Source organism: Rhodopseudomonas sp. WA056 (assembly GCF_010906995.1).
Classification (GTDB): domain Bacteria; phylum Pseudomonadota; class Alphaproteobacteria; order Rhizobiales; family Xanthobacteraceae; genus Rhodopseudomonas; species Rhodopseudomonas palustris_G.
Window position 1 is genome coordinate 1 of the sequence record NZ_QPFS01000003.1, and the last position, 57,499, is coordinate 57,499.

At 65.6% G+C, this 57,499-nt stretch carries 52 protein-coding genes (1 of these 52 cut by a window edge); 9 read left to right on the top strand and 43 right to left on the bottom strand.

The window, feature by feature from the left end; genetic code table 11:
• From DU475_RS01170 to DU475_RS01205, 8 genes are all read right to left on the bottom strand, one after another.
• On the bottom strand, positions 1-2,675 hold a 2,675-nt coding region (locus DU475_RS01170), incomplete at its 3' end, for a PAS domain S-box protein (protein WP_164630211.1).
• A 184-nt stretch (positions 2,676-2,859) separates the two neighbouring features.
• Positions 2,860-5,034: a PQQ-dependent dehydrogenase, methanol/ethanol family gene (locus DU475_RS01175; protein ID WP_164630213.1), complete on the bottom strand. Its 2,175-nt coding sequence runs from the start codon at positions 5,032-5,034 to the stop codon at positions 2,860-2,862.
• A gap of 153 nt (positions 5,035-5,187) precedes the next feature.
• Positions 5,188-5,979: an NUDIX hydrolase gene (locus tag DU475_RS01180; RefSeq protein ID WP_164630215.1), complete on the bottom strand. Its 792-nt coding sequence runs from the start codon at positions 5,977-5,979 to the stop codon at positions 5,188-5,190.
• A gap of 4 nt (positions 5,980-5,983) precedes the next feature.
• The gene (locus tag DU475_RS01185; RefSeq protein WP_164630218.1) at positions 5,984-6,937 is read right to left on the bottom strand and encodes a dihydrodipicolinate synthase family protein; all 954 of its coding nucleotides are present in this window, start codon (positions 6,935-6,937) and stop codon (positions 5,984-5,986) included.
• A gap of 84 nt (positions 6,938-7,021) precedes the next feature.
• Positions 7,022-7,882: a MaoC family dehydratase gene (locus DU475_RS01190; RefSeq protein ID WP_164630220.1), complete on the bottom strand. Its 861-nt coding sequence runs from the start codon at positions 7,880-7,882 to the stop codon at positions 7,022-7,024.
• A gap of 138 nt (positions 7,883-8,020) precedes the next feature.
• The gene (locus DU475_RS01195; protein WP_164630222.1) at positions 8,021-8,413 is read right to left on the bottom strand and encodes a Zn-ribbon domain-containing OB-fold protein; all 393 of its coding nucleotides are present in this window, start codon (positions 8,411-8,413) and stop codon (positions 8,021-8,023) included.
• Positions 8,413-9,561 carry a thiolase family protein gene (locus DU475_RS01200; protein ID WP_164630224.1) on the bottom strand — a complete coding sequence of 383 codons (1,149 nt, stop codon included), beginning with the start codon at positions 9,559-9,561 and terminating at the stop codon, positions 8,413-8,415. The genes DU475_RS01195 and DU475_RS01200 overlap by 1 nt, the downstream gene beginning before the upstream one ends.
• 252 nt (positions 9,562-9,813) lie before the next feature.
• Positions 9,814-13,299 (bottom strand): indolepyruvate ferredoxin oxidoreductase family protein, encoded by a 3,486-nt coding sequence (locus DU475_RS01205; RefSeq protein WP_164630226.1) that lies wholly within the window; start codon positions 13,297-13,299, stop codon positions 9,814-9,816.
• A gap of 330 nt (positions 13,300-13,629) precedes the next feature.
• On the opposite strand from DU475_RS01205, the gene DU475_RS01210 reads away from it, so the two are divergent.
• On the top strand, positions 13,630-14,031 hold the full coding sequence (locus tag DU475_RS01210) for a hypothetical protein (protein ID WP_013501960.1): 402 nt from the start codon (positions 13,630-13,632) through the stop codon (positions 14,029-14,031).
• A 225-nt stretch (positions 14,032-14,256) separates the two neighbouring features.
• Positions 14,257-14,547 (top strand): GCG_CRPN prefix-to-repeats domain-containing protein, encoded by a 291-nt coding sequence (locus DU475_RS01215; protein ID WP_013501959.1) that lies wholly within the window; start codon positions 14,257-14,259, stop codon positions 14,545-14,547.
• A gap of 64 nt (positions 14,548-14,611) precedes the next feature.
• On the opposite strand, the gene DU475_RS01220 is transcribed toward DU475_RS01215, so the two are convergent.
• The 7 genes from DU475_RS01220 to DU475_RS01250 form a co-directional block, all read right to left on the bottom strand.
• Positions 14,612-15,421 carry a DUF1295 domain-containing protein gene (locus DU475_RS01220; RefSeq protein ID WP_164630228.1) on the bottom strand — a complete coding sequence of 270 codons (810 nt, stop codon included), beginning with the start codon at positions 15,419-15,421 and terminating at the stop codon, positions 14,612-14,614.
• A 102-nt stretch (positions 15,422-15,523) separates the two neighbouring features.
• On the bottom strand, positions 15,524-16,072 hold the full coding sequence (locus DU475_RS01225) for a hypothetical protein (protein WP_047309203.1): 549 nt from the start codon (positions 16,070-16,072) through the stop codon (positions 15,524-15,526).
• Positions 16,073-16,161: 89 nt separating this feature from the next.
• The gene (locus DU475_RS01230) at positions 16,162-17,895 is read right to left on the bottom strand and encodes a bifunctional protein-serine/threonine kinase/phosphatase (protein WP_164630230.1); all 1,734 of its coding nucleotides are present in this window, start codon (positions 17,893-17,895) and stop codon (positions 16,162-16,164) included.
• Between the two features lie 67 nt (positions 17,896-17,962).
• On the bottom strand, positions 17,963-18,802 hold the full coding sequence (locus DU475_RS01235; RefSeq protein ID WP_013501955.1) for a formate/nitrite transporter family protein: 840 nt from the start codon (positions 18,800-18,802) through the stop codon (positions 17,963-17,965).
• Between the two features lie 390 nt (positions 18,803-19,192).
• Positions 19,193-20,251 (bottom strand): Tle-like phospholipase domain-containing protein, encoded by a 1,059-nt coding sequence (locus DU475_RS01240; protein ID WP_164630232.1) that lies wholly within the window; start codon positions 20,249-20,251, stop codon positions 19,193-19,195.
• Between the two features lie 438 nt (positions 20,252-20,689).
• Positions 20,690-21,547: an SDR family oxidoreductase gene (locus tag DU475_RS01245; RefSeq protein ID WP_164630234.1), complete on the bottom strand. Its 858-nt coding sequence runs from the start codon at positions 21,545-21,547 to the stop codon at positions 20,690-20,692.
• A gap of 197 nt (positions 21,548-21,744) precedes the next feature.
• Positions 21,745-23,277, bottom strand: a complete 1,533-nt coding sequence (locus tag DU475_RS01250; RefSeq protein WP_013501952.1) for an acyl-CoA carboxylase subunit beta — start codon at positions 23,275-23,277, stop codon at positions 21,745-21,747.
• 269 nt (positions 23,278-23,546) lie between these two features.
• Between DU475_RS01250 and DU475_RS01255 the strand changes: the two genes are divergently transcribed.
• Entirely contained in the window at positions 23,547-23,993 is a 447-nt protein-coding gene (locus tag DU475_RS01255; protein ID WP_047308687.1) for a DUF4260 domain-containing protein, read from the top strand.
• A 1-nt stretch (position 23,994) separates the two neighbouring features.
• Here the strand turns inward: DU475_RS01255 and DU475_RS01260 are convergent, their stop codons facing one another.
• The 9 genes from DU475_RS01260 to DU475_RS01300 all read right to left on the bottom strand — a co-directional run bounded on the left by DU475_RS01260 (position 23,995) and on the right by DU475_RS01300 (position 33,447).
• Positions 23,995-24,270 (bottom strand): EscU/YscU/HrcU family type III secretion system export apparatus switch protein, encoded by a 276-nt coding sequence (locus tag DU475_RS01260; RefSeq protein WP_164630236.1) that lies wholly within the window; start codon positions 24,268-24,270, stop codon positions 23,995-23,997.
• Positions 24,267-26,048 (bottom strand): flagellar hook-length control protein FliK, encoded by a 1,782-nt coding sequence (fliK, locus tag DU475_RS01265; RefSeq protein ID WP_164630238.1) that lies wholly within the window; start codon positions 26,046-26,048, stop codon positions 24,267-24,269. Before fliK ends, DU475_RS01260 begins: the two co-directional genes overlap by 4 nt.
• A gap of 69 nt (positions 26,049-26,117) precedes the next feature.
• Positions 26,118-26,903: an ATP12 family chaperone protein gene (locus DU475_RS01270; RefSeq protein WP_164630240.1), complete on the bottom strand. Its 786-nt coding sequence runs from the start codon at positions 26,901-26,903 to the stop codon at positions 26,118-26,120.
• An 18-nt stretch (positions 26,904-26,921) separates the two neighbouring features.
• On the bottom strand, positions 26,922-27,251 hold the full coding sequence (locus DU475_RS01275) for a hypothetical protein (RefSeq protein ID WP_246700206.1): 330 nt from the start codon (positions 27,249-27,251) through the stop codon (positions 26,922-26,924).
• 202 nt (positions 27,252-27,453) lie between these two features.
• The gene (locus DU475_RS01280) at positions 27,454-28,821 is read right to left on the bottom strand and encodes an RluA family pseudouridine synthase (protein WP_164630241.1); all 1,368 of its coding nucleotides are present in this window, start codon (positions 28,819-28,821) and stop codon (positions 27,454-27,456) included.
• A gap of 407 nt (positions 28,822-29,228) precedes the next feature.
• Positions 29,229-30,293, bottom strand: a complete 1,065-nt coding sequence (locus DU475_RS01285; RefSeq protein WP_164630243.1) for a hypothetical protein — start codon at positions 30,291-30,293, stop codon at positions 29,229-29,231.
• A gap of 12 nt (positions 30,294-30,305) precedes the next feature.
• On the bottom strand, positions 30,306-31,196 hold the full coding sequence (locus DU475_RS01290; protein ID WP_164630244.1) for a DUF3450 domain-containing protein: 891 nt from the start codon (positions 31,194-31,196) through the stop codon (positions 30,306-30,308).
• A gap of 11 nt (positions 31,197-31,207) precedes the next feature.
• Positions 31,208-31,987, bottom strand: a complete 780-nt coding sequence (locus tag DU475_RS01295; RefSeq protein WP_164630246.1) for a hypothetical protein — start codon at positions 31,985-31,987, stop codon at positions 31,208-31,210.
• Positions 31,988-32,028: 41 nt separating this feature from the next.
• Positions 32,029-33,447: a hypothetical protein gene (locus tag DU475_RS01300; protein ID WP_164630248.1), complete on the bottom strand. Its 1,419-nt coding sequence runs from the start codon at positions 33,445-33,447 to the stop codon at positions 32,029-32,031.
• A gap of 501 nt (positions 33,448-33,948) precedes the next feature.
• On the opposite strand from DU475_RS01300, the gene DU475_RS01305 reads away from it, so the two are divergent.
• Positions 33,949-34,203, top strand: a complete 255-nt coding sequence (locus tag DU475_RS01305; protein ID WP_047308694.1) for a FitA-like ribbon-helix-helix domain-containing protein — start codon at positions 33,949-33,951, stop codon at positions 34,201-34,203.
• Positions 34,204-34,215: 12 nt separating this feature from the next.
• Entirely contained in the window at positions 34,216-34,638 is a 423-nt protein-coding gene (locus DU475_RS01310; RefSeq protein ID WP_047308695.1) for a type II toxin-antitoxin system VapC family toxin, read from the top strand.
• A 163-nt stretch (positions 34,639-34,801) separates the two neighbouring features.
• Here DU475_RS01310 and DU475_RS01315 read toward each other — a convergent pair whose 3' ends face one another.
• Positions 34,802-35,377: an HXXEE domain-containing protein gene (locus DU475_RS01315; protein WP_164630250.1), complete on the bottom strand. Its 576-nt coding sequence runs from the start codon at positions 35,375-35,377 to the stop codon at positions 34,802-34,804.
• Positions 35,378-35,829: 452 nt separating this feature from the next.
• On the opposite strand from DU475_RS01315, the gene DU475_RS01320 reads away from it, so the two are divergent.
• The 3 genes from DU475_RS01320 (at position 35,830) to DU475_RS01330 (ending at position 39,960) form a co-directional block, all read left to right on the top strand.
• Entirely contained in the window at positions 35,830-36,804 is a 975-nt protein-coding gene (locus DU475_RS01320; RefSeq protein WP_164630251.1) for an OmpA family protein, read from the top strand.
• A gap of 213 nt (positions 36,805-37,017) precedes the next feature.
• On the top strand, positions 37,018-37,695 hold the full coding sequence (locus tag DU475_RS01325) for a nitroreductase (protein ID WP_164630253.1): 678 nt from the start codon (positions 37,018-37,020) through the stop codon (positions 37,693-37,695).
• Positions 37,696-37,899: 204 nt separating this feature from the next.
• Entirely contained in the window at positions 37,900-39,960 is a 2,061-nt protein-coding gene (locus DU475_RS01330) for an ATP-binding protein (RefSeq protein ID WP_164630255.1), read from the top strand.
• A gap of 134 nt (positions 39,961-40,094) precedes the next feature.
• Here the strand turns inward: DU475_RS01330 and DU475_RS01335 are convergent, their stop codons facing one another.
• The 6 genes from DU475_RS01335 to DU475_RS01360 form a co-directional block, all read right to left on the bottom strand.
• Positions 40,095-41,303, bottom strand: a complete 1,209-nt coding sequence (locus DU475_RS01335) for an ABC transporter substrate-binding protein (protein ID WP_164630257.1) — start codon at positions 41,301-41,303, stop codon at positions 40,095-40,097.
• A gap of 105 nt (positions 41,304-41,408) precedes the next feature.
• Positions 41,409-41,828, bottom strand: coding sequence for a secondary thiamine-phosphate synthase enzyme YjbQ (locus DU475_RS01340; RefSeq protein ID WP_164630259.1), 420 nt, complete (start codon positions 41,826-41,828; stop codon positions 41,409-41,411).
• Between the two features lie 72 nt (positions 41,829-41,900).
• A complete protein-coding gene (locus DU475_RS01345; protein WP_164630261.1) occupies positions 41,901-43,871 on the bottom strand; it encodes a putative bifunctional diguanylate cyclase/phosphodiesterase in 1,971 nt (656 codons plus the stop codon).
• Between the two features lie 299 nt (positions 43,872-44,170).
• Entirely contained in the window at positions 44,171-45,502 is a 1,332-nt protein-coding gene (locus DU475_RS01350) for a replication-associated recombination protein A (RefSeq protein WP_164630263.1), read from the bottom strand.
• Between the two features lie 225 nt (positions 45,503-45,727).
• Complete coding sequence (locus DU475_RS01355; protein ID WP_013501940.1) at positions 45,728-47,119, bottom strand: DegQ family serine endoprotease; 1,392 nt, start codon at positions 47,117-47,119, stop codon at positions 45,728-45,730.
• A gap of 82 nt (positions 47,120-47,201) precedes the next feature.
• A complete protein-coding gene (locus tag DU475_RS01360; RefSeq protein ID WP_164630265.1) occupies positions 47,202-47,591 on the bottom strand; it encodes a winged helix-turn-helix transcriptional regulator in 390 nt (129 codons plus the stop codon).
• 130 nt (positions 47,592-47,721) lie between these two features.
• On the opposite strand from DU475_RS01360, the gene DU475_RS01365 reads away from it, so the two are divergent.
• Entirely contained in the window at positions 47,722-48,738 is a 1,017-nt protein-coding gene (locus DU475_RS01365; RefSeq protein ID WP_164630267.1) for a zinc-binding alcohol dehydrogenase family protein, read from the top strand.
• Positions 48,739-48,946: 208 nt separating this feature from the next.
• Here DU475_RS01365 and DU475_RS01370 read toward each other — a convergent pair whose 3' ends face one another.
• From DU475_RS01370 to rplF, 12 genes are all read right to left on the bottom strand, one after another.
• Positions 48,947-49,741 carry an SDR family NAD(P)-dependent oxidoreductase gene (locus DU475_RS01370; RefSeq protein ID WP_164630269.1) on the bottom strand — a complete coding sequence of 265 codons (795 nt, stop codon included), beginning with the start codon at positions 49,739-49,741 and terminating at the stop codon, positions 48,947-48,949.
• Positions 49,742-50,090: 349 nt separating this feature from the next.
• Positions 50,091-50,507 carry a 50S ribosomal protein L17 gene (gene rplQ / locus DU475_RS01375; protein ID WP_142882959.1) on the bottom strand — a complete coding sequence of 139 codons (417 nt, stop codon included), beginning with the start codon at positions 50,505-50,507 and terminating at the stop codon, positions 50,091-50,093.
• Positions 50,508-50,663: 156 nt separating this feature from the next.
• Positions 50,664-51,707, bottom strand: coding sequence for a DNA-directed RNA polymerase subunit alpha (locus DU475_RS01380; RefSeq protein WP_185966135.1), 1,044 nt, complete (start codon positions 51,705-51,707; stop codon positions 50,664-50,666).
• A gap of 109 nt (positions 51,708-51,816) precedes the next feature.
• Positions 51,817-52,206, bottom strand: coding sequence for a 30S ribosomal protein S11 (gene rpsK / locus DU475_RS01385; protein WP_011158772.1), 390 nt, complete (start codon positions 52,204-52,206; stop codon positions 51,817-51,819).
• Between the two features lie 129 nt (positions 52,207-52,335).
• Positions 52,336-52,704, bottom strand: a complete 369-nt coding sequence (rpsM, locus tag DU475_RS01390) for a 30S ribosomal protein S13 (RefSeq protein ID WP_013501934.1) — start codon at positions 52,702-52,704, stop codon at positions 52,336-52,338.
• 184 nt (positions 52,705-52,888) lie between these two features.
• Positions 52,889-54,001, bottom strand: a complete 1,113-nt coding sequence (locus DU475_RS01395) for an adenylate kinase (RefSeq protein WP_164630270.1) — start codon at positions 53,999-54,001, stop codon at positions 52,889-52,891.
• Positions 53,998-55,329, bottom strand: coding sequence for a preprotein translocase subunit SecY (secY, locus tag DU475_RS01400; protein ID WP_013501932.1), 1,332 nt, complete (start codon positions 55,327-55,329; stop codon positions 53,998-54,000). Before secY ends, DU475_RS01395 begins: the two co-directional genes overlap by 4 nt.
• 152 nt (positions 55,330-55,481) lie before the next feature.
• Entirely contained in the window at positions 55,482-55,967 is a 486-nt protein-coding gene (gene rplO / locus DU475_RS01405; RefSeq protein WP_013501931.1) for a 50S ribosomal protein L15, read from the bottom strand.
• A 12-nt stretch (positions 55,968-55,979) separates the two neighbouring features.
• Positions 55,980-56,174, bottom strand: coding sequence for a 50S ribosomal protein L30 (rpmD, locus tag DU475_RS01410; protein ID WP_011158777.1), 195 nt, complete (start codon positions 56,172-56,174; stop codon positions 55,980-55,982).
• Positions 56,175-56,233: 59 nt separating this feature from the next.
• A complete protein-coding gene (gene rpsE, locus DU475_RS01415) occupies positions 56,234-56,809 on the bottom strand; it encodes a 30S ribosomal protein S5 (RefSeq protein WP_013501930.1) in 576 nt (191 codons plus the stop codon).
• Positions 56,810-56,869: 60 nt separating this feature from the next.
• A complete protein-coding gene (gene rplR, locus DU475_RS01420) occupies positions 56,870-57,232 on the bottom strand; it encodes a 50S ribosomal protein L18 (RefSeq protein WP_013501929.1) in 363 nt (120 codons plus the stop codon).
• 11 nt (positions 57,233-57,243) lie between these two features.
• On the bottom strand, positions 57,244-57,499 hold the 3' end of the coding sequence (rplF, locus tag DU475_RS01425) for a 50S ribosomal protein L6 (RefSeq protein WP_013501928.1). It continues 278 nt past the right edge of the window; only the last 256 of its 534 coding nucleotides appear in the window; its start codon lies beyond the right edge, outside the window — the gene reads right to left on this strand; it ends in the stop codon at positions 57,244-57,246.

The following is a 57,499-nucleotide window of genomic DNA, read 5'->3' on the forward strand; positions in this document are numbered from 1 at the left end:
GCATGTTCCTGCGGCGCTATCCGCGGCAGCGTCATCAGGATGCGGGTGCCGTTGCCGGGCTCGGAGTCGAGTTCGAGCCGGCCGCCGAGCCGGTTGGTGACGATGTTGTAGACGATGTGCAGGCCAAGCCCGGTGCCGCCCTGGTCGCGCCGGGTGGTGAAGAACGGATCGAAGGCGCGGCGGCGAACGTCGAGGCTCATGCCGCAGCCGTCGTCCGCATAGGCCACCACGACGTGGTCGTTGCCGGCCGCCCGCACCTCGATTTCGACCGTGCCGGCGCGGCCGTTCGGAAACGCGTGCGCCACCGAATTCAGGAACAGATTTGTCAGCACCTGGCCGTAGGGGCCGGGATAGGAGTTCATCGTCAATCCGGGCTGGCACTCGACGTTCAGCGTCAGATTGTGTTTGCGCAGGCCCGGCCGCAGGCTCATCACCACCTGCTCGGTGAGATCGCCGAGATCGAACAGGCGCTGATCGGAGTAGTTACGGTCGGCTGCGACCTGCTTGAACGACTGGATCAGCTCCGCGGCGCGGTTGAGATTGGCGACGAGCTGAGACGAGGCGTCGCGGGTGGTGTCGAGAAATTCGTTGAGGCGCGAGCGCTTCAGCTCGCCGCGCGCGACTTCGGTGGCGAACACCGCGGCCTTGCGCTCAAGCGCCGAGGCCACCGTCAGGCTGATGCCGACCGGATTGTTGACCTCGTGGGCGACGCCGGCGACCAGCCGGCCGAGCGCGGCGAGCTTTTCGGCTTCGATCAGCGACTGCTGGGTCTCGCGCAAATTCCGCAGCGCCGCTTCGGCCGCATCCTTGGCCTGGCGCATTTCGAGCTCGCCGCGCTTGCGTTCGCCGATGTCGAGCGCCACCGTGACGATCCGCTCGATCCGGCCGTCGGCATCCTTCAGCGGCATCTTGTTGACCAGCCACTGCCGCGTCGCGCCTGTGGCGTCGCGATACTCCTCCTCGTAGAAGCCGAGCCCCTCGCCGGTTTCCAGCACGCGCTTGTCGTTGGCGTCGGTCTTGTGCGAGCCGAACCGCGACATCAGCTCGGCGGTGGTGCGGCCGATCGCGTCCTGCGGATCGATCCCGAACACGCCCGCCATGTAGCGATTCATCAGCACGTAGCGCAGTTCGGTGTCCTTGACGTTGATCACCGCCGGCACCGTGTCGATCACCTGCTGCAGCAGCAGCCGGCTCTCGGCCACCGCCTGCTCGGCGCGCTTCTGGTCGGTGATGTCGCGCACCGCGCCTTCGTAGCGGATAACGTTGCCGGACTCGTCGCGGACCGCACCTGCGCTGTCCGACAGCCACAGCACGTCGCCATTGCGTTTGCGCGCCTGATACTCGAATTCGCGAACCATGCCGTCGCGCTGCATCAGCTCGCGATATTCCTCGCGCTTGGCCGGATCGATGTAGATCGTGGTGGTGACGTCGGCGGTGGCGCGGATCAGCTCGGCGGGATCGTCGTAACCCATCATCCGCGCCAGCGCCGGATTGGCGTTGAGCAGCGCGCCGTCCGGCGTGGTGACGTAGATGCCGTCGATCGAGCCTTCGAACAGCTTGCGATAGCTCTCTTCGGCGAGCCGCTGCTCGGCGAGCGCCCGCACCGCCGCCTCGCGGGCGCTGTCGGCTTCGACCAGGGTCCGGCGGAACACTTCGGCGGCGCGGGCGATGTCGCCGATCTCGTTCCTGACGTCGGTGGCCGGGATCGCGGTGTATTGCTGGCCGGCCGCCAGCGAGCGGATCGCCCGGGTGATCGCCGTCAGCGGCCCGACGGTGCGGCGAACCACGAAGGCGGCCGCCACCCAGCCGACCAGAACGCCGGAGATGCCGAGCACGATACTCTGCCACTTGTCCTCGGTGAGGGTGCGGGCGAGATCGCGCGACAGCACCTTGCCGCGGCGGGCGGCGGCGTCGCGGAGCAGTTCGGTGACCTTGCCGATCAGCCGGCCCTCGGTGCCGAGCACGTCGCGTTCGAGATCGGCGATCTCCTGCTCCGCCGCCGCAGTCTCCGCGATCACACCGGCATAGTCGCGAACCGAACCGGCCGCGCCGACCTCGCCGATCGGCAGCGCGCGCATCCGACGGGCCGCATCGCTGGCGCCCATCAGATCGCGCGACAGCAGCGCCGCGGCGACCTTGATCTGCGCCGAATGCAGCTCGCCGGCGAGCTTGCGGTCAGACAGCCCGGCGACGGCGGCCTCGAAGCGCTCGCGCAGCGCCGGGATCTTCGCTACCAGTTCGCCGCGGCGCTGCATCAGCTCGGTGATGCGCTGCAGGCCGTCGCGATAATTGGTCAGGCGTTCGGTGACGCCGTCGAGCATCTCCTGCTGATCCGGCCCGAGTTCGAGTCGGGTCTTTTTGAGGAGTTCGGTGAGCGCCGAGGCCGCCGCGAACACCTTGCCGGCGGGCTGGGCGGCCGGCTCGGTGACCGCCTGACGGGCGGCGAAGCGCAAATCGCTCATCCGCCGCTCGATCTCTTCGGCGAGGTCGCCGACGCTCTGCAGCCGCTGCAGCTCGCCGAAGGTGCGGTCGATGTGCCGGATCGCCACCACACTGCCGATCGAGGTGGCGGCGATGATCGTCAGCAGCAACAGGAAGCTGCCGAACGTCATCTGTCCGATCGAGAGCGTGCGCGTCCTCAGGCTCCGGATGAACGATGAAACGGCGTTTGGCATGCGGACGAGACCGGCGCTCCCTGTGTGGGCAAGATCCTCCCACACTTGTACCGCCAAGAGTACCGCGTCGGTGCGCCGGCAACAATCGCCGAAGGCGGGCCGGCAGCGGCGGCTGCCGGGTCGGCTGTGACGGAGACGGCCGCCGCCCGGTACAGGTCGGGCGGCGGCCGGAGATCGCTGGCCGCTATTTCTTCGGCCGGATCGCGTCCGCGGTGCCCTGGATGAAGGCCTGGATCTTGACCACGTCGGCCTCGGTCAGCTTGCCGGTGAAGTCCGGCATGCCCTTGTCGCGGAACGGCCCCTTGAACACGATGTCCTTCAGGTGGACGATCCGGTCGGTGGTGGAGTAGCCGAGGTTCTTGACGTTGCCGCCGCGGTCGACGCCGGGCACGCCGTGGCAGGTGGCGCAGGCCGCGACGTAGATCGCCGTGCCCTCCGCGACATCCTTCGGATCATATTCGACCCCGGTGAGCAGATTGCCCATCTGGTACTTGGCGAATTCCGGCATCTTGGCCTTGCCGCCGACCGCGAAGGTGTACACCGTGCCCGGCGCCTCGGTCTCGGTGGCGCGGGCGCTGATGCCGAACACACCGCCCCAGCCGACCGCGATCGAGACGTATTGCACGCCGTCGACCATGTAGGTCGCAGGCGCCGCCACCGCGCCGGTGCCGAGCGGGCTCTCCCACAGCTTCTCGCCGGACTTGGCGTTGTAGGCCACCAAGCGGCCGTCAGCCGTGCCCTGGAATACGAGGTTGCCCGCCGTGGTCAGCGTGCCGCCATTCCAGGGCGAGACGTATTCGGCGCGCCAGGCTTCCTTCTGCTGCACCGGATCCCACGCCACCAGCCGGCCGAACGGCAGGTTCTTGGGCGGCACCGCGTTCAGCGTGAAACCGACATTCCAGCCGGTGGTCGAGCCGAACTTGAACGGCTCCATCTTGTTCTGGGTGAGCGCCTTCTCGCCGGTGAGATTGACCGGCACGCCCTGCGCCGGCAGGTACACCAACCCGGTCTGCGGATTGAACGACATCGGGTGCCAATTGTGCGCGCCGTAAGGCCCCGGGATGCTGTCGAAGGATTTGTCCGGCGAGCGCGCCTCCGGATTTTCGATCGGGCGTCCATTGGTGTCGTAGCCGGTCGCCCAGTTCACATCGACGAAGTTCTTCGCCGAAATGAACTTCCCGTCGGTGCGGTCGATCACGAAGAAGAAGCCGTTCTTCGGCGCGTGCAGGATCACCTTGCGCGGCTTGCCGTCGATCGCGATGTCGGCGAGGATCATCGGCTGGGTCGAGGTGTAGTCCCAATTGTCGCCGGGCGTCTCCTGATAGTGCCAGACGTATTTTCCGGTGTCGGCATTCAGCGCCACGATCGAGGCGAGGTACAGATTGTCGCCGCCGGACGGGCTTCGCAGGTGACGCGCCCAGGGCGAGCCGTTGCCGGTGCCGACATAGATCAGGTTGAGATCGGGATCGAACGTGATGGTGTCCCACGCGGTGCCGCCACCGCCGTTGACCCACCATTTGCCGGCCGGATCCCAGGTCTTGGCCGCCTTCTCCATCGACTCGTCTTCGAACGGCTTGCTCGGATCGCCCGGCACCGTGAACCAGCGCCATGCCTGCTTGCCGGTCTCGGCGTCGTAGGCGGTGACGTAGCCGCGCGCGCCGTATTCGGCGCCGCCGTTGCCGATCACCACCTTGCCGTTGAACACCCGCGGCGCGCCGGTGATGGTGTAGGAATGCTCGTGATCGATCAGCGTGTCGATCTCCCACGCCTTGCTGCCGGTCGCGGCATCGAGCGCGATCAGCCGGCCGTCATAGGCGCCGACGAACACCTTGCCCTTGTACAGCGCGACGCCGCGGTTCACGACGTCGCAGCAGCCGCGGTAACCTTTCGCGCGATCGACCTTGGGGTCGAACGTCCACAGCCTCTTGCCGGTGCGGGTGTCGATCGCGTGCACCACGCTCCACGACGCGGTGACGTACATGATGCCGTCGACCACCACCGGCGTCGCTTCGACGCCGCGCTCGGATCCGAGGCTGTAGCTCCATTGCAGGCCGAGCTGCTTGACGTTGTCGGTGTTGATCTGGTCGAGTTTGCTGAAGCGGGTCTCGGCGTAGTCGAGGCCGTAGCTCGGCCAGTCCTTGGTGGTCTTGGCGTTGGCGATGATCGCGGCACTGTCGACCGCGCCCGTCACCGCGCGGATGTGCGCGGCGGAGCCCTTGGCGTCTTGCGCGGCGGCGACCGCCGGAGACAGCAGCGCAGCCATCAGCGCCGCTGCGCCGAGCCGCCTCGCAACTAATCCTATCGCGGGTTGTTGGACAGGTCGGATCGCAGTCCGCACCGCATCAGCAGGCTTCCTCATGCATTAGCTCCCTACTCGGCCTCTTGCCGGGCCGAGCGGAAGTGTTGCGCGCAGTCGGGGGAGCGTCAACCAGAATGCGGACGAGATGCAGATGCAGCTACTATCTCGCAACGCAATGCGGCGCGCGTTGCATTGCGATGCCGCGGCTGCGAACTAAGCGCCGGAGAATTCGAACAGCTCGCCGTCGTAGCCGGCTTCAGCCGGAATCCGCAGCAAACGCTTGTCGCCGTCCTTGCTCATGATCGGCAGCACGGTGACGATGCTCTGCGCACGGGCGTGATCGAGCGCCGCCGCCACGCTCGGCTGCTGGCCGAGCCGGATCAGATTGCGGGTGGTCGGAAACGGCAGCGTGAAGCGACCGCTGTCGCCGCCGTCCAGCGCCTCGCGCGGCGACAGCCAGATCGAATCGGTGGTCTCCCAGCCGTCATGCATGCCGAGCTGTTCGGGTGGCGCCTCGGCCAGGAAGAACCAGGTGTCGAACCGCTTCGGCAGCTTCTCCGGCGTGATCCAGTGCGCGTAGGGCACCAGCAGATCGAGCGCCAGCACCAGTCCGTTGTCGGCCAGGATCTGCGCGAACGCGATATGGCCGTCGCACAGCGCCTTGCGGTGCGCCGCTTCGATCTCGGCGGCGCGGCTGGCGGCGACCAGCGCGTCGCTGCCGCGCGGCCGTGCCAGCAGGATGCCGCTTTCCTCGAAGGTCTCGCGGATCGCCGCGATCCGGAATTCCAGCGCCGGGCCGACCGATCCGTCGACGCCGGCATAGAGCTCGGGCCGGGCGACGATGTCGCGATCACCGGCATCGACGCTGCCGCCGGGAAACACCAGCGCCCCTGAGGCAAACTCGACCTGATAATTCCGGATCATCATGAACACGTCGAAGCCGGCCGCGGCCTGACGCAACAGCACGATGGTCGATGCGGGACGCGCGGCAGCCTCAACGGTCATGGTGTTACTCCGCAGCTTTGCTGCGCGGTTCGAGATCGGCGCGTTTGTCGACCCGCGCCAGCCGCGACAACAGATAATCGACCTCTTCGCGCGCAGTGTCGGTGAGGCTCGCACCAGGCTTGCGCTGGGCGCTCGACGACAACAGCCCACGCTTCTTCAGCACGTATTTGCGGACCGACAGGCCGACGCCCTGCTGATGCTCGTAGCGGATCAGCGGCAGATGCGCGTCGAACAGGTTGTGGGCGAGATCGCGCTGCCCGGCCTTCGACAGCTTGACGACGTCCACCAGCATGTCCGGGAAGCAGTAGCCGGTCATCGCGCCGTCGGCGCCGCGCTCCATCTCGAAGTCCAGGAACAGGCCGCCATTGCCGCACAGGATCGACAGCGGGCGCAGCGATCCGTCCTTCTGGAAGCCGCGCAGCGTGGTGATCTTTTCGAGCCCCGGCCAGTCCTCGTGCTTCAGCATCACGCAGGACGCGCTGTCCATCACGATCTGCCGGATCACCTTCGGGGTCATCACCACCGACAGTGTCAACGGATAATCCTGGAGCACCCAGGGCACGTCGTCGCCGATCGCCTCGGTAGCCTGGCGGAAGTAGCCGGTGATCTGCTCGTCGGTGCGCAGCGACGGTGGCGGCGCGATCATGACGCCGGCCGCGCCTGCATCCATCGACAGCCGCGCCAGCCGGCGCATCGCGGCAAAGCCCGGCGCCGAGACGCCGACGATCGTCTGCATCGACTTGGCGCGCTTGATGAAACGGGTCGCCACCGCCTCGGCCTCGGCCGCATCGAGCTTCGGCGCCTCACCGAGAATGCCGAGCACGGTGACGCCCTCACAGCCGACCTCCGCGTAGAAATCGGTCAGACGATCGATCGAGACATCGTCGATCTTGCCGTCGTCGTGGAACGGGGTCGGCGCGATGGCGAAGGTGCCTGCGGCTTCCGGGGTCAGTCTCATAGGCTCGGCCTTTCTTCAGAGAGCGCGACCACCGATACCACCCCGAAAGCCCCGAGTCTGCCGTCCTTCCGCGCAGATCCGCCCTCAGCCGAGTACGGAGCGACCGCTCTTGATCACCGTGACGCCACGCGCCTTCACCCGCGCTTCGAACGAGATCACATTGCCGTCCTTCCACATGTCCATGGTGACGGTCTCGCCCGGATACACCGGCGAGGAGAACCGCACCGCGTGCTGCTTGAACGCCGACGTATCGTAGTCGGCATAGGTCTGCAGCACGCCGCGGCAGGTCAGGCCGTAGGTGCACATGCCGTGCAGGATCGGGCGCGGGAAACCGGCCTTCTGCGCGAACTCGGGATCGGAATGCAGCGGATTGCGGTCGCCGCACAGCCGGTAGATTAACGCCTGGTCCGGCCGGGTCGAGATGTCGACGCTGCGATCAGGCGCGCGGTCCGGCATCTTGTGCGGCTCGGGCTGCTCCAGCGCCGGGCCGCCGAAGCCGCCGTCGCCGCGGGCGAAGCGCGACGCCAGCAGCGTCGCCAAGGCCTCTCCCTTGTCGTCGCGCAGGATGGTCTGGTGACGGATCACCACGCCCTTGTCCTTGCCCTTGTCGTACACCTCGACGACGCTGGAATCGGCGGTGATGTTCGCCGCCACCGGCATCGGCCGGTGGAAGGTGATGTCGCGCTCGCCGTCGACCACCAGCAGCCGGTTGAGATTCATCTCGCCCGGACCAGCGCCCCACGCCGCGACCGACGCGAAGGTCGGCACCACCTTCAACGGACGCTCGGTGTAGGTCGCCTCGTTGACGAAGGCGAGTTCCTTCTCGTCCATCGGATCGGCGCCCATGCCGATGCCGTAGGCGTAGAGCATCACATCGCGGTCGGTGTAGGCGTATTTCTGCCCGGTGGTCTTCAGGGCCATCAGTTCATCGTAGCGGGCCGACATTGGCTTCTTCCCTTGTTCTTGTCTTTCGTATCGTGATCCTCATGGTGAGGAGCGCGCTGCGCGCGCGTCCCGAACCATGAGGATGGAACGCAGTGCGATTGTCACATCCTTCGAGACGCGCGCTCCTCAGGATGAGGTTCACACAGCCGTAAAGAACGGCAACGGCGCGCCGCCGTCGCTGGGCTTGAACACCACCTTGACCTTGGTGCCGATCTTCAACGATGCGAAATCGCAGTCGACGAAGTTGGTCAGCACCGACGGGCCTTCCTTCAGCGTGACGTAGCCGATCGCGTAAGGACCGGTCGGCGACTTGCGCATCAGGCTGTAGCTGTAGATCTCACCCTCGCCCTTGCTCTCTTCCCACACCGTCTGGTCGGAGAAGCAGAACGGGCACAGCGCGCGCGGGAAGTAATGCGCCTCGCCGCAGGCCATGCAGCGCTTGATCAGCAGCTTGCCTTCGGTCGCCGCATCCCAGAACGGCTTGGTTTCGGCGTTGCCCTGAGGCGCGGGATATTTCACGGGGCTGTTCATCACACGCGCTCCAGAATGCAGGTCGAGGCGGCGTGGCGGATGCCGAGCATGCCGCCGGTGCCATGAGCGATCGCGAGGTCGCAGTTCGGCACCTGCACCTTGGGATGCGCCTCACCGCGGAGCTGACGCACGGCTTCCAGCAGCTTGGTCATGCCGCCGCGATTGACCGGGTGGTTGCTGCACAGACCGCCGCCGTCGGTGTTGAACGGCAGCTTGCCGACGCCCGAGATCAGGTTGCCGTCAGCGACGAACTTGCCGCCCTGCCCCTTTTCGCAGAAGCCGAGATCTTCGAGCTGCATCAGCACCGTGATGGTGAAGCTGTCGTAGATCGAGGCGTACTTGATGTCCTTCGGCGTGACGCCGGCCATCTCGAACGCCGGCGGCGCGGACCACACGCCGGCCGAATAGGTCAGATCGAGGTTGTGGCCGCCGCGCGGCCCCTTGATCGCCTCGCCAGCGCCGATCATCCGCACCAGCGGCTTCTTCAGGCTGCGCGCAATCTCCTCGGTGGTGACGATCAGCGCACCGCCGCCGTCGGTGACGACGCAGCAATCCATCCGGTGCAGCGGATCGGCGATCAGCGGCGAGTTCAGCACGTCCTCGACGGTGACGACGTCGCGCAGCATCGCGTGCTCGTTGTACTGCGCATGATGCGAGGCCGCGACCTTGATCCAGGCGAGCTGTTCGGACGTGGTGCCGTACTGGTGCATGTGACGCGCGGCGCACATCGCATAGACGTTGTGCGTGGTGGCGCCATAGGCCAGTTCGAAGTCGCCTTCGGCGCCGACCGGGCGCGGCGGCAGCGCGCCGGTGCGCGGCTTGCCGGCCAGCGTGATCAGCGCGACCGAGCAGCGGCCGGCGGCGATCGCTTCCGCGGCATGGCCGAGATGCACCAGATAGGAGCAGCCGCCGGTGTCGGTCGAATCGAAATGGCGAACCTTGAGGCCGAGATAATCGACCATCGCCATCACGCCGCCGGGCGCGTCGCCGGCGCAGAAGTAGCCGTCGATGTCGGCCTTGGTCAGGCCGGCGTCTTCGAGCGCACCCTTGGCGACTTCGGCGTGGAGCTGGGCGATGGATTTATCGGGCGCGTGGCGCGTGGGATGTTCGTAGATGCCGGCAATGTAAGCCTTGCCTCTTATTGTCAACGCAGTTCTCCGCTGGCGTTTGGTCGGACGGTTTTTGTGACCGCTCCAAGCGACCTTGGCAAGCGTGTTCGCGCGCGGGGGCAATTACCACGTCACGGAATGTTTTGACGCCGCATCGTCACAGTCAGCCAGAGGGAAAGACCTCTCCGTCATTGTGAGTGAAGCGAAGCAATCCAAGGCCCAATGCACCGGGCTGCTGGATTGCTTCGTCGCTGCGCTCCTCGCAATGACGTGGAGAGGATGTTGGCCGACCTACTCCGCCGCCATCTGCCGCGGCGGCGCGGGTTGCGGGTCGCGCAGATGGGCGCGGAGTTCGGCGAACCGCGGCGCGGTGTCGTCCACCGACTTCTGCTTGATCGGGCCGTAGCCGCGAATCCGGTCCGGCATCGCGAGCAGCTCCACCGCGGTGTCGATCGTCGCCGGCGACAGATGCTGCAGCACGCTAGCGACATCCGCCTCGTAGTCGGCGATCAATTTCCGCTCCAGCTTGCGCTCCGGGTGATAGCCGAACGGATCGAGCGGCGTGCCGCGCAGGAAGCTGAACTTCGCCATCGTCCGGAACACCGGCCGCATCGCCTCACTGAACTGCCGCTTCTTCGGCCGGCCGGTGAGATCGACGCCCGGCAAAATGGGCGGCGCGAGGTTGAAGCTGATCTTGTAGTCGCCTTCGAACTGGTCGCGGATCTGCTGCTCGAAGCCGGGTTCGGTCAAGAGCCGTGCCACCTCGTACTCGTCCTTGTAGGCGAGCAGCTTGGCGTAGTTCAGCGCCACCGCACGCGGCAGCGCCTCGCCGTAGCCGCCGGCCTCCGCTGCGCTGCGCACCTTGGCGACCAGATCGGCGTAGCGCTTGGCGAGCCGCTTGCCCTGATACGAGGTGAGCAGCGCGCTGCGATGCGCGATGATCTCGTCCAACGACATCTCGCCCTGAGTCTTGCCGACCGTGGCATGATCGGCGCCGTGCAGCAGCGAGGCCAGCCGTGCCGGATCGGCAGCGGCGAGGCGGCCGAGCCGGAACGCCTGGGTGTTCATCTTGATCGACACGCCGTTGAGTTCGATCGCCTGCTCGATCGCTGTCGCCGATAGCGGCAGCAATCCCTGCTGATAGGCAAAACCCATCATCATCATGTTGGTGGCAATCGAATCGCCGAGCAGCGTCTCGGCCGCCTTGGTGAAATCCAGGAACGCCGAGTCCTTGCGTAGCGCCGCTTCGAGCACGCTGTTGACCTTGCGGGTCTGGAAATCGAAGTCGCGGTTGCGGATAAAGTCGGCGATCGGGATCAGATGGGTGTTGACGACGCCGTGGGTACGGCCGGCTTCGCATAGCGACAGCGTCTCCTTGGAGATCGCCATCACTTCGTCGGCGACGATCAACACGTCCGCGGTGCCCGTGACGATCCGCGAACAGGTGACGTCCTCCGGCTTGTCCGACAGCCGGACGTGGCTGAGCACCGCGCCGCCCTTCTGCGCCAGGCCTGACATGTCGAGGATCATCGACGCCTTGCCTTCGATATGCGCCGCCATGCCGAGCAGCGCGCCGATCGTCAGCACGCCGGTGCCGCCGACGCCGCCGACCGCGACGTTGTAAGGCTTATCCAGCCCCGGCCGCGTCGCCGGCTCCGGCAACGAACCGAGATCGCCGAGATCGACCGCCGCCCGCTTACGCAGCTTGCCGCCGTCGATGGTGATGAAGGACGGACAGAAGCCCTTGAGGCAGGAATAGTCCTTGTTGCAGGTCGACTGGTTGATGGCGCGCTTGCGGCCCAGCTCGGTCTCCAGCGGCTCGACCGAGATGCAGTTCGACTGCACCGAGCAATCGCCGCAGCCTTCGCATACCGCGGCATTGATCATGACCCGGCGCGCCGGATCTTCCATCAGGCCGCGCTTGCGGCGCCGGCGTTTCTCGGCCGCGCAGGTCTGCACGAACACGATCGCGGAGGCGCCCTTGATCTCGCGGCATTCCTTCATCACCGCGTCGAGCTCGTCGCGGTGGCGCAGATGCACGCCGGGCGCGATGCTGTCGGCCGGATAGGCCTCGGGATTTTCTGAGACCAGATAGATCTCGCGGATGCCTTCGGAGTGAAGCTGATAGGTGATCTGCTGCGGCGACAGATCGCCGTCGTGACGCTGACCGCCGGTCATCGCCACCGCGTCGTTGTAGAGGATCTTGTAGGTGATGTTCGCCTTCGAGGCGATCGACTGCCGGATCGCGAGGCTGCCGGAATGGAAGTAAGTGCCGTCGCCGAGATTGGCGAAGATGTGCTTCTCGTCGGTGAACGGCGCGATGCCGACCCACGGAACGCCCTCGCCGCCCATATGGGTGAAGGTCTCGGTCGAGCGATCCATCCACAGCGACATGAAGTGACAGCCGATGCCGGCGAGCGCGCGGCTGCCTTCCGGCACTTTGGTCGAGGTGTTGTGCGGACAGCCCGAGCAGAAATACGGCGTGCGCGCGATCGGCACCACCGCCTGGACCTGCGAGGCGTCGCGGCCGTGGAACCAGTCGGCCTTGGCGCGCAGCATCTCGGCGATCGTCGGATCGATCTCCATCGCCAGCAGCCGGTCGACCATCGAGGTCGCGACCTTGGCGACGCTCAGTTCCTCGGCGAACGGCAGGAAGCGATGGTTGCGGTCGTCCATCTTGCCGATCACGCGCGGCCGCTCGCGCATCCCGAACAGGAGCTGCTTGACCTGGTTTTCGACGATCTCGCGCCGCTCTTCGACCACAAAGATCTCTTCCAGCCCGCGGGCGAATTCCTGCACGCCTTCCGGCTCGAGCGGCCACGGCATGCCGATCTTGTACAGCCGCAGCCCGATCCGGGCTGCGACCTGCTCGTCGATGCCGAGTTCGCGCAGCGCCTGGCGCACGTCCTCGTAGCTCTTGCCCGACGCCATGATGCCGAACCGCGCGTTCGGCGAATCCATGGTGATGCGGTTGACCTTGTTGGCGCGGGCGAACGCGATCGCGGCGAAGCCCTTGTAGTCCTGCAGCCGGCGGTCCTGATCGTAGCGATCGTCCGGCCAGCGCAGATTGAGCCCGCCCGGCGGCATCTCGAAGTCGGTCGGGATCACGAACGGCTTCATCTCGTCCGCGAGATTGATCTCCGCGGTGGTCTCCACCGTTTCGGTGATCACCTTCATGCCGACCCAGCAGCCGGAATAGCGCGACATCGCGATCCCGAGCAGACCCATCTCGATCATCTCGTGGATCGACGACGGATACAGATACGGCATCAACGCGGCGATGAAGGCGTGGTCGGACTGATGCGGCACGGTCGACGACTTGGCGCCGTGATCGTCGCCGGCGAGGCACAGCACGCCGCCGTGCTTGGCCGAGCCAGCGGCGTTGGCATGGCGAAACACGTCGCCGCAGCGGTCGACGCCCGGGCCCTTGCCGTACCAGATGCCGGTGACGCCGTCGTACTTCGCGCCGGGCGACAAATTGAGCTGCTGCGTGCCCCAGATCGCGGTGGCGGCGAGATCTTCGTTCACGCCGGGCTGGAATTTGACGTTGTACTGTTCGAGATGATGGCGGGCTGCGACGAGCTGCTGATCGTAGCCGCCGAGCGGCGAGCCGCGATAGCCGGTGACGAACCCGGCGGTGTTGAGGCCGGCCGCGCGGTCGCGCCGGACCTGCGCCATCGGCAGCCGCACCAGCGCCTGGATGCCGGTGAGGAAGACGTGTCCTGAGTGCTGCGTGTATTTCTGATCGAGACTGATCGGTCCCTGGTCGATTCCCATCCGGCCCTCGCGAAAGGCATTGGACCGCAAGGGCCATTCGGCCGCTGAAGCGGTCTCTGTTTCGAAACAGTCTAAGCTGGTTTTTCCGCCTCGCGCACCACAAAAAGCCGCGCGTTCAAGGCATTCCGCCTGTTCGCATTTTGATGTCTCAAAAGCCGCATCCCGCTTGCATGAAGTGCCGCCACGTCGCGGCTCGGCGAACGATCATGTCCGGTGCACCGCAACACGTTCCATGCCTGACGAAGGCGATTCGACCGGGAACCGCGGACTACGCTGGGAACGGAAGGTTTGACGATGGATTGTTGCAACGAAGCCGAAAGGAGGACCGATATGGCACGCCACCCCGATGACCCGTACCGCAGCGGTACCGCAGGCGACGATCCCCGCACCCCGTCACAGCTCGACAGCGATTTGCAGGCCGACCCCGAGATGCGCGAAGGCCCGGTGACGGCGGGGCGGCTGGCGCTGGCCGCCGTGGCGATCGTGCTGGTGTTCGGCGCGGTGATCTATGGCATGAGCGGATCGTCGACCGATCCGGCCACCAATCCGGGGGTCGCGACCCAGACCTCGCCGCCGCCGCCGAGCCAGACCGGCGTGAGCAATGCGCCGCCGGTGCCGCCGGGCGTTCGCGACGTGACGCCGCGCAACGCCGAGGGGGACTCCGGCATCACCACCGGTGCGGCGCCGGCCCCGACCGCGCCGCCGAGCACACCCACCGGCCGCGGTAACTAAAGCGACCACATCCTCAACAGTGGTCACTCGCAATGCGGCGACAGCACCAAAGCTGTTCGCCGCATTGTGCCGTCTGCCGTACCAAGCGCCACTGCCGCATTCATGCCTCGTTCAGTCCGAATCGGCTAGACGATCATCCGGGGACGAATGAACGGATGCGGCCTCGATTCGAGGACCGCGCCACCAAACGCAAGCCGTGCATCGGACTGGAAGGAACAAGATTAGATGAAGAAGATCTTTGCCGCCGCATTATTCGCCGCGACGCTGGTCGGAGCCGGCGCAGCCAACGCCATGCCGCTGGCGCCGCTCGGATCGGCCGCTACCGGCGACGTGATCCAGGTCGCTCAGGGCTGCGGTCCGGGTTGGGCTCGTGGTCCCGGCGGTCGCTGCCGTCCGATGTATCGCCGTCCCGCCTACGTCCGCCCGCCGGTGGTCGTTCCGCCGCGCGTGGTCGCGCCGCGCGCCTGCCCGCCCGGCTACGCCTGGCGTCAGGGCCGCTGCTTCCGCCGGTTCTGATCGGTCAGCAAACTGGTCTCGAAAAGCCCCGCTTCGCGCGGGGCTTTTTTTTCATTCAGCCCGATCAGCGGAAGCTGAAGAGCAGTTTGCGCAGGCTGTAGAGTGGCACCCACGGCAAAAGGATCGGGACGCGGCGGACGTAGTCCTGATAGTCGGAGCGGTCGCTGTAGCGTTCGTCCTGCTTGCGCTCCAGCCCGGCGGCCGCGGCGGTCATCAGCGCTTCAATGTAGATCAGTCCGAGCAGCGTCAGCGCCCAGGCCCAGCCGGAGCCGTAGGCCGACAGACCGGAGAACCACACCCCGAACCAGAACAGCATCTCGCCGAAGTAATTCGGGCAGCGCATCGTGCGATACAGCCCGGTGTCGCAATAATGCGACGGATGCGCGGCCTTGTAGCGATACTTCTGCCAGTCGGCGAGGCTTTCGATCCACAGCCCGGCGACCATGATCATCACCCCGAGCGGCGTCGATACCGGCCAGATGCCCTGCGCCTGCAGCGACAGCGTCAGCAGCGCGGGCAGGAACAGCAGCGTGAACAGCAGGCTGACGCCGAGCCAGATCGCGATCTTGTGCCACAGCTTCAGCTCAGCGGTGCGTCGCTCGGCACGCGCCAGCTCGGCCGCATAGATCGGATTGCGCTCGCGGATCGCCAGGAACAGGCCGAGCCGGAGGCCGTAGGCCAGCAGCAGCACGAGCTGCAGCGTCACCCAACCCGACATGGTGCCGGAAAACAGCAGCACGAACACCACGCTCTGCGCCGCGATCGCGCCAGCATAGCACAGACTGACGAAGTAATAGACCCGCCGGAACCCGGGCGCCGCAACCACTAGGCAGACGGCGAACGCCAGCGCTACGAGATGCCACGGAATCGTCATGTCGGTGCACGTCCTTGTCCGGGTGAGCGTCCTTATAGACCGCCCGGACGTTCGGAGCCATGTCCGGCATCAAAGCCAGCGCCGACCGGAGACGTCGCTCGGCTATTTCGACGTACAGCGCTGCCCTGGAACGCGGCTGTCGCAGACTCGCGAAACTTCGAAGAACCGTGTCCACAGCTTGCGCTGCTTCGGGGCCGGCTCGGCCTCGGCGGCGAGCCGCAGGACGTAGAAATTCTCGCGGCCCTGCACCGCCTTCCACCAGCTCAGCGACGGCTTGCCGTCGTCCTTGGCACTCGGGCAGCTCTCGCTCCACATCACCATCGGATACAGGTTTTCGTTGCCGTGCCGGAGCTCTTCGAACCGGGCGCCGGGACAGTCCGCCGTCGCCGCCTTCTGCCGCGCAGCGCGATAGGCCTCGGGAGACTGTTCGGTCTGCCTGAACAGCGTCTGCGCGGTTATCCGCGTCGTCGCGCTGGCGATGTTCTCGCTGCCCGGCACCAGCACCGTGGTGCGCTCGTTGTCGTTGCTCGCCTCGGCGACGACCTTGAAGCCCTTCGGTGATTGCAGCAGCAGTTTCTCGGTGTCCGCGGCGCGCGAGCTGCCGGCGGTGACGAGGGACGCGATCAGGCACAGAACGGCAACGCGGAGCATGAACGGTGAGCCCGGATGGATTGAGGCGGCGAAGCTTGCCCGAGAACCGTGCCCTATTCAATATCACCGGTGACAGCAGGCGCGCTCAGTCAGATCCCGCCGTGCAGCCGCGCCAGCAGCCCCACGATGATCAATGCCAGCAACGCCGACAGAAGCTGCCAGAACAGCAAGGGATTGCGCGCGGCGAGCGGCTGCGGCCGGGCGGCGAGATAGTCAGCCCGCGGATGCCGCAGATCGTGCACAAATTCCGACAGCGCCGGATAGCGCTTGGCCGGATCGAGACTGACCGCGCGTTGCAGCGCGCGATCGATCCAGACCGGCACCTTCGCATTGTGGTCGGCGGCCGGGCTATAACGCAGCTTGCGGGATTTCAACGCCTGGTTGGCGCGTGCCAGCTCGGCGCCGTAGGGCAGCCGACCGGTCAGCATCTGATAGGCGATCACGCCGAGCGAGAACTGATCCGACAGCACCGAGCCGCCCTGCCCGGCGAAATATTCCGGTGCCATGTACTGCACGGTGCCGAGCAGTTCGTCGCCACCGGCCGGCCCGAGCTCGGCGACACCGGCGACGCGGACCGAGCCGAAGTCGATGATCTTCACCGTGCCGCCGCGGTCGATCAGCACGTTGGCGGGGCGCAGATCCTGATGCACCATTTCCTTGCGATGGAATGCGTAGAGCCCCTTGGCGATCTGCTCGATCAGGCTGCGGACGGTTTCGAGCTCCGCGCGCGGATGGTCGATCATCCACTGCGCCAGGGTCTGGCCTTCGATGTATTCGAAGGCGACGTAAAGATAGCTGCGCGGCCGCTGCACCGCGCGCGGCTTCAGCACATGCGGGCTGTCGATCCGCCGCGCGATCCACTCCTCCAGCAGGAAGCGCCTGCGAAAGTCGGCATCGTCCCGCAGATCCACGGACGGCGTCTTCAGCGCCACCAGTTCGCCGGCCGCGATATCGGCCGCCAGATAGATATGGCTGCGGCTGGTGGCGTGAAGCTCGCGGAGGATGCGGTAGCCGTCGAACTCGGCGCGCGGTTCGAGCTGCGGCGGCAGCGGCAATTCCGCGGCCCGGCCAAACAGATCGGCGGCCTCCGCATCCGGCACCGCGTCGATCCGAACCACCTGCACGGTGAGATTGTCGTCGCTGCCGTTGTTGAACGCCTCGCTGACGATCGCACGCGCCGCGGCGTCGAGGTCGTTGCCGTGATCGTGCAGCGCCCGCACCACGAAGCGCTGTGCGACGTGCTCGTACACGCCGTCGGTCGCCAGCACGAACACGTCGCCGGGCCCGATCGCCACCGACCGGTAGTCGATCTCGACCTGCGGATTGACGCCGAGCGCACGGCCGAGATAGCTCTGCTCGGCGGACAGCCGCACCCGATGATCCTCGGTGAGCTGCTCCAGCGCGGCGCCGGCCAGCCGATAGATCTGGCTGTCGCCGATGTGAAACAGATGCGCTGCCGCTCCTTTGATCACCAGCGCGCTCAGCGTGCAGACGTAGCCCTTGTCGCGGTCGTAGCGATAGTCGCTGCGCCGGGTCTCGGCGTGCAGCCATGAATTGGTCGCGGCGATCACCCGCTGCGCCGAGGATTTCACCGACCACGCCTCGGACGTGCAGTAGTAATCGGTGAGAAAGCTCTTCACCGCGGACTCGCTGGCGACCTGACTGACGTCGCTCGACGAGATGCCGTCGGCGAGCGCGATCGCGATGCCCTTGGTGGTGAGCAGCGGCTCGGCCGGGATCAGCGCGCCGTAGAAATCCTGGTTGACGGGCTTGCGTCCCGGCGACGAAGCCTGCCCGATCGACACTGTGAGCTGCTGCGCCATGCGCCCTGCTGCGAAACGAGTAACGGGAGCTTCACCCCGGCCGGCGAAGCTCCCGAACCCGAGCAGTTTACGCCGCAATGCGCGGCGACGAGACCGGCGCGATGCTGCGCTTCGCCGCGGTGCGGACGTGGGTGGTGTAGAGCGTCAGCCCGGTGAAGGCGAGCCCGCCGACCAGATTGCCGAGCACGGTCGGGATTTCGTTCCAGATCAGATAGTCGAGGATCGAGAACTTGGCGTGCAGCATCAGGCCCGACGGAAACAGGAACATGTTCACCACCGAGTGCTCGAACACCATGTAGAAGAACACCAGGATCGGCATCCACATCGCCAGCACCTTGCCCGGCACCGTGGTCGAGATCATCGCCATCACCACGCCGGTGGAGACCATCCAGTTGCACAGCACGCCGCGGAAGAACAGCGTCGCCATGCCGGCGGCGCCGTGCGCCGCGTAGCCGAGCGTGCGCCCCTCGCCGATATTGCCGAGCGCGGTGCCGACCTTGTCGGGCGCCTGGCTGAAGCCGAAGGTCGTCACGAACGCCATCAGGAACGCCACCGTCACCGCTCCGGCGAAATTGCCGATGAACACCAGGCCCCAGTTGCGCAGCACGCCGCCGATCGTGCAGCCCGGGCGTTTGTCCAGCCAGGCCAGCGGCGCCAGCACGAACACGCCGGTGAGCAGGTCGAAGCCGAGCAGATACAACATCGTAAAGCCGACCGGAAACAGCAGCGCGCCGATCAGCGGCTGGCCGGTGTTGACGTTGATGGTCACCGCGAACCAGGCGGCGAGCGCCAGGATGGCGCCGGCCATATAGGCGCGGATTACCGTGTCGCGGGTGGACATCAGGATCTTGGACTCGCCGGCGTCGACCATCTTGGTGACGAATTCAGAAGGCGCGAGGTAGGACATCTGCTCCGTGCTCCGTTTGCTGCTGAAGAGGCCGCGTCGGAACGCACAAGCGACGGGAGCAACATGGGAGCGGAGTCTGGGCGACGCCGCGGCTCTCCTGATGGAGAGCTGTCCCATTGCTGTCTGCCGGGCACCGGCTTGGGCAATTCTCGGACGGCGGTCGTCGTTGACCGGAACTTACTAAGCAATCGCCGTGCCAGCGACTGACGGCTCTGGCTACGCGTATTTCCCCGGGAAATTCCTCAGATCACGCTGCACCGGCCCCGCCGCTGGGCTGCGCCGATGCCCAGAGTCTGCGCAACGGGCCTGCGCATAGCTCGCATTTGAGGCACCTCTCAATCCGACCACGGCGGCCCGATGCTGCCCGAGCTATCGTCAGTTCGCCGGGAGTTACTTCGGAAGGATCCGGGCCAGCACCCGCTCGATCCAACTGTCGCCGGGGTCGGTGCCGGGCGGCAGCGGCAGCGGACGCGCCCGGCTCGACCAGTCGACAGCCGGCCCGGCCGCTTCGAGCAGCCCCGCGGCGAGATCCGCCATGCTGTGTTTGGCGACGCCGTGCCCGCGGGCGCCGAAGCTGAACCGAACCGTCCGGATCTGCGGGTTGAAGGCGTCGACCGGATAGAGCTGGGTCATCAGAAACCGCAAATACGCGAGGATCTCGCCGCGCTGATACACCCGATCGATCACGAGCCCGATCGCGTTCTGCGGGCCGTTGACGCCCGGATCGTAGTATCCGGTCACGGTCGAGGGATCGAATGCGTAGACTTCGCGGATGCGGCCATCCTTGTAGGCGGCCTGCTGCGCCAGACCGCCGCCGAGCGAATGCCCGACCGCAACGATCCGCGGCGCCGGCCGGCCATGGACAGCCAGCGCCCGATCGAGGATCGGGCCGATATGCCGCTGCACCTGCCGGTATTGATCGTCATACGGCAGGAAACGCGTCACCCAGCGGAAATTCGCCATCCAGTCGTCGGCCTCGCGAAAGTCGGTGCCGCGAAACGCGACGACGATCTCGTTGCGATCCTGGTGGCCGAACACCTTGTAGCCGAGCCCGCCGAGGGCCTTGCCGCCGCACCCGCCCTCGCCCTCCGGACACGGCAGCGGCCCCTCGCCCTGCTCGATCAGCGCCCAACCGGCGGACCAGCCGCCCAGCAACTCGGCGGTGACCCGCGCCAACGCCGGATCGTTCGGCGCCGGGCGCCTCAGTAGTTCCTGCAGCTTCGGCGGCCCCTCGCCGCCGTCGCGGTCGTAGGCCCACAGCGCGAACAATGCATACGGCAGGTAATGACCGGCATAGGCCGACGACGGCAGGTGCGCCTCGCGATAATCGCCGACCCGGACGAACATCTCGCCGCTGTTCTGGCGATAGCTGTCGAACGAGCCGTGCCACCACAACCACCCGGCCAGCGCGGCCGCAGCAACCAATCCAACAATCACCAGGGCACGCATCGAGCTCTCCCAGGCTTGGTATCAATCTAAGGAATACGAGAGCAATTCACCAATTGAAGCTGACTTGGCCCTTCCCAACGGTGCTGAGTCCTCATCCTGAGAGCCCGGCACAGCCGGGCGTCTCGACGGATGAGGCTACGCATGGCCCCGCGGCGCATGGTCCGAGACCGCGCTGCGCGCGTCCTCACCACGAGGCCCTGGCCCGCCAGCATTCGGAAAAGGGTGCGTAGTCCCATTTCCATCAAACAAAGACCGGCTCTGGCCGCGTGCCGATCGCCGCAATCCTGGCGACAACGCGCAACCTGCGATCAACGCAACCTGCGATCAATATGTCCTGATTTGCAGCCGACCGCCAGCCGCGCGTGCACGCGGATCGCTACAACTAACGATCAAACGATCGACCTAGATACCGTCGCGGCATCATAGCTCTCCGCACCGCTAAGCTGGCCCCTCGCCGAGCGCTCGCAAGGCCGAGAGTCCTTCACGATAGGATGGATAGGCTAATGTAACCCCCAATTCTGTGCGGATCAGGTCGTTCCGGACCCGGCAATTCTCCAGATAGAAGCTGCGCGCCATTGGAGACAGCTCGGCGTGCTCGTAAGCAATTTCAGGAGGCGGTGTCAGTCCGCATAGTTCAGCGGCGAATTCGACGACCTGCTGCGGCGGTGCCGGCTCATTGTCGGTCACATTGTAGATGGCACCGGGGCGCGGTCGCGAAAGTGACGCAGCGACCACCGCGGCGATATCGGCAACGTGAATTCGATTGAAGACCTGGCCGGGCTTGATGATACGCGTCGCCGTTCCGGCTGCGAGCTTCTCCAGTTGGTTTCGGCCCGGGCCGTAGATCCCTGACAGACGAAAAACTTGCGCTCCCAATGCCAGCCAGCGCTGCTCGGCAGCGATCCGGAGCTGCGAGCGGGGTTTTTCGGAGGTCGCAGGCGTTGTTTCGTCGACCCAATTGCCGAGGTGATCACCGTACACGCCGATCGTCGAAAGATAGCCGATCCACCGCGGCCTGGAATCACTGGTGATCGCGCCAGTGAAGGACGCCAGAACCGGATCGCCGGATTCATTCGGAGGCACCGACGACAGAATGGCGTCGCTCGACTTGATATCATCAGCGATCAATGGGTCGACATGAGAGGATGAAAACACCCGTGCCGTGATCCCGCGCCGGCCCAACTCTTCGGCCTTTGCGGTTGTTCTGACGGTTGCAGCGACCTCGATCCCGGCGCCCTGCAAATGCTGCGCGATATAGCTGGCCGAATAGCCCAAGCCGAAAATCAGAATTCTCATCCGGACATCATTTTCATCTGGGAATGACGATGCGCAGGATACCAAACATCCGGGCCGATGGCTGCGTCCTTATGAGTCCGCGTCCTGGTTGGGCCATCAAAATAGGCCAGGCCAGGAGCTTCGCGTCAGCTCAAAAACACAAAGGGCGGTGATCGTGTCGCGATCACCGCCCTTTTCGACCAAATGAGTCGATGCCGTTACAGCGGCATGTTGTCGTGCTTCTTCGCCGGGATTTCCATCTTCTTGTCGCGCAGCATCGCCAGCGCGCGGGCGATGCGGCGGCGGGTGGCGTGGGGCATGATCACGTCGTCGATATAGCCGCGCTCGGCTGCGATGAACGGCGACAGGAAGCGGTCCTCGTATTCCTTGGTGCGCGCCGCGATCTTGTCCGGGTCGTTCATGTCCTGGCGGAAGATGATCTCGACTGCGCCCTTGGCGCCCATCACGGCGATCTGCGCGCTCGGCCAGGCGTAGTTGATGTCGGCGCCGATTTCCTTCGACGCCATCACGTCGAAGGCGCCGCCATAGGCCTTGCGGGTGATCACGGTGACCAGCGGCACGGTGCACTGCGAGAACGCAAACAGCAGCTTGGCGCCGTGCTTGATCAGGCCGCCGTATTCCTGCGCGGTGCCCGGCAGGAAGCCCGGCACGTCGACGAAGGTGACGATCGGAATGTTGAAGCTGTCGCAGAACCGCACGAACCGCGCCGCTTTTCGCGACGCGTCAGAGTCGAGCACGCCGGCGAGCACCATCGGCTGGTTGGCGACGAAGCCCACCGTGCGACCGGCGATGCGGCCGAAACCGGTGATGATGTTCTTGGCGAAGGTGTCCTGCAGCTCGAAGAAGTCGCCCTCGTCCACGACTTTGAGGATCAGCTCCTTCATGTCGTAGGGCTTGTTAGGATTGTCGGGGATCAGCGTATCGAGCGAGAAGTCCTCACGCTCGATATCGTCGAAGCTCGGCCATTCCGGTACGCCTTCGGACGAGCTCGCCGGCAGGAAGTCGAGCAGCCGGCGCATCTGCAGCAGGGTCTCGACGTCGTTCTCGAACGCGCCGTCGGCGATCGACGACTTGGTGGCGTGCACCGAGGCGCCGCCGAGTTCTTCCGGGGTGACGACTTCGTTCGTCACCGTCTTCACGACGTCGGGGCCGGTGACGAACATGTAGCTGGTGTTCTTCACCATGAAGATGAAGTCGGTCATCGCCGGCGCATAGACGTCGCCGCCGGCGCACGGGCCCATGATGACGCTGATCTGCGGGATCACGCCGGAGGCCTGCACCACGCGGCGGAACACGTAGGAGTAACCGGCGAGCGCCGCGACGCCCTCCTGGATGCGGGCGCCGCCGGCATCGTACAGGCCGATGATCGGGGCCCGCGCCTTCAGCGCCATGTCCTGGATCTTGGTGATCTTCGCCGCGTGGGTCTCGGACAGCGAGCCGCCGAACACGGTGAAGTCCTTGGCGAACACGAACACCTTGCGGCCGTTGACCGTGCCCCAGCCGGTGACGACGCCGTCGCCGGGGATCTTGGTCTTCTCCATCCCGAATTCGGTCGAGCGGTGCTGGACGAACATGTCCATCTCCTCGAACGAATGCTTGTCGAGCAGCAGGTCGATCCGTTCACGTGCGGTGAGCCGGCCGCGGGCGTGCTGCGCGTCGATGCGCTTCTCGCCGCCGCCGAGCTTGGCTGCCGTGCGCCGTTCGTCCAATGCTTCCAGGATGTGCTTCATGATCAATAAGCCGAATTTCTTTTCTTGGTTGGGCGTGCGGAGCTTTTGCCCTTGTTTCACCGCAACAATCAAGGCCTTCTAGCACGGGCGTTTCGCGCGGGGAAACCGCCTAGGACCGCTCCGGCCTAGCGCTTTCGGCGGGCTTTGGACCGATCGGCGCGCCGGCAGCCCCGCACCGCCGCCAAATCCGCAACGGCCGGATGCGAAACCGCGATGGCGCGGTGCGCCGAACCCTCCTATATCGCGGGGCCGCCACACGGAGCCGCCCGATGACCACCGCCCCGCCCACCGCCGATCCGACCATGGCCCATCCGACCATTGCCGATCCGACGGTGGCCAATGGCGGCGTCCTGACTGTACTGCGGGCCGAGGGGCTGGCTCTGTTCGTTGGGTGCACGTTGTTCTATGTGATCTCGGACGCGCCGTGGGAGCTGTATGCGCTGCTGTTCTTCGCGCCAGACTTGGGCTTTCTCGGCTATCTGGCCGGCCCGAAGGTTGGCGCGGCGGTCTACAACGCGCTGCATTCCACCATCGGGCCGCTGCTGCTGGCGATCGCAGGGATCGTGCTGCTGGCCCCCTATGCCGGCACCGTCGCGATGATCTGGCTGGCGCATATCGGATTCGACCGCGCGCTCGGCTTCGGCCTGAAATACAACGCCGGCTTCCGCTTCACCCATCTCGGCCGGATCGGCAGGGCGCCGGCCGGCCAGCCCTGAGTCAGCGAACCGGGCCGCGCCCCGACAGCCGCAGCACGAAGGCCAGGACCTCGGCCACCGCCTTGTACAGCTCCTCGGGGATTTCATCGCCGAGCTCGACGTGTGACAGTGCGCCGGCGAGCATTTCGTTCTCTTCGACTGGAATGTCGTGCTGTTTGGCGACTTCGATGATCTTGGCGCCGAGCACGCCTTTGCCCTTGGCGACCACCCGGGGGGCGCCGGCATAATCGTAGTGCAGCGCGATCGCGAGCGGATTCTTGGTGTCTGTTGTGGTCACAGCGCGCGGTCCAGGAAATGACCGGCTGCGGCCGGGCGTGGTGCGGGCGGCGCGCCGTCGCGCACCACGATGTCGCCGGGCACCAGATCGGCGCGGGCGAGCGCGCGGCCCAGGTCGGCGGCGCCGGCGCGCAATTGGGCGGTGGTGGCGGGACGCTCCGCCCACAGTCGCACCATGGTCTTCTCCCCGCGCAGCGAGATCAGGGCGTGCACCGGCCCGGCGGGCTCGACATCGAGCGAAAACCGCGCCTGCCACACCGTACCACCGGTGTCGCCGGGCTGGGCCGCCTCGTCGCTGTCACGCGAAATCGCGAACTGGGCCACCGCGGTCCCGTGCGGGGTGGCGAGCGGAATCTCGAAGCTCCAGCGCGGCGGAGCGGGCTCGACCCGGGCCGCGGCGGCGTCGACCCGGTCCGGTAGCGAGGCGACCTGCAGCAGCGTCTGCCGCGCCAGCGCGCCCTCGGTCTCGGTCAGAATCCGGCGCAAATTGGCATCCGGCGCGGCGCGCGGATCGAGATTGGCCGGCATCACCGGCTGGGCGGCCGGCAGCGCGCCGGGAAACGGCGGCGGCGGGGTGTTGGTGCGGGCGATACCGCTGTCGTCCTTGACGACCCGGTTGCCGGTCAGCGCCGGCAGCAGCGACAGCAGCACCGGATTGCTGAGCCCGGCCTTGGCGAGCACCGCGGCGGTCTGCGGATCGGCCTGCAGCGCTCGCTGCAACGCGCTCAGCGTCGCCGCGCTGCCGGCGGCGGTCTCGGCCTGCGCGGCGGACGCGGTCGCCGCGGTCGCGGTGCCGGTGAGCTGGGCGATGACGTTCTTCACCAGCGACTGCTCGGCGGTGGACGCGGCTGCGCCCGCGGCGGTCGAGCCCGCCAGCGAGGCCAGCGTCGGCGACGCGGTCAGCGGCAGCGCGGGCGTCGCGGCGGTCGCCGCCGTCCGCCCGCTGAGCCCGAGCAGGTCGGCTTCGGCTTTCATCTGGGCGGTGAGCGCCAGCAGCGAGGTGCCCTGCCCGTTCTGCAGCACCGGTGTCGCCGTGGTGCCGCCGGCCTGCGCGGTCGCAGCCCCGAGCGCGGTAGTGAGCACCTGGCGCAGCACCAGCAGCGCCGCCTTCAGATCGGTGGCCGCGCCGGTGCCGGCTGTCCTGCTCGCCAGCGACGCTTCGAGGAAAATCCCGGAACTCTGAAATGCCTTCTGGATATCGGCGCCGGTCAGGCCGCCTGCGGTCGGCAATTGCTGCGCCAGCACCTGCGCCGCGGCCTCGCGCACCGCCGCCGGCATCCCGCCGGACTTCGCGGCCGCGCCGAGATCGGCGAACAGCGCCGACAGCCCGGTCTGCTGCGTCACCGCGGTCTGGGCTGCGGTCGCCACCGCGGCGGCCTGCTGCGGCGTCAGCGCCGGAGTTGCGGCCGGCACGATGCTCGGCGCCGCCTGCGCAGAAGTGACCACGATCGCCTGCGGCCCGAGCGTGACGCGGTCGACCGCCGGGCCGGACGCCGCCAGCGCGGCTTGCGCGGTGGTGGTGGTGACCGGCTGATTGACGATCGCCAGACGAATGCCGTCGTCGGTCTGCGACACCGTCACCTGCAACGTCTGCCCGGCCTGCAGCGGAACCTGGGTGGTGGCTTCCACGGTCTGGCCGCCGATCGCGATCCGAACCTGGTTGTTATCGCCGACCGACAGCACCTTGGCCTGCAGCACCGCCCCGGGCTGCAGCAGCACGTCCGCGGTCACGCCTTGCAGCGCGACGAGGGAAAGGTTCGGATTGACCGAAATCGCCATCGCTGTCCTTTGCGGGCGGCTGCTGAAAGCGCGATCCGATCAGACTAAGCGAGGGTCGTAAACCCGTCGTTAACTTCTCCGGGAACCCAGCGCCGCGATCACCTGGGCGGCGGCGGCGAACTCCGCCTGCTTGGCGGCGCGGCGCGCGGCGGCCTCCTCGTCGAGGCCCCATTGCTCGATGTTCCAGTCCTCGTCGACATGCGCTGCCGCCCACACCTGATCGGCATCGAGCCGGCCGTGCGCCAGCGCCAGCGCCAGCAGCGCCGAGCCGGTGATGGTGGTGACGACGTGCAGCGCGCCGAGCAGCCAGGGATCGGCCGGCAGCGCCGCGCGCGCCGCGGCACGCGCGGTCTCCGGCTGCGCGGCGTGGACGATGCCCTGCGCCAGGATGAAATGCGCGCCGAACGCCTCCGCCGCCCAATACAGCACCGGATCCCAATGCTCAGCTTCGCGCGCGATCAGTTCCTCCGGGTGCGCGGCGCGATAGCACAGCAGATCCGAACCGAAGTACTTGGCGATGTCGTCGGTCACCGCCTCGATCCGGCCGGCGACGCCATCGATCACGCTGTTGGCGAGCCGGGTCAGCGGCATCGTCGACGGATCGATGGTCTCGCTTTGCGCCTGCCATTCGGCGGCGATCGCTTCGGCGAGCGCGGCGTCCGGCGCGGCGAGCGCGTTGCGCGACGGCGTCTTGACCGGACGATCGTCGAGCCGCACCGCGAAGCCGCCGCCGTCCTCGGCGACGCTCGCCTGCGTGTAGAACCGCTTCGGCAGTTGCGCCCGGCTGGTGCGACGCACCGCTTCGTTGGGATCGAGCGGCGACTTGCCGGCCACCTCGTCGAACAGATCACGCATCCTGGTTTCTCGACTGAATCACTGATTGGCACAGGCGCGCGAATAGGCGGCGCGCTCGCTGGCGTTGAGCCCCATCGCGGCGCCTTCGTCGAGGCATCGCGAAATCCGGTCGCCGAAATGGCCGCGCTGCTGCAACTGCGCCTTCGGAAGATCCGGCGCCGGCTGGATCCGCTCGTGGGTGAGCGGCGGCGGAGCGGCGAGTTGCGGCACCTTCGGCACGGTGATCACCGGCGGCGGCGCCGATGGCGGCGGGGCCGGCGGCGGAATCGCCGAGGGCGCGGCGCCCGGCAGCACCACCTGCGCGGCTGCGGGGGCAGCGAGCGCTGCGATCAGCAACGCACTGGCCATCAACCCGAGTACCAGAGGCTTCAGACCCCGGTTCGTCATAACCGGGCTTGTCCCGGCCATCCACGCCTTCTTCGGCAGACACGCTGCAAGACGTGGATACCCGGGACAAGCCCGGGCATGACGGGAGAGTGAGTGGAGAGGAAGCGTTGCCATCTTGGCCATGTCGGCATCGCCGCACGCCGCCGCAAGCCGGCGCAGGCCCTCATTCTTCCGGCGCATGTTCAATCGGATCGAACCGGTCGTGCTCCAGGCCGAGCAGGTTCCAGCTCTGCAGCATATGCGGCGGCAGCGGCGCCGAGACGTCGATCACACCGCCGCGCGGATGCGGGATCACGATGCGGCGCGCGAGCAGATGCAGCCGGTTCTGCAGGCCGCCGGGGAGCTGCCAGTTCTCGATGTTGAAGTACTTCGGATCGCCGACGATGGCGTGGCCGATATGCGCCATGTGGGCGCGGAGCTGATGGGTGCGCCCGGTCACCGGCTTCAGCGACACCCAGGCCAGCTTCTGCCCCGAGGTCTCGACCACCGCGTAGTAGGTCACCGCGTGGCTGGCGCCGTCGTCACCATGCTTGGCGACGCGCATGATCGAATCCTCTTCGCTCTCGTCCTTGGCCAGATAGGTCGAGATCCGCCCCTGCTTCGGCTTCGGCACTCCGGCGACCAGCGCCCAATAGATTTTCCGCGCCGAGCGGTGGCGGAACGAGCCGGTCAGCGCGGTCGCGGCGAACCGGGTCTTGGCGACCAGCAGACAACCGGCAGTCTCCTTGTCGATCCGGTGCACCAGCCGCGGCTTCTGGCCCTTACTGTCGCGCAGCACTTCCAGCATCTGGTCGATGTGCCGCGTGGTGCCGGAGCCGCCCTGCACCGCGAGCCCGGCCGGCTTGTTCAGCACCAGGACGTCGGCGTCTTCGAACAGCGTCATCGCCTTCAGCGCGGCAAGCGTCTTCTGCTCGGCCTCGGACAGATGCCCGGGCGGCTTCGGCGTATCCAGCTTGAGCGGCGGAATCCGCACGTTCTGGCCCTCTTCCAGCCGGTCCTTGGAATCGGCACGCTTGCCGTTCACCCGCAGCTCGCCTTTGCGGACGATGCGCTGGATGTGGCTGAACGACAGGCCGGGAAACCGCGCTTCGAGGAAGCGATCGACCCGCATGCCGTTCTCGTCCGCGGTTACGGTGACGGTCTCGACCTTGGTCGGCAGCGGCGCGTCGGGCTTGGCCTCGGGCCGCTCACGGGTCTCGACCGGCGCCGGCTGCGCCGGGCGCGGCCTGCCCTCGCCCACCGGCCGTGACGATCGCGCCGGCCCCGCGCCGAACAGAATTGGCTTGTCGCCCGACCGCGGCGGTCGCGACGCTCCCTCGCCGCGCGAAGTCTTCGACGGCGCGCCGGCGCGCAACGGCTTGGCATCGCGCGACAGCTTGGCGCCACCGGGCTTGCCGGCGCCAGGCTTGCCCGCGAGAGCTTTGCCGGCACCCGGCTTCCCGGTCTTGGCGCCCAGCCCGGCGCGCGCCGGCTTACCGCGCGTGCCGTCGGGGCCACGCTTGGCGAGAGGTTTCTTGACGCGGCGGCTCATGGGCGCTCCGGGAGCATGGCGTCGTCGCGCGGCGGCCAAGGGCCGCACAGCAACAACGCGTCAAAACAGATGCGGCCGTGCCTAGCGCAAAACCGCCAGGCGGTCACGGGAATTGCGGGGGGCAGCCGGCCGCGGTCTCGCGGCGTCGGGCGCCCGAGTTGTGCGGCAGGCCATCCCAAAGTGAGGGGCAGCCGAGCGCCGGAGCGCCGGGCGTCTGCCGGAAACGCCCTCCGTCGCTCCACGGCGGCGACTTCTGGCTCGGGACCGTTCGTCCGGAAACACAGGGAGCTTTCGAGATCTCCCCGTCCCCTATGCGTGTCCAGCCACGAACAGGGTAGCCGCTCGTAGTAGCCGCGGACGGCGCCTTTCAACCTCCACAAACAATCTCACAGCTCTCCACGCTTGCATTAACGAGACTCTGACGGGTTGCTTAGCCATGGAAATAGCTGCACCGGAGCGGAACTGATAGCCGGAGTTGGCGGCGGCGGAGCTGACACGTCTTGAACAGGCAATTGGATAGGCTCCGCAATGAACGGATAGAAATTACCCTCCACCATTCGCCGAAGCTTCTTGTAACGAACCTTGTTGGTAGGACCGGTGGCATCGCGGATGATCGTATAGAATCGGCACGATTGCTGCTTGCTCCACTCGAACAACCCCTTCGTCGAGGAAATGAAAGTATTCTCGTTGATTTCTGCAGCCCGCTGGAACGAGGCGACCATAGCCCATGCGGCGTCGTTTGCTCGGGCCGGGGTTGCATCCTTGACACGCAGACCACCGTCCGTGAGCGTCACATCGAAGATGTACTCCGTCTGGCCGGCCGAGGTGGTCCAGCAGGAAGGATAGGTCAATCCATTACCCACGCGCATAAGGTTGTTTCGCTCGCGAGTGAGACGATCATTGTTCGCCTCAAGCTCCGCAATCTTCTTATCTGCCTCTGCGCCCGTAACCATCTGCGACAGCGGCCTGACCTGCTCCGGCACAGTAGACGCCCCAAGCCGATCAAGGACGTCCATCGCTCGCTTCAAGACGGCAGGAGGATCGTTCGGCTCGATCTCCGCAGCGCGCTTCATTGTATTTTCAAAACTGAGGCGTTTCTCGTCCGCCAACAACCCAAGAGACTTAATCAGGCCAGATTGCTTCTCCAACTCGGCATTCTCGTCACGCGCAGCGGCTAGCTCCCGCTCCAATTTTTGCACACTCTGGAGCCGAGTGATCAGCAACTGAACACTCGCAACATCGGGAGCGCCCCCGAGCACGAGAGCCTGCTGCAGTGGCTTCAATTCAGCAAGCGTCGCCGAAAGCTTCGCTTCGCGCTGTTCTGCCCCTTTAGCCCTTTCTTGAGACTGTTGAACCTTGTACGCGAGGAGAAGCAGCAACAAGAATAGAAGGAGGAGAAGCACTTCAGCTAAAGACAGACCTAGAATGAGACCTCGACGCTGCTCGCGCTCGTCAGCAATTCTTGAGGCCATTTGCCATCCTCACTACTTTTGTCCGAACGGCCAGAAGCGCCGCCTCGGCCTGACCCGCGCCACCAAATCAATCGCCCTCTCGAGTTGCCCAACCATCTTCTCGAGGTTATCGGCAAGGCTATCCATCCTGTCGTTCATATCCGACGCATGCATCTTGATACCATTCTCAATCCGGCGAGCGACGTCTTCGAACGATTGAAAGCTGCCCGCTTCCTGTTCAAACGCCACATCAATTCTCTCCGCAGCAGCACTTGCAACACGGCTGATGTTCGAAATCGCGTCCTGAACCACCGTCGCCGATTGCGCGGCAGCGCTCCTCGTCGCCTGCTGCACGCCGACATGAAAGGTCTCGAACTCGGCCAACATCATGTTGAGCTGGGCGCGCAAGTCCGCCGACGTATGAAGGAGGTCCTGACGAACCTCGTCCTCCACTTCATCAATGTCGCCTCTCATCTGCACGAACAGAACACGACCTGCGACTCCTACGATCGTGGTGAAGAGCGCGATACCGAATGCGCCCACGACATCATCGACCGACGTGCCTCCTCGTAGCTGGAGCAGCGCGGCTGAGAGACTGGCCAGTGTGAAGATAAACCCGAGGTAGTAGAAATTGTCGCCTAACCGATCAGGGCGCATCCTAACCTTGGGAAACTGAAGCGCCACAAACCCATACAAGAGCATGAGGCCCACCGCACCAACCGCCACATAATCTGTGGCAATGCCCCACATCTTCAGAGAGAGTATTACGCCAAATCCGGCAACTGCTACGACCGCAAAAAGCCCCTTGTCAGGCATGTCGTTGAAGAAACGCCGACGCGGCAGAGTTCGCTGAGCCCGCTCCAACCTCGTTTCGGCATTCGAATCGCCCTCGAACTCCGCCGTATTCCCTGCAGTTTCGGTCATTTGGAAGCCCTTCAGAGCGGGTCGACAACCAACAACCGCCCACCGGAAGATTCAATTAATTGTTCCCAGAACAACTGGTGCCCACGGTTCTGAACGGGTTTTCCGTTACGGGCCGCAGACAGCCGAAGCAAATACAGAATGTCGACATCGGCCCCCTTGAGCCGCGGCTGTAACGCAGCCCACGCAGCCGACTGAGAGAGCTTCCGAAAATCAGCCTCCGACTGAAACTGGTTGGACAGTCGAGTATTCTGTACCATGTCAGAAATCATGGTAACGCGGAGGGGAATCTTCCCAGCCTCGATGGGGCCAAACGAGCTGATAGCAGCGCCACGCAAACTCTCAATGATCGGCGAGTTCGGCTCGCTCGAGGCTCGCAGTAGCTCAGATATCGTTTGATCAAGAATCGCGACGAACTTCTTCTCATATTGATTTCGGACGAATTCTGGATTCTCAATCCAGGGGTTCGCCTCATCGGGTTTGCCGAGCGCGCAGATGCGCAATTTTGGCTCAAGGCTATGAGCCGCATCTCCCTGAAAGGTGTAGATGTCGAACCGAAGCCCGAACGGGGCGTCGTTCTTCAGCTTATCAATGGATTGCCGTATCCGTTGCCCCTGCTGCTCCGAAATCGGATCACTGCGATCGATCAAGATCATGTGGATTGCTGTGGGACCAGACTTAGGACAATTCGTTTCAGCATCAAGGACGGGATGAGAGCTCTTGACCAGCCAGTAGGTTACACCAAGAGCTCCGATAACGGAGATGCCGAGCACCGCCAGGACAATTCCGGTCAATAGATCCGAACGCCCTTTCGATCGTCGTCGACGCCGCGCCATTAGTCAGACATCTTTGTGGGATGGGGATAGTTCGTCATAAGCAGTTCGTATTCTTCGAGCACCGCAGTAGACAGCTTTCTCAGTTCATCGAGGGCAGCATTGGCATCGAGCGGTGGCGAGGACGGCTCGGCTATTTCCTTGAGCACAGTCGCATCCGAGAGAAAACTGTACGGCAGCTTCCACGGAACATCGAAATAGCGTGGCCTAGGCGTGTTCCTGTGATGCGTGTTTGCATCGCGATAGCGGGCAAGCAGTTGATTGACGGAGGTTTCGACCGTCGTCTCATAAGCCTGGAAGGCCTTCAGATGCGCATCACGCTGCGTTCGAATCTGCGCGGCTTGCTGCGGAAACAGGGGGATTTGCCGAATGCCAGCGTTGATCGCCTCGACCGTCTGCTCTTTGATCTCTGCCAGATCGTCGAATAGCATCGCGTGTTCATCACTATATTCTTCGCGTGCGTGCAACGCCCGACGGTAATACGCACCGTATCGCGGATACGGATCGTCAAATGTCGCCCCCTTCCACACTGCAAGGAACGCCCAAAGCAGTCCAATACCGAAAAGATAGAATGAGTTCAGATCTGCGAGCGCCATCGGCGAGGATTGAAGCGTTTGCCGCGCCGTTCCAAATGCCATCGCTTCCCCGACAGCGGCGGTCGCGTCGCGATAGTGGGCTGCAAATCCGTGAAAAACGATAAGAGAAGCCACACCAATTATGGTGACAACGAATCCGCAGAACTTGACCAAGAGATTTCTGTGATTCAACCAACGAACTGGGAACAGACCGAGAATAAATCCTAACGCGACATTGACGAATGAAATGCCAATTGCAGTGACTATGCCCCCGACCAAGCCAAGGGCAGCCCCTTTTGCGAAGAATACACCGTTTAGGACAGATTCGACCGCGATCAGCAGAAAGAGAAGACCAAAGGTCGTCCAACGATGTCCCGGGTTGCGTGCAAGCCGTTTGAGTTTGTGTCTTTCTCTGAAATCGCGAAGCTCGTCGCGGTAGGCGATAAAAGTTTCCCTGAGTGGCCCGAGTTCGGCTTCTGCACGATGATTGGCATCACGAAGCTTGGTCAACGTGTTCTGAGCAAGCAGATCGAGTTTTGCGAGCTCCGTCTGAACCGACACGGCAATTAGCCGTGAGCCATAGGCCCGCAGATTGTTGATTAGATCCGCGCCGTGCCAACTCCACTCGCCCTCCAGTGTCTGGACTATCCGCTGCTCGACGCCATCCAGAGATTGAGAGTCACTCGCAGGCTGTTCTCGTGAACCTCGCTCCGCCGCAACTGCGTCAAGATCGAGCTTTCGTGCGATTTCGTCGGTATCAATCGGCTTAAGATATCCCTGAACGAGACCACGCCCGTCGTCACCCCGAATGGCGTCCTTGGCCTTACGAAACACTTTGGCAATCATACGCTTGCCCTTTGAGCACCCGCGCATTCCATTCTTGGTGCGCCAGACTTTACCACAAAACCGGAGGTTGCGGCGCCTTTGTGATCCAAGATGCGGTCTTTGTCCAACAGGTTGGATTGCATGTTGGCTCGCCAGCGAGCCGATATCCCGCGCATGGGATCAGCAAGCGTAGGGTGGGCAAAGGCGCGTCAGTGCAGTGCCCACGTGTAGGTCGCTCCGCGATGCTGAGCCGCTGCGCCGCGTGGGGCTTCGCTTTCCGCAGTCGCTCTTCGAGCTATGGCGGACAAGCCGCTCAGCGCCACCCTACGGGCCGCGCTCGCTCGTCGCGTCAGGCGGACGACGCTTTCGGCTGATCCGCCCACGGTTTCATTCGGCGTGATCGCGCCTGCCCCGCTTCCGCCCGGGCGGTCCTGGCGGCTCTTGAGCGCCGGCAACCCTTGAAAGATGCTATCATTTTTCCTAGTTTGATAGCACCGGTTTTATCCCGCGGAGGACGCCATCATGGTCGCCGTCACCATTCGCAACCTCTCCGAGGAGGCGCATCGCGCCCTGAAGGTCCGCGCGGCGCAGCACAATCGCAGCGCGGAAGCGGAGATGCGCGCCATTCTGGAGGCCGCGGTCCGCCCCGAGGGCCGCTTGCTGCTCGGCACGGCTTTGCAGGAGATCGGGCAGAAATACGACATCACCAATGCTGATATCGAAGCCATCGAACAGGTCCGAGACAAGCGTCCTGCCGAGCCGATGAAGTTTGAGTGACCGGCGCTTCGAATGATCGTGCTGGACACCAACGTCGTCTCCGAAGCGATGACGCGCGAACCGCATCCGCGGGTGCGCGAATGGCTCAATGCTCAGTCCGCCGAGACGTTGTTCCTGTCCAGCATCACCGTCGCCGAACTTCTGTTCGGCGTTAGCGTCTTGCCGGCCGGAAAGCGTAAGAACGCCTTGGGCGCTGCGCTCGACGATGTGTTGGACGTGTTTGCCACCCGCATCCTGCCGTTCGATACCCCGGCTGCACAGCGCTATGCCGATCTCGCCGTCAAGGCGCGCGCGGCCGGCAAGGGCTTCCCCACGCCCGACGGCTACATCGCCGCGATCGCCACCGCGCATGGGTTCGCTGTCGCGTCGCGCGACGCGAGTGCGTTCGACGCCGCCGGTCTGACCGTGATCGATCCCTGGACCACAAATGACTGAGACGCATCAAGCGTAAGCAAGCGTAGGGTGGGCAAAGGCGCGCAAGCGCCGTGCCCACGCGCTGTTGCACACCGCGTTTCGCGTCGGCTTCGCTTTCCGCCGTCGCTCTTCGAGCTATGGCGGACGAGGCGCTCGGCGCCCCCCCCTGCGGGCCGTCGCGGACTTACGCCTGCGCGATCGCCCCCCGGGCCGCCCTTGCCCGCTGCAGCGCGTGCAGCGCGATGGCGGCATGGATGCCGATTGCGATGGCGAGCGCGACGACGAGCTGCAACGTCGTGGCCGGGATGGTGAGGACGGCGTACAGGCCGAACGGGATGAACACCAGCACGGCGCTGGCGAGGCCGGGATTGTAGCTGCGCAGATGTGCCGCCATGCCGAGATGGCTGAGGCCGTTGACCAGGATCAGCCAGGCCGCGGCGAGGCCCCAGCCTGGAGCGATGAAGTACGCCGCATACAGCGCCGCCAGATTGATGCCCCAGACGCCGGGGAGATTGATCAGCAGCACGTCGCCCGTCGTCAGTGCCTCGACGCCGCCGAACACGCGGGCGTTGACGAACCGGCGGAAGCGGTCGCCGAGGTGCTCCTCGACCTGGTGCAGCATGTAGATCGGCGAAGCCAGATAGATCAGCAGAAGCGCGCGATCGCCGCCGGGCACGCCGAGCGGCAGCAGCAGGAGCAGCGCTACGCCCATGAACAGCGCGGCCGCGACCCAATGGGCTTCCAGATACGATCTGATCATGTGCGTACCGAGGTTGCCGGGACGGCGCAAGGCTAGACAGGATTACTTAACCGTGCGTGTCGGCGGCAGGCGGGCAGCGTGATCGGCATCAGCACGTAACGCGGAGCCCGGGTGAGCGGAGCGATACCCGGGATCACAGGATGATCCGCCGCCCCGCATCTCGCTGCGCTCATGCGGGCTACAATCCGGTCGGTCCTCCGGTCCTCGGATTCGCGCGCCCCGGAATGATGTCGGGAAGTCGTTCAGCGGATAGGCGCGCTATGCCGGAGTCGTTCGACTGGGCGGATCGCTCCGCGCGAGGCCGATGAACCGAACACGCCCTCCGCTCGACGAACGCTGGGTGCGCCGATGTTCGGGCCCCGCGCGACGCGTTCGGATGCCGTGAGTGCGATGGAACGCTTCGACTTCGACCCGGTGTCGCGCCTCGATCCTTCATGGTGCGGAGCTGGTTGATGCTGAAGCGGGTGTTGATGTGTGTCATGACGATTGCGGTCGGCACCGGCGCGGCCGGCGCCAAGGACATTCCCGGCGGCAAGGATCATCCGCTGATCGGCCGCTACGACGGCGCCGCGCTGACGCTGTACAAGACCAGCGACTATGCCGAGCAGAACATCCTGACAAAGCCGATCACCTCGGCCGACCGCCGCGCGACCGGCAAACGCCTCAACGTCGCCAACAGCGTGCCGGCTGCCGGCCGGTCGTTCCGGATCCGTTACGACGGGCCGGCGGGACGCTCGCCGCTCGAAGTTGCGCGTAACTTCCAGAGCGGACTGAAGGCGAAGGGCTTCGACATCCTGTTCGAATGCAAGGGCGGCGAGTGTTCGGACCTGTCCGGCTCGGAGCTGTATTTCGCGCTCCAGGACGAAAGCCCGCTCGGCAAGGGCGACATCCATTCCAATCCGGGCTCGCAGGTGTTCACCGCGGCCAAGCTGACGCGCGCCGAAGGCGATGTCTATGCGACGATCTATGTCGGCGACTTCAACAAGGCTCCGGAGGTGCTGGTCGACGTCGTCGAGACATCGCCGATGGATGAAGGCAAGATCGTGTTCGTCGACGCCGCCAAGATGCAGAAGGACATCGACGCCACCGGCCGCGTCGCGCTTTACGGCATCCTGTTCGATTTCGATCAGGCGACAATCCGGCCGGACTCACAGCCGACGCTGAACGAGATCGCCAAATATCTCGGCGCCAATCCGTCCGTGAAGCTGATCGTCGCCGGACACTCCGACTGGAAGGGCGGCTTCGACTACAACATCGACCTGTCGAAGCGGCGCGCCGAGGCGGTCGTGAAAGCGCTGACCGGCATGGGCGTTGCGACTGCGCGACTGCGCCCGTTCGGCGCCGGGCCGGCGGCGCCGGTGGCGAGCAATGCCAGCGAATCCGGCCGCGCGAAAAATCGTCGCGTCGAATTGGTGAAAGCCGAATAGTTCGGGAGGCGCCGCCCCGCATATCGCTGCGCTCATGCGGGCTACGGTTCCGCGGTTCTTTATCGGGCGAGTCCCGCGCAGCTCATCGCGGGATTCCGGGTTCGCGCGCTGTGCGCGCGCCCCGGAATGACGGCCTGTTGCGCCATCTTGCGCTCGGCATCCGAAACCGCGACACTCCGCGGCAATCAGAAGCTCTTGGGGGAAACCAGACGCATGCAATACGACGACGTGGTCCGCGGCCGCCGCTCGATCCGCGGCTACAAGCCTGATCCCGTGCCGCGGGAATTGATCGAGGAAATCCTCGAACTGGCGATGCGGGCGCCCTCCTCGATGAACAGCCAGCCGTGGAATTTCACCGTGCTCACCGGCGCGCCGCTCGACCGCATCCGCGCCGGCAACACCGAGCGCAACCTCGCCGGCGTGCCGCACAGCCGCGAATTCCGGATCGGGCAGCCGTTCGCCGGCCCGCATCGCGAGCGGCAGGTCACGGTCGCCAAGCAGTTGTTCTCGGCGATGGGGATCGCACGCGACGATCAGGCCAAACGGCAGGACTGGGTGTTGCGCGGCTTCCGCCAGTTCGATGCACCGGTGTGCATCATCATCACCTATGACCGCGTGCTGAGCGACAGCGACGACACCGCCTTCGATTGCGGCGCGGTGACCAACGCGCTGGTCAACGCGGCGTGGTCGCGCGGCTTAGGTGCCGTGATCAACAGCCAGGGCATCATGCAATCACCGGTGGTGCGCGAACATGCCGGCATCGCCGACGATCAGGTGATCATGAAGGCGATCGCGCTCGGCTGGCCGGACGACGGGTTCCCCGCCAACGCCGTGGTGTCGGAGCGCAAGCCGGTGCGCGACGCCGCGCGGTTCGTCGGCTTCGACGGCTGACACGATGTGACGTGACATCGCTCCGCGGCCCGGCGCCGCGGGGTGCGGCGTGTGTCAAGCAGCTTTGACAAACCCTCGCAATTCGGAGAGTAATGCAAGCAGCCGCGCCCGAGCGGTCACCGCACGGGCCGGCCGCAACAACGCGGCCGCCCTTCCCGTCCTGTATCGCACAGTTCGTGTCACGCTCGCCGGTTGTCGATCCCGATGCAGTCCCCCTCCAGTCCCGCGGTGAGCCAGAGCGAGGCACGCTATCGTGCGCTGTTCGAAGCGATCGACGACGGCTTCTGCATCATCGAATTCTTCGACGGCCCGCACGGCCCGCTCAGCGACTATCGCCACATCGAAGCCAATGCCGGCTACGAGAAGCAGACCGGGATTGCCAATATCATCGGCCGCACCTTGCGCGATCTCGTGCCGGACGAAGCCGACGGCTGGGCGGAACTGTATCGCAGCGTGCTGGTGACCGGCCGGCCGATCCATTTCGAGCGCGAATTCATCGCGGTGAACCGCATCATCGAAGTGTCGGCGACGCGGATCGAGCCGCCAGAGCTGCACCAGGTCGCGGTGCTGTTCCGCGACATCACCGCGCGCAAGCGCGCCGAAGCGGCAATGCGCGACAGCGAGCAACTGGCGCGCGACAACGTGCAGCGGGTGCAGCTCGCGCTCGCCGCCGGCGCGATCATCGGCACCTGGCTGTGGGATCTGCCGACCGATCGCTTCACCGTCGATGAAGCGTTCGCGCGGGCATTCGGGCTCGATCCGGCGCTCGGCCGCGACGGCCTCAGCCTGGCGCAGGTGGTCGCCACCGTGCATCCCGACGATCAGGCCGGCCTCGCGGCCGCGATCGAGGAAGCGGTCAAGCGCGGCGGGCCTTACGCGCATCAGTACCGGGTGCGCCGCGCCGACGGCAAGTACTACTGGCTCGAGGCCAACGGCCGGGTCGAGCACGGGCCGGACGGCACGCCGCTGAGCTTTCCCGGCGTGCTGATCGACATCGACGACCGCCGCGCACTGGCCGCCGAGCGCGACCGCGCCATCGCCGAGCTGCGCGCGCTGAACGAGACGCTGGAACAGCGCATCGCCGAAGCCCGCGCCGAGCTGCTCCGCTCCGCCGAACAGCTACGCCAGTCGCAGAAGATGGAAGCCGTCGGCCAGCTTACCGGCGGGCTGGCGCACGACTTCAACAATCTGCTCGCCGGCATCTCCGGCAGCCTCGAGCTGATGAGCACCCGAATTCGCCAGGGCCGCATCGGCGAGATCGACAAATATGTGGTCGCGGCGCAAGGCGCGGTGAAGCGCGCCGCGTCGCTGACCCACCGCCTGCTCGCCTTCGCGCGCCGCCAGACGCTGACGCCGACCGCCGCCAACGTCAACCGGCTGGTCAGCGGCATGATCGACCTGATCCAGCGCAGCGTCGGCCCCGGCATCGACGTGCAGCACGTCGGCGCCGCCGGGCTGTGGAGCGTGCTGGTCGACGTGCCGCAGCTCGAAAGCGCGCTGCTCAATCTGTGTATCAACGCCCGCGACGCGATGCCGAGCGGCGGCAAGATCACGATCGAGACCGGCAATCGCTGGATCGACCGGGCGCAGTCGCGGCTGTACGACATTCCGACCGGGCAATACGTCTCGCTGTGCGTCTCCGACACCGGCACCGGCATGACGCCGGACGTGATCGCCAAGGCGTTCGATCCGTTCTTCACCACCAAGCCGATCGGCCAGGGCACCGGGCTCGGGCTGTCGATGATCTACGGCTTCGCGCAACAGTCCGGCGGACAGGTGCGGATCTATTCCGAGGTCGGCCAGGGCACGATGGTGTGCATCTATCTGCCGCGGCACCGCGGCGAGGCCGCCGAGGACGAGCGCTTCCCGGACTCCACCGCGATCCCGTTCGCCCACACCGGCGAGACCGTGATGGTGGTCGACGACGAGCCCACGGTGCGGATGCTGGTCGCCGACGTACTCGAAGACCTCGGCTACTCCGCGCTGGAAGCTTCCGACAGCGTCGGCGGCCTGAAGCTGCTGCAATCGGAAGCGCGGATCGACCTCTTGGTCACCGACGTCGGCCTGCCCGGCGGCATGAACGGCCGCCAGCTCGCCGACGCCGCCCGCCAGATCCGCCCCGGGCTCAACGTGCTGTTCATCACCGGCTTCGCCGAGAACGCGCTGCTCAACAACGGCCAGCTCGAACCCGGCATGGCGGTACTGACCAAACCGTTCGCGGTCGACACCCTGGCGGCGCGGATTCGCGAGCTGATCGGGAAGTAGCAAGGTCGTTCGAACACGCCGAATAGCCCGGATGCAGCGGAGCGAAATCCGGGGACCGAACTCGTGGCGAGTCCGATCCCCGCATATCGCTGCGCTCATGCGGGCTACAGCTACAGCCGGCTACGGCGCGGTCCTCAAGTGCCGCGCAGCATTTCGCTGACCACCACCCAGTCGTTGCCGTTGAATTCGAGCAGATAGCCGTCCTTGATCGGGCGGAAATCGGTCGGCGAGGTGTTCAGGGTGATGCCGGGCAGCAGCAGCGACAGCGGCACGTTCTTCATGTTCGCCGCCTGCCGCATGATGTTGTCGCGGGACAGATCGTTGCCGCACTGCTTCAGCAACGCCACCAGCGCCTCGCCGACCGTGTAGCCGTACAGCGTGCCGATGTTGTTCGGATCGAGCCCGGGCAGCCGCGCCTTCATGAAGGCGATATAGGCGCTCATCGCCTTGTCGTCCTTCGGATCTGGCGTGTAGGGCTTCAGCGAACCGAGCGACAGCACGCCCTTGCCGGCGTCGACGCCGGCCGGGTCCATCACGGTCGCCTTGTTGGCGCAGCCGCTGGCGAGGAAGCGGACCGGCCGCCAGCCGATCTCGTGCGCCTTGCGCAGCGCCTGGGCGCAGGCGCGCGGCGTCACGCTGTAGATCATGAACACGTCCGCCTTGGTGTTGGCGAGCGTCAGTACCTGGGAGTCGACGGTGGGATCGGAGACCTCGAAGCTTGACGCCAGCGCGATCGCCTTGTCGGCGTCGGGGCCGAGGGCATCCTTGACGCCGCGCATGAAGTCCTTGCCCGCGTCGTCGTTCTGATACAGCACCGCGAACCGCGCGTTCGGGTTCTTGGCGCGCGCATAGGCGACTTCGATCTTGGCCTCGCTCATGTAGTTCGGCGCCCAAGGCAGCGCCATCGACCACGGCATGTTGGCGGGGTCGTTCCACTTCGACGCCGAGCTGATCAGGAAGATCTGCGGCACCTTGTTGGTGTTGAGATATTTGGCGATCGCCGAGCTCGGCGCGGTGCCCATGGTGGCGGCGATGAACGCGACGCCGTCGCCTTCGACCAGCCGCCGTGTCGCCTCCATGGTCTTCGGCGGCGAGAAGCCGTCGTCGAGCGAGATCATCGTGATCTTGCGGCCGTTCACGCCGCCCTGCTCGTTGATCTGGTCGAGATAGGCGGCGATCGCCTTGCCGGTCGAGCTCAGCGCCGAGGCCGGGCCGCTATACGGCATGGTGTTGCCGATCTTGATCTCGGTGGCGGTGACGCCGGGCGCGTTCTGCTGCGCCTGCGCCGTGGTGACGAGCGCCGCCGCGAAGGCAGCGCCGAGCCAGAGCCGAAGGCTCCTCATCTGTTCTCTCCCTGTTGTTTTGCTGCGATGCGGTGATCGCTTTTGTTTTTCAGGGAGGATGGGAAGCTGAACTAACCGGGTCTTGCGCGCAGCCGCTGTATCATCTTACTCGCCGATGATCTTGATCAGCACACGCTTCCTGCGGCCGCCGTCGAATTCGCCGTAGAAGATCTGCTCCCAGGGGCCTAAATCGAGCCGGCCTTCGGTGATCGCCACCACCACCTCGCGGCCCATCACCTGGCGCTTCATATGCGCGTCGGCGTTGTCTTCGCCGGTGCGGTTGTGGCGATAGGACGACACCGGCTCGTGCGGCGCGAGCTGCTCCAGCCATTTGTCGTAGTCGGCGTGCAACCCGCTCTCGTCGTCGTTGATGAACACCGACGCGGTGATGTGCATGGCGTTGACCAGCACCAACCCCTCACGCACGCCGCTGTCGCGCAGCGCCTGCTCGACCTCGCCGGTGATGTTGATGAACGCCCGGCGCCCCGGGGTCTGAAACCACAGCTCCTTGCGATACGACTTCATCGCGCAGCTCTCCTTCGTCCGTGTGATCGGTTGGGCCGAACCATGCGGCGACCGCGCCGCGGCGTAAAGCGCTCAGGCGAGCTGCCGTTCGCTGCGACGCTCGTCGTCGCGGCCGGCGAGCCACGCCACCGCGTCGGCGGCGCGCATCGGGCGGCCGTACAGCCAGCCCTGACCGTAGGAACAGCCGAGCATCCGCAGCGTCTCGGCCTCGCCCTGGCTCTCGACGCCCTCGGCGATGATGCGGTGGCCGAGCGGCCGCGCCACCGCGGTGATCGCGGCGATCAATTGCTGGTTCTGAACATTGGCGCTGACGCCATGCACGAACGAGCGGTCGATCTTGATGGTGTCGAGCGCGATGCTCATCAGATTCGAGATCGACGAATGGCCGACGCCGAAATCGTCGATCGCAAGGCCAAAGCCGTAGTGCTCGATCCGCTGCAACTCGCGGGCGCACTGCTTGGGATCGAACAGTGCCTCTTCGGTGATCTCGATCTCGATCCGGCGCGGATCGATGCCGTGACGCTGGGTCAGGTCGATCAGGATCTTGGACGGCGAATGCAGCGTCAGTTCGCGCGGCGAAACGTTGATCGCGACAGTGAGCGGCGGCGCGCCGCTGCGGTCGAGCGCACGCAGGAACTCGCACGACGCGTCGCCGATGAACGACAGCAGCCGCGCCGAGAGCTGCAGCCGGATCGCGGCATGGATGATGTCCGGCGGCGGGATCAGCCCGGCGGTCGGATGGCGCCAGCGCAGCAGCGCCTCGAAGCCGACCACCTGCCCGGTGGCGAGCACCACCTGCGGCTGGAATTCGAGATGCAGTTCGCCCCGCGCCAGCGCGCCCGGCAGATCGCCGTCGATGCAGCGTTGCAGCAGGAATTCCTCCTGCATCCGCCCGTCGAACAGCCGGATGCAGGCGCGGCCGTCGTCCTTGGCGCGGTACAGCGCCGCGTCGGCGCGCGAGAACACGTCCTCGACGTCGATCGGCCCGCCCGAATGCGCCGCGATGCCGATCGAGCAACTGATCGCCAGCGGCTGCCCTGCGACCCGCAGCGGCCGGGTCAGCGCACCGCTCAGCCGCCGCGCCAGAGCCAGCGCGCGCGCGGCGACGTCGTCGCCCTGCAGCACCACGATGAACTCGTCACCGCCGAGCCGCACCGGCAGATCGTGCGGCCCGCAGGATGAGCGCAGCAGTTCGGCCACCGCGGCGATCACCCGGTCGCCGGCATCGTGGCCGCGGGTGTCGTTGATAGTCTTGAAGTTGTCGACGTCGAACAGCACGAAGGCGACGCCCTGCCCCGAGCGACACGCGGCCGCCGCGGCGTCGCGGAAGTGACTGCGGTTGGCGAGCCCGGTAAGCGGATCGGCTCGCGCGATCTGCTCCAGCGCGCGGTTCGAACTCAGCACCTCGTTGTTAGCGCTCGCCAACGAATTGGCCAGATCGGTCGCCTCCAGCGCGGTCATCTGGCTGGCAGTGAACTCCCGCTCGCCGCCGATCGCAGCACGGAACAGCATGAAGGTGAGGAACACCCCGTCGAACAAGATGATGTAGTCAGAGCTGTTACCGGACATCATGATCCGGAACAGCGTCGCCGCCATCACCGGCGCCGCGAAGGCGAGCGCGACGCGGGCATAGGCGGCGCCCTGGATGATCGCGCCGGTGGTGGCGCCGACCATGATGAAGGTGATGTAGTCGATGCCCTGATGGGCGGCGAACACCCCGACCGCCGCAGGCACGACGCTCCACAACAGACCGCTGGCGAAGGCCAGCAGCGTCAACTGGCGCAGCACCTGATACGGCGCCGTCTCCACTGCCCCCGTCCTCGCCAACCGCGCAACCCACCAGGCCCGAAACAGCGCCAGCACCGTCGCGGCGCCGAGCCACCACAGGATCGGGGTCTCGCCGTTCTCGCGATATAGCAGCGCCGCCAGCGACAGCGCGATCACGATGTTGGAGAGCAAGGTGAGCCGGACGTTGCGCAACGCCGTGCGGGCCTGGGCCTTGGCGAGAGCGATCGCCTTGAAGCTGCTGTCGGCGCGGGTCATGCAGAAAATCGATCGGTGATTGGAAATGTCGCTGATGTTCGGAGCAGCTAGTCAACCAGCGGCGTTTTAACATCGGCTTTGCATGCAGCGGCAAAACGACCGCGCCGAGACAATCCGAACCGATTGGTTTCCGGTTCGGAAAGATCAGTCGCGAAGGCGAGCGCAGCAGACGGCATTCGGCCTTCGCGTGCGCTAAGCGGCCAGCACCTCGCCCCTCGAAGCTCGAATGCAACTAATACGCAGATTTCAATGATGATCTAAGAACAGGGAACCTGCCGCAATTGCGAACAAGTTGCGGACTAACTGCCCTTGGCGGCGCGCAGCTTGGCCCAATAGTCCAGCCGCTTGCGGATCTCGCGCTCGAAGCCGCGGTCGGGCGGATCGTAGAAGGTCTGGCGGCCGAGCGTTTCCGGGAAGTAGTCCTGGCCGGAGAAACCTTCCGGGGTGTCGTGGTCGTACTGATAGCCCGAGCCGTAGCCTTCGTTCTTCATCAGCCCGGTCGGGGCATTGAGGATGTGCTTGGGCGGCAGCAGCGAGCCGGCCTGCTTGGCGAGCCGCATCGCCGATTTGTAGGCAGTATAGGCCGCATTCGATTTCGGCGCGGTGGCGACGTAGATCACCGCCTGCGCGATCGCCAGCTCGCCCTCCGGGCTGCCGAGGAAATCGTAAGCGTCCTTGGCGGCGTTAGCGATCACCAGCGCCTGCGGATCGGCCATCCCGACGTCTTCGACCGCCATCCGCACCACTCGCCGCGCCAGGAACAGCGGGTCCTCGCCAGCGTCGAGCATCCGGCACAGATAGTACAGCGCTGCGTCCGGATCGGAGCCGCGCACCGACTTGTGCAGCGCCGAGATCAGATTGTAGTGGCCGTCGGCGGCCTTGTCGTAGATCGGCGCGCGGCGCTGCAGGATGTCCTGAAGCTGCGTGGCATTGAATACTTCGCCGGCACGGGCCGAGCGCCAGACCTCTTCGGCGAGCGTCAACGAAGCGCGGCCATCACCGTCCGCCATCCGCACCAGCACTGCGCGCGCCTCGGCGTCGAGCGGCAGCTTCCTTCCCTCGACCTCTTCGGCGTGAACGAACAGCTTCTCGATCGCCTCGGCATCGAGCGAACGAAACACCAGCACACGCGCACGAGACAACAACGCCGCATTCAGCTCGAACGACGGGTTCTCGGTGGTGGCGCCGACCATCACCACGGTGCCGTCTTCCATCACGGGCAGAAACGAGTCCTGCTGCGCTTTGTTGAATCTGTGAACCTCGTCGACGAACAGCAGCGTGCCGGTGCCCATCTCGCGGCGGGCGCGGGCGGCATCGAACACTTTCTTCAGATCGGCGACGCCGGAAAACACCGCAGAGATCTGCTCGAAATGCAGCTCGGTGGCGTCGGCCAGCAGCCGTGCGACCGTCGTCTTGCCGGTGCCGGGCGGGCCCCAGAACACCAGCGAGCCGAGCGAGCGTGTCTCCAGCATCCGCGTCAATGCGCCGTCGGGGCCGACGATGTGATCCTGGCCGACGACGTCGGCAAGCGAGCGCGGCCGCAGCCGATCCGGCAGCGGACGCGGCGCCTCGCGCTCGAGGCCGGCGGCGGCGAACAGATTCTCGGATTGCTGTGGGCGCTTCGGGCTCATGCCGTTGTGCCCCCATCCGCTGCGCGAAGATTCTGCGTGCCGACCGGATAGCGGCCCTGTCCACTCACCTTCGTCATGGCCGGGCTTGTCCCGGCCATCCACGTCTTCCTTGCAGCGGGCGCTGCAAGGCGTGGATGCCCGGCACAAGGCCGGGCATGACGTGGGGCGAAGTCAGTGCCGGAATTCATCGGCAGAGCTCTCTGGAGGGCATCGTGTCCCGAAGGGCTATCCGCCCAGGGTGACCTGGATCTGCTGGCCGCCGCGGACCAGCATGATGCGCCACAGCCGCGGCGATTGGCCGGCGACTCGTTCGAGGTCTCCGGTCTTGGCGATCCGGGTGTTGTTGACCGCAACGATGATGTCGCCCTTCTGGAATCCGACATTCGCGGCGGTGCTGTCGCCGGCAAGTTCGGTGACGACGACCCCTTCGACGCTCGGATCGAGCCGCATCTCGTCGGCGATCGCCGGAGAGATGTTGGCGATCCTGGCACCCTGGAACGGCGAACGCGAGGTGATCACCAGCTCGTCGCGGCCGGTGTCCGGCGCGGTCTCGAGCGGGATCGAGAGCTTCACCGGCTTGCCGCTGCGCTGCACTTCGAGCTGCGCGGCGCCGCCGAGCGGCCTGGTGGCGAAGCGATAATCGAAGCCATTGGGATCGTCGATCGCAAAGCCGTCGATCGAGACGATCAGGTCGGATAGTTTCAGCCCGGCCCGCTCCGCCGGGCTGCCCTGGGTGACACTGGCGACCAGCGCGCCGCCCGGCCGTTTCAGGCCGAGGGTTTCGGCGATCTCCGGCGTCACCGCTTGCAGCCGCGCGCCCAGCCACGGCCGCTTCACCGCCTTGCCGCCGCTCTTGGCCGAGGCGACCACGACCCGCACCATGTTGGCCGGGATCGCGAAGCCGATGCCCTGGGAGCCGCCGGAGCGCGAGAAGATCGCGGTGTTGATGCCGATCAGCTTGCCGGTGATGTCGACCAGCGCGCCGCCGGAATTGCCGGGATTGATCGCCGCGTCGGTCTGGATGAAGAACTGATAGTCGGTGATGCCGACCTGGGTGCGCGCCAGCGCCGAGACGATGCCATGGGTCACGGTCTGGCCGACACCGAACGGATTGCCGATCGCCAGCACCACGTCGCCGACCAAAAGATCGTCGGAGTTGGCGAAATCGAGCGTCGCGAACTTCTCGCGGCCGTCCTTGATACGCAGCACCGCCAGATCGGTACGGCTGTCCTTCAGCACGATCTCGGCCTCAAACTCGCGCTTATCGGCGAGCGCGACTTTGACCTGATCCGCCCCCTCGATGACGTGGTTGTTGGTGACCACGAGGCCGGAGGCGTCGACCATCACGCCGGAGCCGAGAGAGCGTTGGATCTGCTCCGGCTGGCCGGGCACGCCGAAGAACCGGCGAAAGATCGGATCGTCGAGCAGCGGGTTACGATTCTGCACCAGCTTGGCGGCATAGACGTTCACCACCGCCGGCTGCACGTGCTGCACGATCGGCGCGTAGGACAGCTTCAAATCCGCCGGCGACGACGGCACCCGCCGCTCCTGCGCCGCGAGCGGCGTGGTGAGGGCGAGCGACAGACACAGGACGGCGAACGTGCGGATCGGGTTCATGCGGGAATCCGTTACAGGGGCATCGATAGCGCAGCAGATATAGTCCGCCGGCCCAGCCAGGAGAAGGAAAAGCGGCCGGCGCTCACGCCGGCTGAGCCTCGGCGGTTTCGGACGGCGGCTCGGCGGCGCGCGGCGCGAGCTGCTGCTGGCGGGCGCGATGTTCCTCGCCCCAGCGCTTGAGCGCATCGATCACCGGGCGCAGCCGCTCGCCGGTCTCCGACAGCGCGTATTCCACCCGCGGCGGCACTTCGGCGAACACCTGGCGGGTAATCAGGTCGTCGTCCTCCAGGGCGCGGAGCTGCTTGGTGAGCATTCGCTGGGTGATGCCCGGCATCCGCCGGCGCAGCTCGCCGAACCGCAGCCGGCCCTCCTGCAGATGGTAGAGGATCACGCCCTTCCATTTGCCGTCGATCAGGTCGAGCGTCACCTCGACCGAACAGCCCGGCGCACAGGCAAAGTTGCGACGCTTCATGCGAAGACACCCAATAGTATCCAATCGGTGACTATATCCCTCAAATGACAGTACTTGCAATATCGGCTCACGAGGGCGACCTTGCGCGCCCAATCTTGCGCGCCCAAGACGCCCTTGCACGGAGACCATCATGAAAGCTGTCGGCTACACCAAGAGCCTTCCGATCGACGATCCGGAAGCGCTGCTCGATCTCGAGCTCGCCAAGCCCGAGCCGGGTCCGCGCGACCTCCGGGTTGCGGTGAAGGCGGTCTCGGTCAATCCGGTCGACACCAAGGTCCGCAAGCGGGCCGCGCCGCCGGCCGGCGACCACAAGATCCTCGGCTACGACGCTGCCGGCGTGGTCGAGGCGGTCGGCGCCGAGGTGACGCTGTTCCGGCCGGGCGACGAGGTGTTCTACGCCGGATCGATCCAGCGGCCGGGCACCAACGCCGAATTCCATCTGGTCGACGAGCGCATCGTCGGCCGCAAGCCGAAGACGCTGGGCTTTGCAGAGGCCGCAGCATTGCCGCTGACCTCGATCACCGCCTGGGAGCTGCTGTTCGACCGGCTCGGCGCACGCCCGAGCAAGGCGTTCGATCCGCGCACGCTACTGATCGTCGGCGGCGCCGGCGGCGTCGGGTCGATCCTGATTCAGCTCGCGCGCCGCCTCACCGGGCTGACGATCATCGCCACGGCGTCGCGGCCCGAAACGCAGGCATGGTGCCTCGACCTCGGCGCGCACGCGGTGATCGATCACTCCAAGCCGATGAAGCCGCAGGTCGACGCGCTGAAGCTGCCGCCGGTCGCGCTGATCGCCAGCCTCACCGGCACCGAGGGGCACTTCGCCGGCCTGATCGATATCCTGGCGCCGCAGGGAAAGATCGGCCTGATCGACGATCCGGCGGCGCTGAACCCGATGCTGCTGAAGCCGAAATCGGCGTCGCTGCATTGGGAAGCGATGTTCGCCCGCTCGTCGTATCAGACTGCCGACATGATCGCGCAGCACGATTTGCTCGACGAGATCGCCGGCCTGATCGATACCGGCGTACTGCGGACGACTCATCAACAGACCTTCGGCACCATCACCGCCGCCAACCTGAAACGCGCACATGCGTTGCTGGAGAGCGGCACGTCGATCGGGAAGATTGTGCTGGAGGGGTGGGAGTAGTTCTGCTGTTTGGTTCTAGCAGGACGGATTGAGCACCGCGCTCTCTCCGAGTCATTCCGGGGCGCGCGCAGCGCGAACCCGGAATCTCTGCATCATCTCTCGCACTCAGATTTCTTCGTAACAACATCTGGATTCCGGGTTCGCTCGCTTCCGCGAGCGCCCCGGAATGACGGGAATGGATCGAGTGCGCCGTGACTCGAGAACCCAACTACGCGATCGTCTGCAGCAGGCCGCCTTCGGCGCGGAGCGCGGCGCCGTTGGTGGCGGCGGCTTCCTTGGAGCTGACATAGACCACCATGTTGGCGATCTCTTCGACGGTGGCGAAGCGCTGGATCAGCGAGCCGGGGCGGTGCTGCTTGATGAAGTTGGCGGCGGCTTCGGCCTCGGACTGGCCGTTCTGCCGCGCCAGGTCCGCCACGAAGGTCTGCACGCCTTCGCTCATCGTCGGGCCGGGCATCACCGCATTGACGGTGACCGCGGTGCCGCGGGTCATCTCGGCAAGGCCGCGCGAGACCGATAGCTGCGCGGTCTTGGTCATGCCGTAGTGGATCATTTCCTGCGGGATCATCAGGGCGGATTCCGACGAGATGAAGACGATGCGGCCCCAGTTGCGCTCCAGCATCGCCGGCATATAGGCGCGCGACAGCCGCACCCCGCTCATCACGTTGACGTCGAAGAAGCGCTGCCAGTCGGCGTCGGGAATGTCGAAGAACGGTTTCGGCTCGAAGATGCCGGCGTTGTTGATCAGGATGTCGACGCGCGGAATCTCCACCAGCAGCGCGGCGCAGCCCTCCGCCGTGGATACATCCGCGGCGACGCCGCACAGCTTGGCGCCGGGTACCGCGTGGTCGAGCGCGGTGAGCGCAGCGTCGACCTTGGCTTGGCTGCGACCGTTGACCACGACCTCGGCACCGGCCGCGGCGAGCCCCTTGGCGATGGCGTGACCGATGCCGGCGGTCGAGCCGGTGACGAGCGCGGTCTTGCCGGACAGATCGATGTGCATGGAGAGCTCCTTGTTGTACGAAGCATCGGTCAGAATGCCGGGGCCTGCGATTCACAACGTCGTGGCTCGATCGGACGGCAGTTCGTCCGGCGCGACGTGACCGCCCGGACTGACAGGCCACAACTACACACCGTCGTCGCCCGCGAAGGCGGGCGACCCAGTATCGCAGAGCCTTCGAGCCCATCATCGACGCCCTGGAATACTGGATCCCCGCATACGCGGGGATGACGGCTGATGCTGGGGCACATTCAGCCCCCAGGGATCAGGCTTCCTCAGCGGCATCCGCACAACGAAAAAGGCGGCGCCTTGCGGCACCGCCTTTTGAAATCTCAGACTGGAAGGAAGCCGGTTACGCCGCTTCGGCTTCGCTGTCCTGCGTCGGACCCGAATCCTTGCCCTTGGCGTCCTCGTCGCGGTCGACGAACTCGATCACCGCCATCGCGGCATTGTCGCCGTAGCGGAAGCCGGCCTTGATGATGCGGGTGTAGCCGCCGTTGCGGTCGGCGTAGCGCGGCGCCAGCACGTCGAACAGCTTCTTGACCTGCTCGAGGTCGCGCATTTCGGCGATCGCCTGCCGGCGCTTGTCAAGGCCACCCTTCTTGCCGAGGGTGACCAGCTTCTCGACGATCGGCCGCAGCTCCTTGGCCTTCGGCAGCGTGGTGACGATCTGCTCGTGCTTGATCAGCGCGGCGCACATGTTGGCGAACATCGCCTTGCGGTGTTCGGCAGTGCGGTTGAGCTTCCGATGAACCTTGCCGTGCTTCATGTTGTCAGTCCTTCACTCGATGATACCCGACGGTTCGTCGGAGTTGCAGGCGGGCTACCTGCGTTCGCCCTGGTGGAGCCTCCCCCTTCGAGAGCGGCAGCGCCGCTCCTTCAGGACGAGGAAGAGGCCTCATGGCGAACCATGAGGCCGATCGGCTCAGTAGTGATCTTCGAAGCGCTTGGCGAGCTCGTCGATGTTCTCCGGCGGCCAGCCCGGCACTTCCATGCCGAGATGCAGGCCCATCTGCGCCAGCACTTCCTTGATCTCGTTCAGCGACTTGCGGCCGAAGTTCGGGGTGCGGAGCATTTCGGCTTCCGACTTCTGAACCAGGTCGCCGATATAGACGATGTTGTCGTTCTTCAGGCAGTTCGCCGAACGCACCGACAGCTCCAGCTCGTCGACCTTCTTGAGGAACGCCGGGTTGAAGGCCAGATCCGGGATGATCTCCTGGGTGACTTCCTTGCGCGGCTCTTCGAAGTTGACGAAGACGTTGAGCTGATCCTGCAGGATGCGCGCCGCATAGGCGACGGCGTCTTCCGGCGTGATCGCGCCGTTGGTCTCCACCGTCATGGTCAGCTTGTCGTAGTCGAGGATCTGACCCTCGCGGGTGTTCTCGACCTTGTACGACACCTTGCGGACCGGCGAGTACAGGCTGTCGACCGGGATCAGGCCGATCGGCGCGTCCTCGGGACGGTTGCGCTCGGCGGCGACGTAACCCTTGCCGGTGTTGACGGTGAACTCCATGCGGATCTCGGCGCCGTCGTCCAGCGTGCAGAGCTGCAGATCCGGGTTCAGCACGACGATGTCGCCGACGGTCTGGATGTCACCGGCGGTGACGACGCCCGGACCGGACTTCTTGATGACCATCCGCTTCGGGCCTTCGCCCTGCATCTTCAGCGAGATGTCCTTGATGTTCAGCACGATGTCGGTGACGTCCTCGCGCACGCCGGCGATCGAGGAGAACTCGTGCAGCACGCCGTCGATATGCACCGACTGCACCGCCGCGCCCTGCAGCGACGACAGCAGCACGCGGCGCAGCGCGTTGCCGAGCGTCTGGCCGAAGCCGCGCTCAAGCGGCTCGGCGACCAGCGTCGCGAACCGGGTGGCATCGCTCCCGGCCGTAACCTGGAGCTTGTTCGGCCGAATCAATTCCTGCCAATTTTTCTGGATCGTCACTGTGTCACCTTCCTGGCCGGTCAATGAACGCCGGGGCCCCGGCGCATCGTCACTGGCATTGGAAACTGCGGATCAATCCGCGGGAAACAACGAATAGATTCGCCGGCGGCACGGGGCCGCCAGCGACGAAAACTCAGACGCGACGACGCTTGCGCGGACGGCAGCCGTTGTGCGGGATGGTGGTGACGTCGCGGATCGAGGTCACCGTGAAGCCCGCCGCCTGCAGCGCGCGCAGCGCCGACTCGCGACCCGAACCGGGGCCCGCCACCTCGACTTCGAGGGTGCGCATGCCGTGCTCCTGCGCCTTCTTGGCGACGTCCTCCGCCGCGACCTGGGCGGCGTACGGGGTCGACTTGCGCGAGCCCTTGAAACCCATCGTGCCGGCCGACGACCAGGCGATCGCATTGCCCTGCGCGTCGGTGATGGTGATGGTGGTGTTGTTGAACGACGAATTCACATGCGCGATGCCGGAGGCGATGTTCTTGCGCTCGCGACGACGAATGCGGGTGGCGTCCTTGGCCATAGTCTACCTTTCTACGTGATCTCAACGCCGCCGTAACGCCAGCGGCTACACCGAAACGACGAATGGCGAACAGCGAGTGGCGAATAGGGGAAGCCCCTACTCGCCATTCACAATCCGCAATTCGCAAACTTACTTCTTCTTGCCGGCGATCGCCTTCGCCGGACCCTTGCGGGTACGGGCGTTGGTGTGGGTGCGCTGACCACGCACCGGCAGACCGCGACGATGGCGCAGGCCGCGATAGCAGCCGAGGTCCATCAGACGCTTGATGTTCATACCGGTCTCACGGCGAAGGTCGCCCTCGACCAGATAGTCGCGGTCGATCACTTCGCGGATCTGCAGCACTTCGGCGTCGCTGAGCTGGTTGACGCGACGGTCGAGCGGGATCTTCACCTTCTCGACGATGTCGGCGGCATGCTTCTGGCCGATGCCATGGATGTACTGAAGCGCAATCAGGACGCGCTTGTTGGTCGGGATATTCACGCCGGCTATACGGGCCACAGACTTCTCTCCTGTCACCGGCTAGCAGCCGGTCAATTCCTTGATCTCTCGGGCGGCGTTCACATACGCCAACACGACGCCATGCCCTTGCTCAGTTCGGGGCCCGGCATCGTCTGAAACCTATCCGACGGGATATCGGGCCTTATTAAAGGATTCCGTTTCGCTTCGTCAACCGAATCCCAATTCAAGCTCGCTTCTTCGTGACCTTCTTGGCCTGCTTGCCACGCGTCTGGACCTTGGCGACAGCCTTGGTCTTCGACGCAGCGGCGGCCTTTTGGGTCGCCTTCTTGCCAGCCGCCTTCTTGCCGGCCGCCGGCTTGGCCGCGCCCTTGGCGGCCTTTTTACCAGCCTTCGCAACGGCTTTGGCCGCCTTCTTCAGACCAGCCTTCGCGGACTTGCCGACCGCAGCCTTGCCGGCCTTCGAAACGGCAGGCTTGCCCGCAGCCTTCTTGGCGACGACCTTCTTACTTGAAGATGTCTTGCCAACCGCCTGTTTGGCCGAAGATTTTTTGGCCGAACCAGCCTTCGCACCCGACTTGGCGGCGGGCTTCGCCGCGGCCTTCTTGGGCGCCTTGGGCTTGGCCGCGGACTTGGATGTGGACTTGGCAGCCTTCGCCTTGGTCGCCGGCTTGTTGGCGCCGGTTTTCACCGTGCGCTTGGCGCGGGCAGCCTTGGTCCCCTTAGCCTTGGCGTCCTTCTTGGCATCAGCGGCACGAACCGCATCGAGCACCCGGCCGATCTCGCGGGTGACCTCGTCGATCGTCATCATGCCGTCGACGGTCAGCAGCTTGCGCTTCTCGGAATAATAGTCGACCAGCGGCTCGGTCTGCGCCCGATAGGCGGAAAGTCGCTTGGCCAGCGCTTCGGCGTTGTCGTCGGCGCGCGGCTCCTCGCCGCGGGCGCGCATCTCGGCGACGCGGGTCTCGACCCGGTCGAGCAGCGCGCCCTCATTCACCTTCAGCTCGACCACGGCGTCGAGATCGAAGCCCTTGTCCCCGAGCAGACGATCGAGGGCCTCGGCCTGCGGCACGGTGCGCGGGAAGCCGTCCAGGATGAAACCCTGCGCGGCGTCGTCCTGATCGATCCGGTCGGAGATGATCCCGATCACCACCTCGTCCGGCACCAGACCGCCGGCCGCCATGATGTCCTTGGCCTTGAGGCCGATCGGCGTGCCCGCCGCGACCGCAGCGCGCAGCATGTCGCCGGTAGAGAGCTGCACGATGCCGTGCCGCTCGACCAGACGGGCCGCCTGGGTGCCCTTGCCCGCGCCAGGCGGTCCGAGAAGGATCAGTCTCATTTCTTGCGCCCCCGCAACTTCGACTTCTTGATCAGGCCCTCATACTGGTGCGCCAGCAGATAGCCCTGCACCTGCGCCACAGTATCCATCGTCACGCTGACGACGATCAGGAGCGAAGTTCCGCCGAAATAGAACGGTACCGCCGCGTAGGAGATCATCACCTCGGGAATGAGGCAGACGACCGCCAGATAGATCGCCCCGACCACGGTGATGCGCGACAGCACGTAATCGATGTATTCCGCGGTGCGCTCGCCGGGACGGATGCCCGGGATGAAGCCCCCGTGCTTCTTCAGATTGTCGGCGGTCTCGGTCGGGTTGAACACGATCGCGGTGTAGAAGAATGCGAAGAACACGATCATGCTGATGTAGAACAGCAGGAACAGCGGCCGGCCGTGACCGAACTGGGTCACGATCCACTGGAACCACTCCGGCCCGCTGCCGGCGTTGAAATTCGCGATCGTGGTCGGCAGCAGCAGCAACGACGAGGCGAAGATCGGCGGAATCACGCCGGCGGTGTTGAGCTTCAGCGGCAGATGCGAGGACTGGCCCTCGAACATCTTGTTGCCGACCTGGCGCTTCGGATACTGGATCAGCAGCCGGCGCTGCGCACGCTCCATGAACACGATGAAGGCGATCACGACGACGGCCATCACCAGCACGACCAGGATCAGGCCGGTGGACAGCGCGCCCTGACGGCCGAGTTCGAGCATGCTGGCGAGCGCCGACGGCAGCTCAGCGACGATGCCGGCCAAGATGATCAGCGAAATACCGTTGCCGATGCCGCGCGAGGTGATCTGCTCACCCAGCCACATCAGGAACATGGTTCCGCCGGTCAGCGTGATCGTGGTCGACAGCCGGAAGAACATGCCCGGGTCGGACACCACATTGCCCGCGCCTTCGAGGCCGACGGCAATGCCGTAGGACTGGAACAGCGCCAGCACCACGGTGAGGTACCGGGTATACTGGTTGATGGTCTTGCGGCCGGACTCACCTTCCTTCTTCAGCGCCTCAAGCTGCGGCGACACCGTCGTCAGCAACTGCACGATGATCGATGCCGAGATGTACGGCATGATGTTGAGGGCGAAGATCGCCATGCGGTGGATGCCACCCCCGGCGAACATGTTGAACATGCCGAGGATGCCGCCGGCCTGCTGGCGGAACACCTGCTCCCAGACGTTCGGATCGATGCCGGGCAGCGGAATGTAGGTGCCGAGGCGGTACACCAGCAGCGCGCCGAGCGTGAACCAGATCCGCTTCTTCAGCTCCTCGGCCTTACCGAGCGCCGAAAAATTGAGGTTTGCCGCAAGTTGTTCCGCTGCTGAGACCATGTCCGGCTTTCTCCCGCGCTGCTCGTCCCGATCCGCCGCCGGATGCGACGGCCGGGCCGGCGCCGGGCATCAATTTGGGGCGCGCGTGTCGAAAAATCCACCGTACCGGCGAGGCCGGGCGCCCGCTTTAGCAGCGGGCGCTGACGGGGATATTACGCCGCCTCGCCTTCTTCCGTCTTCGGGGCGAGGATCTTGACCGAACCGCCGGCCTTCTCGACCGCGGCGATCGCCGACTTGGTCGCACCGTACACTTCGATGTTCAGCTTCGCGGTGAGCTCACCGCGGCCGAGCAGGCGAACGCCATCCTTGGCACGGCGCAGCACGCCGGCTTCCACCAGCGCCGCGGCGTCGACCACCTTGCCGGCATCGATCGCCTTGGAATCGACGGCCTCCTGGAGGCGATCGAGATTCACCTCGGCGAAGTCGAGCGCGAAGATGTTGTTGAAGCCACGCTTCGGCAGGCGCCGATGCAGCGGCATCTGGCCGCCCTCGAAGCCCTTGATCCGCACGCCCGAACGCGCGGTCTGGCCCTTGCCGCCACGGCCGCCGGTCTTGCCCTTGCCCGAACCGATGCCACGGCCGATCCGCATGCGCTTCTTGCGCGAACCGACGTTGTCGGCGATCTCGCTGAGCTTCATCGCCCTGTCTCCTTACTTCTCGTCGACGACGCGGACGAGGTGTTGCACCTTGCCGATCATGCCACGAACCTCAGGGGTGTCCTGCAGTTCGGCGACGCGGCCGATCTTGTTCAGCTTCAGGCCGATCAGCGTCTCGCGCTGCGAGTGATGGCGCCGAATCGGGCTGCCGATCTGCTCGACCTTGATCATGTTTGCGGCCTTGGCCATCTCGTTCACTCCGAATCGCGTCTTGTCAGAAGACCGCGTGATCGCCGTCGATCACGCTGTTATTCGGCCACCACCTCGGCATCGCCACCGATCCGGCGCGACTGCAGGGTGGAAACCTTGATGTTGCGGCGCGCGGCGACCGAGCGCGGCGAGTCGACGCTCTTGAGCGCGTCGAAGGTGGCGCGAACCATGTTGTAGGGGTTCGACGAACCGACCGACTTCGCCACCACGTCCTGGATGCCGAGCGTCTCGAACACCGCACGCATCGGGCCGCCGGCGATGATGCCGGTACCGGCCGGAGCGGCGCGGAGATAGACGCGACCGGCGCCGTGACGGCCGGCGATGTCGTGATGCAAGGTACGCCCCTCGCGCAGCGCCACCCGGGTGAGATTGCGCTTGGCCGACTCGGTCGCCTTGCGGATCGCTTCCGGCACTTCGCGCGCCTTGCCGTGACCGAAGCCGACACGGCCCTTCTGATCGCCGACCACGACCAGCGCGGCGAAGCCGAAGCGCTTGCCGCCCTTCACCACCTTCGCCACACGGTTGATGTGGACGAGCTTGTCGACGAACTCGCTGTCGCGCTCCTCGCGCTCCCTGCTCCGTTCGCGTCCGCCGCGTTCGCGTTCAGCTGCCATGGTGTGTTCCAATCCTTGCGAGGCTCGCGCCCCGATCCTGGTATCCGTTCAATCCGAAATTTAGAAGCTCAGGCCGCTCTCGCGGGCTGCATCCGCCAGCGCCTTGACCCGGCCGTGATACAGATAGCCGCCGCGGTCGAACACGACTTCCTTGACGCCCTTCTGCACCGCGCGCTCGGCGACCAGTTTGCCGACCGCCTTCGCCGCATCGATGTCGGCGCCGGTGTTGCCGGCTTCGCGCAACGTCTTCTCCAGCGACGACGCGGAGGCGAGCGTCTCGCCCTTCGAATCGTCGATCACCTGGGCATAGATGTGCTTGGACGAGCGGAACACCGACAGCCGCGGACGGCCGTTCGCGGTGCGCCGCAGGGCGGTCCGGACGCGGTTGGTGCGCCGGGCATTCGTAACCTTCATCTTCGACATGACCGGCTCCGTTACTTCTTCTTGCCTTCCTTGCGGAAGATGAATTCGTCCGAGTAGCGGACGCCCTTGCCCTTGTACGGCTCCGGCGGGCGATAGTCGCGGATTTCCGCGGCGACCTGCCCTACCTTCTGCGAGTCGATGCCGGCGACGTTGATCTCGGTCGGCTTCGGCACCGTGATGGTGATCCCTTCCGGGATGTCGTACAGGACGTCGTGGCTGTAGCCGAGAGCGAGCTGCAGCTTCTTGCCCTGCATCGCCGCGCGGTAG

Coding starts and splice junctions, on each gene's coding strand:
- DU475_RS01240 (WP_164630232.1), bottom strand. CDS start 20,251: ATGCGTGCCCTGGTGATTGTTGGATTGGTTGCTGCGGCCGCGCTGGCC.
- DU475_RS01315 (WP_164630250.1), bottom strand. CDS start 35,377: ATGATCAGATCGTATCTGGAAGCCCATTGGGTCGCGGCCGCGCTGTTC.
- DU475_RS01290 (WP_164630244.1), bottom strand. CDS start 31,196: ATGACCGAAACTGCAGGGAATACGGCGGAGTTCGAGGGCGATTCGAAT.
- DU475_RS01195 (WP_164630222.1), bottom strand. CDS start 8,413: ATGAACAGCCCCGTGAAATATCCCGCGCCTCAGGGCAACGCCGAAACC.
- DU475_RS01235 (WP_013501955.1), bottom strand. CDS start 18,802: ATGTCCTACCTCGCGCCTTCTGAATTCGTCACCAAGATGGTCGACGCC.
- rpsK (WP_011158772.1), bottom strand. CDS start 52,206: ATGGCCAAGGACGCCACCCGCATTCGTCGTCGCGAGCGCAAGAACATC.
- secY (WP_013501932.1), bottom strand. CDS start 55,329: ATGGTCTCAGCAGCGGAACAACTTGCGGCAAACCTCAATTTTTCGGCG.
- DU475_RS01370 (WP_164630269.1), bottom strand. CDS start 49,741: ATGCACATCGATCTGTCCGGCAAGACCGCGCTCGTCACCGGCTCGACC.
- DU475_RS01325 (WP_164630253.1), top strand. CDS start 37,018: ATGCAATACGACGACGTGGTCCGCGGCCGCCGCTCGATCCGCGGCTAC.
- DU475_RS01330 (WP_164630255.1), top strand. CDS start 37,900: ATGCAGTCCCCCTCCAGTCCCGCGGTGAGCCAGAGCGAGGCACGCTAT.
- DU475_RS01340 (WP_164630259.1), bottom strand. CDS start 41,828: ATGAAGTCGTATCGCAAGGAGCTGTGGTTTCAGACCCCGGGGCGCCGG.
- DU475_RS01220 (WP_164630228.1), bottom strand. CDS start 15,421: ATGACGATTCCGTGGCATCTCGTAGCGCTGGCGTTCGCCGTCTGCCTA.
- DU475_RS01310 (WP_047308695.1), top strand. CDS start 34,216: ATGATCGTGCTGGACACCAACGTCGTCTCCGAAGCGATGACGCGCGAA.
- rplQ (WP_142882959.1), bottom strand. CDS start 50,507: ATGAAGCACGGCAAGGTTCATCGGAAGCTCAACCGCACTGCCGAACAC.
- DU475_RS01360 (WP_164630265.1), bottom strand. CDS start 47,591: ATGAAGCGTCGCAACTTTGCCTGTGCGCCGGGCTGTTCGGTCGAGGTG.
- DU475_RS01275 (WP_246700206.1), bottom strand. CDS start 27,251: ATGGCCAGTGCGTTGCTGATCGCAGCGCTCGCTGCCCCCGCAGCCGCG.
- DU475_RS01250 (WP_013501952.1), bottom strand. CDS start 23,277: ATGAAGCACATCCTGGAAGCATTGGACGAACGGCGCACGGCAGCCAAG.
- DU475_RS01230 (WP_164630230.1), bottom strand. CDS start 17,895: ATGGCGCAGCAGCTCACAGTGTCGATCGGGCAGGCTTCGTCGCCGGGA.
- DU475_RS01305 (WP_047308694.1), top strand. CDS start 33,949: ATGGTCGCCGTCACCATTCGCAACCTCTCCGAGGAGGCGCATCGCGCC.
- DU475_RS01180 (WP_164630215.1), bottom strand. CDS start 5,979: ATGACCGTTGAGGCTGCCGCGCGTCCCGCATCGACCATCGTGCTGTTG.
- rplO (WP_013501931.1), bottom strand. CDS start 55,967: ATGAAGCTCAGCGAGATCGCCGACAACGTCGGTTCGCGCAAGAAGCGC.
- rpmD (WP_011158777.1), bottom strand. CDS start 56,174: ATGGCCAAGGCCGCAAACATGATCAAGGTCGAGCAGATCGGCAGCCCG.
- rplR (WP_013501929.1), bottom strand. CDS start 57,232: ATGTCGAAGATGAAGGTTACGAATGCCCGGCGCACCAACCGCGTCCGG.
- DU475_RS01345 (WP_164630261.1), bottom strand. CDS start 43,871: ATGACCCGCGCCGACAGCAGCTTCAAGGCGATCGCTCTCGCCAAGGCC.
- DU475_RS01185 (WP_164630218.1), bottom strand. CDS start 6,937: ATGAGACTGACCCCGGAAGCCGCAGGCACCTTCGCCATCGCGCCGACC.
- DU475_RS01320 (WP_164630251.1), top strand. CDS start 35,830: ATGCTGAAGCGGGTGTTGATGTGTGTCATGACGATTGCGGTCGGCACC.
- rpsE (WP_013501930.1), bottom strand. CDS start 56,809: ATGGCAGCTGAACGCGAACGCGGCGGACGCGAACGGAGCAGGGAGCGC.
- DU475_RS01215 (WP_013501959.1), top strand. CDS start 14,257: ATGAAGAAGATCTTTGCCGCCGCATTATTCGCCGCGACGCTGGTCGGA.
- DU475_RS01285 (WP_164630243.1), bottom strand. CDS start 30,293: ATGGCCTCAAGAATTGCTGACGAGCGCGAGCAGCGTCGAGGTCTCATT.
- DU475_RS01355 (WP_013501940.1), bottom strand. CDS start 47,119: ATGAACCCGATCCGCACGTTCGCCGTCCTGTGTCTGTCGCTCGCCCTC.
- DU475_RS01205 (WP_164630226.1), bottom strand. CDS start 13,299: ATGGGAATCGACCAGGGACCGATCAGTCTCGATCAGAAATACACGCAG.
- DU475_RS01395 (WP_164630270.1), bottom strand. CDS start 54,001: ATGAGACTGATCCTTCTCGGACCGCCTGGCGCGGGCAAGGGCACCCAG.
- DU475_RS01225 (WP_047309203.1), bottom strand. CDS start 16,072: ATGCTCCGCGTTGCCGTTCTGTGCCTGATCGCGTCCCTCGTCACCGCC.
- DU475_RS01210 (WP_013501960.1), top strand. CDS start 13,630: ATGGCACGCCACCCCGATGACCCGTACCGCAGCGGTACCGCAGGCGAC.
- DU475_RS01300 (WP_164630248.1), bottom strand. CDS start 33,447: ATGATTGCCAAAGTGTTTCGTAAGGCCAAGGACGCCATTCGGGGTGAC.
- DU475_RS01350 (WP_164630263.1), bottom strand. CDS start 45,502: ATGAGCCCGAAGCGCCCACAGCAATCCGAGAATCTGTTCGCCGCCGCC.
- DU475_RS01335 (WP_164630257.1), bottom strand. CDS start 41,303: ATGAGGAGCCTTCGGCTCTGGCTCGGCGCTGCCTTCGCGGCGGCGCTC.
- DU475_RS01365 (WP_164630267.1), top strand. CDS start 47,722: ATGAAAGCTGTCGGCTACACCAAGAGCCTTCCGATCGACGATCCGGAA.
- DU475_RS01270 (WP_164630240.1), bottom strand. CDS start 26,903: ATGCGTGATCTGTTCGACGAGGTGGCCGGCAAGTCGCCGCTCGATCCC.
- DU475_RS01245 (WP_164630234.1), bottom strand. CDS start 21,547: ATGAGAATTCTGATTTTCGGCTTGGGCTATTCGGCCAGCTATATCGCG.
- DU475_RS01175 (WP_164630213.1), bottom strand. CDS start 5,034: ATGAGGAAGCCTGCTGATGCGGTGCGGACTGCGATCCGACCTGTCCAA.
- fliK (WP_164630238.1), bottom strand. CDS start 26,048: ATGGCGATTTCGGTCAATCCGAACCTTTCCCTCGTCGCGCTGCAAGGC.
- DU475_RS01190 (WP_164630220.1), bottom strand. CDS start 7,882: ATGTCGGCCCGCTACGATGAACTGATGGCCCTGAAGACCACCGGGCAG.
- DU475_RS01280 (WP_164630241.1), bottom strand. CDS start 28,821: ATGAGCCGCCGCGTCAAGAAACCTCTCGCCAAGCGTGGCCCCGACGGC.
- DU475_RS01255 (WP_047308687.1), top strand. CDS start 23,547: ATGACCACCGCCCCGCCCACCGCCGATCCGACCATGGCCCATCCGACC.